Annotated in this window: 57 protein-coding genes and 1 tRNA gene; 34 read left to right on the top strand and 24 right to left on the bottom strand. The window is 69.0% G+C overall.

What is annotated here, in order from left to right; genetic code table 11:
* Nucleotides 1–125: 125 nt before the first annotated feature.
* Nucleotides 126–524, bottom strand: a complete 399-nt coding sequence (locus tag ASC98_RS19510; RefSeq protein ID WP_157598151.1) for a hypothetical protein — start codon at nucleotides 522–524, stop codon at nucleotides 126–128.
* Between the two features lie 110 nt (nucleotides 525–634).
* Between ASC98_RS19510 and ASC98_RS19505 the strand changes: the two genes are divergently transcribed.
* Nucleotides 635–1108 carry a hypothetical protein gene (locus ASC98_RS19505; protein ID WP_157598150.1) on the top strand — a complete coding sequence of 158 codons (474 nt, stop codon included), beginning with the start codon at nucleotides 635–637 and terminating at the stop codon, nucleotides 1106–1108.
* 113 nt (nucleotides 1109–1221) lie between these two features.
* On the opposite strand, the gene ASC98_RS30620 is transcribed toward ASC98_RS19505, so the two are convergent.
* Complete coding sequence (locus tag ASC98_RS30620; protein WP_157598149.1) at nucleotides 1222–1866, bottom strand: hypothetical protein; 645 nt, start codon at nucleotides 1864–1866, stop codon at nucleotides 1222–1224.
* 355 nt (nucleotides 1867–2221) lie between these two features.
* A complete protein-coding gene (locus tag ASC98_RS19500; protein WP_056807168.1) occupies nucleotides 2222–3268 on the bottom strand; it encodes a site-specific integrase in 1047 nt (348 codons plus the stop codon).
* Between the two features lie 120 nt (nucleotides 3269–3388).
* Here ASC98_RS19500 and ASC98_RS19495 point away from each other — a divergent pair.
* The 5 genes from ASC98_RS19495 (at nucleotide 3389) to ASC98_RS19475 (ending at nucleotide 6218) form a co-directional block, all read left to right on the top strand.
* Nucleotides 3389–3463: transfer RNA gene (locus tag ASC98_RS19495), tRNA-Arg, on the top strand.
* 163 nt (nucleotides 3464–3626) lie between these two features.
* Nucleotides 3627–4850: a tyrosine-type recombinase/integrase gene (locus tag ASC98_RS19490; protein ID WP_056807164.1), complete on the top strand. Its 1224-nt coding sequence runs from the start codon at nucleotides 3627–3629 to the stop codon at nucleotides 4848–4850.
* A gap of 104 nt (nucleotides 4851–4954) precedes the next feature.
* On the top strand, nucleotides 4955–5155 hold the full coding sequence (locus tag ASC98_RS19485) for a hypothetical protein (RefSeq protein ID WP_056807161.1): 201 nt from the start codon (nucleotides 4955–4957) through the stop codon (nucleotides 5153–5155).
* A 206-nt stretch (nucleotides 5156–5361) separates the two neighbouring features.
* Nucleotides 5362–5577 carry a hypothetical protein gene (locus tag ASC98_RS19480; protein ID WP_056807158.1) on the top strand — a complete coding sequence of 72 codons (216 nt, stop codon included), beginning with the start codon at nucleotides 5362–5364 and terminating at the stop codon, nucleotides 5575–5577.
* Nucleotides 5578–5984: 407 nt separating this feature from the next.
* Entirely contained in the window at nucleotides 5985–6218 is a 234-nt protein-coding gene (locus tag ASC98_RS19475) for a hypothetical protein (RefSeq protein WP_056807155.1), read from the top strand.
* A 61-nt stretch (nucleotides 6219–6279) separates the two neighbouring features.
* Here the strand turns inward: ASC98_RS19475 and ASC98_RS19470 are convergent, their stop codons facing one another.
* Together ASC98_RS19470 and ASC98_RS19465 are read right to left on the bottom strand one after the other, a co-directional pair.
* A complete protein-coding gene (locus ASC98_RS19470) occupies nucleotides 6280–6606 on the bottom strand; it encodes a hypothetical protein (protein ID WP_056807153.1) in 327 nt (108 codons plus the stop codon).
* A gap of 483 nt (nucleotides 6607–7089) precedes the next feature.
* Nucleotides 7090–7530 carry a hypothetical protein gene (locus ASC98_RS19465; RefSeq protein ID WP_157598148.1) on the bottom strand — a complete coding sequence of 147 codons (441 nt, stop codon included), beginning with the start codon at nucleotides 7528–7530 and terminating at the stop codon, nucleotides 7090–7092.
* Between the two features lie 350 nt (nucleotides 7531–7880).
* On the opposite strand from ASC98_RS19465, the gene ASC98_RS19460 reads away from it, so the two are divergent.
* Nucleotides 7881–8846: a DUF535 family protein gene (locus ASC98_RS19460; protein WP_056807140.1), complete on the top strand. Its 966-nt coding sequence runs from the start codon at nucleotides 7881–7883 to the stop codon at nucleotides 8844–8846.
* A 63-nt stretch (nucleotides 8847–8909) separates the two neighbouring features.
* Here ASC98_RS19460 and ASC98_RS19455 read toward each other — a convergent pair whose 3' ends face one another.
* Entirely contained in the window at nucleotides 8910–9524 is a 615-nt protein-coding gene (locus tag ASC98_RS19455) for a dihydrofolate reductase family protein (RefSeq protein WP_056807136.1), read from the bottom strand.
* A 73-nt stretch (nucleotides 9525–9597) separates the two neighbouring features.
* Nucleotides 9598–10398 carry a sigma-70 family RNA polymerase sigma factor gene (locus ASC98_RS19450; protein WP_056807133.1) on the bottom strand — a complete coding sequence of 267 codons (801 nt, stop codon included), beginning with the start codon at nucleotides 10396–10398 and terminating at the stop codon, nucleotides 9598–9600.
* Nucleotides 10399–10487: 89 nt separating this feature from the next.
* Between ASC98_RS19450 and ASC98_RS19445 the strand changes: the two genes are divergently transcribed.
* Both ASC98_RS19445 and ASC98_RS19440 read left to right on the top strand, forming a co-directional pair.
* Nucleotides 10488–11084, top strand: coding sequence for an ATP-dependent Clp protease proteolytic subunit (locus ASC98_RS19445; protein ID WP_056807131.1), 597 nt, complete (start codon nucleotides 10488–10490; stop codon nucleotides 11082–11084).
* 175 nt (nucleotides 11085–11259) lie between these two features.
* Entirely contained in the window at nucleotides 11260–14277 is a 3018-nt protein-coding gene (locus ASC98_RS19440) for a response regulator (protein WP_162249332.1), read from the top strand.
* Between the two features lie 7 nt (nucleotides 14278–14284).
* Here ASC98_RS19440 and ASC98_RS31135 read toward each other — a convergent pair whose 3' ends face one another.
* On the bottom strand, nucleotides 14285–15142 hold the full coding sequence (locus ASC98_RS31135) for an ABC transporter substrate-binding protein (protein ID WP_162249331.1): 858 nt from the start codon (nucleotides 15140–15142) through the stop codon (nucleotides 14285–14287).
* 240 nt (nucleotides 15143–15382) lie between these two features.
* Between ASC98_RS31135 and ASC98_RS31130 the strand changes: the two genes are divergently transcribed.
* Both ASC98_RS31130 and ASC98_RS19425 read left to right on the top strand, forming a co-directional pair.
* The gene (locus ASC98_RS31130; RefSeq protein WP_235581322.1) at nucleotides 15383–15904 is read left to right on the top strand and encodes a hypothetical protein; all 522 of its coding nucleotides are present in this window, start codon (nucleotides 15383–15385) and stop codon (nucleotides 15902–15904) included.
* Nucleotides 15901–16107 carry a hypothetical protein gene (locus tag ASC98_RS19425; RefSeq protein WP_056807116.1) on the top strand — a complete coding sequence of 69 codons (207 nt, stop codon included), beginning with the start codon at nucleotides 15901–15903 and terminating at the stop codon, nucleotides 16105–16107. The genes ASC98_RS31130 and ASC98_RS19425 overlap by 4 nt, the downstream gene beginning before the upstream one ends.
* Before the next feature lie 139 nt (nucleotides 16108–16246).
* Here ASC98_RS19425 and ASC98_RS19420 read toward each other — a convergent pair whose 3' ends face one another.
* Both ASC98_RS19420 and ASC98_RS19415 read right to left on the bottom strand, forming a co-directional pair.
* A complete protein-coding gene (locus ASC98_RS19420; RefSeq protein ID WP_056807113.1) occupies nucleotides 16247–16879 on the bottom strand; it encodes a LysE family translocator in 633 nt (210 codons plus the stop codon).
* Between the two features lie 85 nt (nucleotides 16880–16964).
* Entirely contained in the window at nucleotides 16965–17909 is a 945-nt protein-coding gene (locus tag ASC98_RS19415; RefSeq protein WP_056807110.1) for a DMT family transporter, read from the bottom strand.
* Nucleotides 17910–18004: 95 nt separating this feature from the next.
* Between ASC98_RS19415 and ASC98_RS19410 the strand changes: the two genes are divergently transcribed.
* A complete protein-coding gene (locus ASC98_RS19410) occupies nucleotides 18005–18913 on the top strand; it encodes a LysR family transcriptional regulator (protein WP_056807106.1) in 909 nt (302 codons plus the stop codon).
* Between the two features lie 5 nt (nucleotides 18914–18918).
* On the opposite strand, the gene ASC98_RS19405 is transcribed toward ASC98_RS19410, so the two are convergent.
* The gene (locus tag ASC98_RS19405; protein ID WP_056807103.1) at nucleotides 18919–20031 is read right to left on the bottom strand and encodes an ABC transporter substrate-binding protein; all 1113 of its coding nucleotides are present in this window, start codon (nucleotides 20029–20031) and stop codon (nucleotides 18919–18921) included.
* A gap of 285 nt (nucleotides 20032–20316) precedes the next feature.
* Between ASC98_RS19405 and ASC98_RS19400 the strand changes: the two genes are divergently transcribed.
* The 4 genes from ASC98_RS19400 to ASC98_RS32385 all read left to right on the top strand — a co-directional run bounded on the left by ASC98_RS19400 (nucleotide 20317) and on the right by ASC98_RS32385 (nucleotide 24228).
* Nucleotides 20317–20607 (top strand): hypothetical protein, encoded by a 291-nt coding sequence (locus ASC98_RS19400; RefSeq protein ID WP_157598146.1) that lies wholly within the window; start codon nucleotides 20317–20319, stop codon nucleotides 20605–20607.
* A 105-nt stretch (nucleotides 20608–20712) separates the two neighbouring features.
* Complete coding sequence (locus tag ASC98_RS19395; RefSeq protein ID WP_056807096.1) at nucleotides 20713–22077, top strand: TolC family protein; 1365 nt, start codon at nucleotides 20713–20715, stop codon at nucleotides 22075–22077.
* Complete coding sequence (locus ASC98_RS19390; RefSeq protein ID WP_056807093.1) at nucleotides 22074–23441, top strand: multicopper oxidase family protein; 1368 nt, start codon at nucleotides 22074–22076, stop codon at nucleotides 23439–23441. The genes ASC98_RS19395 and ASC98_RS19390 overlap by 4 nt, the downstream gene beginning before the upstream one ends.
* A gap of 37 nt (nucleotides 23442–23478) precedes the next feature.
* Nucleotides 23479–24228: a copper-binding protein gene (locus ASC98_RS32385; RefSeq protein WP_082542171.1), complete on the top strand. Its 750-nt coding sequence runs from the start codon at nucleotides 23479–23481 to the stop codon at nucleotides 24226–24228.
* A 28-nt stretch (nucleotides 24229–24256) separates the two neighbouring features.
* Here ASC98_RS32385 and ASC98_RS19380 read toward each other — a convergent pair whose 3' ends face one another.
* The 5 genes from ASC98_RS19380 to ASC98_RS19360 form a co-directional block, all read right to left on the bottom strand.
* Entirely contained in the window at nucleotides 24257–25009 is a 753-nt protein-coding gene (locus ASC98_RS19380) for a Crp/Fnr family transcriptional regulator (protein ID WP_056807089.1), read from the bottom strand.
* Complete coding sequence (locus ASC98_RS19375; protein ID WP_235581321.1) at nucleotides 25009–25722, bottom strand: flagellar basal body L-ring protein FlgH; 714 nt, start codon at nucleotides 25720–25722, stop codon at nucleotides 25009–25011. The genes ASC98_RS19380 and ASC98_RS19375 overlap by 1 nt, the downstream gene beginning before the upstream one ends.
* Nucleotides 25719–26282 carry a cell division protein FtsI gene (locus ASC98_RS19370; RefSeq protein WP_157598145.1) on the bottom strand — a complete coding sequence of 188 codons (564 nt, stop codon included), beginning with the start codon at nucleotides 26280–26282 and terminating at the stop codon, nucleotides 25719–25721. The genes ASC98_RS19375 and ASC98_RS19370 overlap by 4 nt, the downstream gene beginning before the upstream one ends.
* 7 nt (nucleotides 26283–26289) lie before the next feature.
* Nucleotides 26290–26628, bottom strand: a complete 339-nt coding sequence (locus tag ASC98_RS19365; RefSeq protein WP_056807083.1) for a hypothetical protein — start codon at nucleotides 26626–26628, stop codon at nucleotides 26290–26292.
* Nucleotides 26629–26690: 62 nt separating this feature from the next.
* The gene (locus tag ASC98_RS19360; protein ID WP_056807080.1) at nucleotides 26691–26939 is read right to left on the bottom strand and encodes a hypothetical protein; all 249 of its coding nucleotides are present in this window, start codon (nucleotides 26937–26939) and stop codon (nucleotides 26691–26693) included.
* Nucleotides 26940–27115: 176 nt separating this feature from the next.
* Between ASC98_RS19360 and ASC98_RS19355 the strand changes: the two genes are divergently transcribed.
* Nucleotides 27116–28642, top strand: coding sequence for an FAD-dependent oxidoreductase (locus ASC98_RS19355; RefSeq protein WP_056807076.1), 1527 nt, complete (start codon nucleotides 27116–27118; stop codon nucleotides 28640–28642).
* 9 nt (nucleotides 28643–28651) lie between these two features.
* Here ASC98_RS19355 and ASC98_RS19350 read toward each other — a convergent pair whose 3' ends face one another.
* Complete coding sequence (locus tag ASC98_RS19350) at nucleotides 28652–29524, bottom strand: LysR family transcriptional regulator (protein ID WP_056807074.1); 873 nt, start codon at nucleotides 29522–29524, stop codon at nucleotides 28652–28654.
* A 119-nt stretch (nucleotides 29525–29643) separates the two neighbouring features.
* Between ASC98_RS19350 and ASC98_RS19345 the strand changes: the two genes are divergently transcribed.
* Nucleotides 29644–29841, top strand: coding sequence for a hypothetical protein (locus tag ASC98_RS19345; protein WP_056807070.1), 198 nt, complete (start codon nucleotides 29644–29646; stop codon nucleotides 29839–29841).
* Between the two features lie 18 nt (nucleotides 29842–29859).
* Here ASC98_RS19345 and ASC98_RS19340 read toward each other — a convergent pair whose 3' ends face one another.
* On the bottom strand, nucleotides 29860–30264 hold the full coding sequence (locus tag ASC98_RS19340; RefSeq protein ID WP_056807067.1) for a RidA family protein: 405 nt from the start codon (nucleotides 30262–30264) through the stop codon (nucleotides 29860–29862).
* Nucleotides 30265–30406: 142 nt separating this feature from the next.
* Here ASC98_RS19340 and ASC98_RS19335 point away from each other — a divergent pair, with 142 nt between their 5' ends.
* From ASC98_RS19335 to ASC98_RS19300, 8 genes are all read left to right on the top strand, one after another.
* Nucleotides 30407–31330: a LysR family transcriptional regulator gene (locus tag ASC98_RS19335; protein WP_056820359.1), complete on the top strand. Its 924-nt coding sequence runs from the start codon at nucleotides 30407–30409 to the stop codon at nucleotides 31328–31330.
* Between the two features lie 101 nt (nucleotides 31331–31431).
* Complete coding sequence (locus ASC98_RS19330) at nucleotides 31432–32718, top strand: class I SAM-dependent methyltransferase (RefSeq protein ID WP_056807060.1); 1287 nt, start codon at nucleotides 31432–31434, stop codon at nucleotides 32716–32718.
* Nucleotides 32719–32759: 41 nt separating this feature from the next.
* Complete coding sequence (locus ASC98_RS19325) at nucleotides 32760–33737, top strand: DUF2169 domain-containing protein (RefSeq protein ID WP_162249329.1); 978 nt, start codon at nucleotides 32760–32762, stop codon at nucleotides 33735–33737.
* The gene (locus ASC98_RS19320) at nucleotides 33734–34792 is read left to right on the top strand and encodes a beta-ketoacyl synthase N-terminal-like domain-containing protein (RefSeq protein ID WP_056807055.1); all 1059 of its coding nucleotides are present in this window, start codon (nucleotides 33734–33736) and stop codon (nucleotides 34790–34792) included. Before ASC98_RS19325 ends, ASC98_RS19320 begins: the two co-directional genes overlap by 4 nt.
* 1 nt (nucleotide 34793) lies before the next feature.
* A complete protein-coding gene (locus ASC98_RS19315; protein ID WP_056807053.1) occupies nucleotides 34794–35795 on the top strand; it encodes a PAAR-like domain-containing protein in 1002 nt (333 codons plus the stop codon).
* A gap of 5 nt (nucleotides 35796–35800) precedes the next feature.
* Complete coding sequence (locus tag ASC98_RS19310; RefSeq protein WP_056807050.1) at nucleotides 35801–36499, top strand: hypothetical protein; 699 nt, start codon at nucleotides 35801–35803, stop codon at nucleotides 36497–36499.
* A 16-nt stretch (nucleotides 36500–36515) separates the two neighbouring features.
* On the top strand, nucleotides 36516–37772 hold the full coding sequence (locus tag ASC98_RS19305; protein ID WP_082542170.1) for a TIGR02270 family protein: 1257 nt from the start codon (nucleotides 36516–36518) through the stop codon (nucleotides 37770–37772).
* Between the two features lie 230 nt (nucleotides 37773–38002).
* Nucleotides 38003–38623 carry an OmpW family protein gene (locus tag ASC98_RS19300; RefSeq protein WP_235581319.1) on the top strand — a complete coding sequence of 207 codons (621 nt, stop codon included), beginning with the start codon at nucleotides 38003–38005 and terminating at the stop codon, nucleotides 38621–38623.
* Between the two features lie 94 nt (nucleotides 38624–38717).
* Here the strand turns inward: ASC98_RS19300 and ASC98_RS19295 are convergent, their stop codons facing one another.
* Nucleotides 38718–39488: an MBL fold metallo-hydrolase gene (locus ASC98_RS19295; RefSeq protein ID WP_056807045.1), complete on the bottom strand. Its 771-nt coding sequence runs from the start codon at nucleotides 39486–39488 to the stop codon at nucleotides 38718–38720.
* A 168-nt stretch (nucleotides 39489–39656) separates the two neighbouring features.
* Between ASC98_RS19295 and ASC98_RS19290 the strand changes: the two genes are divergently transcribed.
* The 4 genes from ASC98_RS19290 to ASC98_RS19275 all read left to right on the top strand — a co-directional run bounded on the left by ASC98_RS19290 (nucleotide 39657) and on the right by ASC98_RS19275 (nucleotide 46737).
* Entirely contained in the window at nucleotides 39657–42563 is a 2907-nt protein-coding gene (locus ASC98_RS19290) for an adenosylcobalamin-dependent ribonucleoside-diphosphate reductase (RefSeq protein WP_056807041.1), read from the top strand.
* Nucleotides 42564–42733: 170 nt separating this feature from the next.
* Nucleotides 42734–44185, top strand: a complete 1452-nt coding sequence (locus ASC98_RS31340; protein ID WP_082542168.1) for a hypothetical protein — start codon at nucleotides 42734–42736, stop codon at nucleotides 44183–44185.
* Between the two features lie 190 nt (nucleotides 44186–44375).
* Entirely contained in the window at nucleotides 44376–45815 is a 1440-nt protein-coding gene (locus ASC98_RS19280) for a S41 family peptidase (RefSeq protein ID WP_056807326.1), read from the top strand.
* A gap of 124 nt (nucleotides 45816–45939) precedes the next feature.
* On the top strand, nucleotides 45940–46737 hold the full coding sequence (locus ASC98_RS19275; RefSeq protein ID WP_056807036.1) for a molybdopterin-synthase adenylyltransferase MoeB: 798 nt from the start codon (nucleotides 45940–45942) through the stop codon (nucleotides 46735–46737).
* A gap of 35 nt (nucleotides 46738–46772) precedes the next feature.
* Here ASC98_RS19275 and ASC98_RS19270 read toward each other — a convergent pair whose 3' ends face one another.
* The 5 genes from ASC98_RS19270 to ASC98_RS19250 all read right to left on the bottom strand — a co-directional run bounded on the left by ASC98_RS19270 (nucleotide 46773) and on the right by ASC98_RS19250 (nucleotide 51198).
* Entirely contained in the window at nucleotides 46773–47738 is a 966-nt protein-coding gene (locus ASC98_RS19270) for a tripartite tricarboxylate transporter substrate binding protein (protein ID WP_082542174.1), read from the bottom strand.
* A gap of 83 nt (nucleotides 47739–47821) precedes the next feature.
* Nucleotides 47822–48820 carry an Ldh family oxidoreductase gene (locus ASC98_RS19265; RefSeq protein ID WP_056807030.1) on the bottom strand — a complete coding sequence of 333 codons (999 nt, stop codon included), beginning with the start codon at nucleotides 48818–48820 and terminating at the stop codon, nucleotides 47822–47824.
* On the bottom strand, nucleotides 48817–49722 hold the full coding sequence (locus tag ASC98_RS19260) for a hydroxyacid dehydrogenase (RefSeq protein ID WP_056807027.1): 906 nt from the start codon (nucleotides 49720–49722) through the stop codon (nucleotides 48817–48819). The genes ASC98_RS19265 and ASC98_RS19260 overlap by 4 nt, the downstream gene beginning before the upstream one ends.
* Before the next feature lie 7 nt (nucleotides 49723–49729).
* A complete protein-coding gene (locus ASC98_RS19255) occupies nucleotides 49730–50905 on the bottom strand; it encodes a UxaA family hydrolase (RefSeq protein ID WP_056807025.1) in 1176 nt (391 codons plus the stop codon).
* An 11-nt stretch (nucleotides 50906–50916) separates the two neighbouring features.
* Nucleotides 50917–51198 carry a UxaA family hydrolase gene (locus tag ASC98_RS19250; RefSeq protein WP_047503134.1) on the bottom strand — a complete coding sequence of 94 codons (282 nt, stop codon included), beginning with the start codon at nucleotides 51196–51198 and terminating at the stop codon, nucleotides 50917–50919.
* A gap of 132 nt (nucleotides 51199–51330) precedes the next feature.
* On the opposite strand from ASC98_RS19250, the gene ASC98_RS19245 reads away from it, so the two are divergent.
* The 4 genes from ASC98_RS19245 to rocF all read left to right on the top strand — a co-directional run bounded on the left by ASC98_RS19245 (nucleotide 51331) and on the right by rocF (nucleotide 54854).
* The gene (locus tag ASC98_RS19245; RefSeq protein ID WP_056807022.1) at nucleotides 51331–52101 is read left to right on the top strand and encodes a GntR family transcriptional regulator; all 771 of its coding nucleotides are present in this window, start codon (nucleotides 51331–51333) and stop codon (nucleotides 52099–52101) included.
* Nucleotides 52098–52919 carry an inositol monophosphatase family protein gene (locus tag ASC98_RS19240; protein WP_082542167.1) on the top strand — a complete coding sequence of 274 codons (822 nt, stop codon included), beginning with the start codon at nucleotides 52098–52100 and terminating at the stop codon, nucleotides 52917–52919. The genes ASC98_RS19245 and ASC98_RS19240 overlap by 4 nt, the downstream gene beginning before the upstream one ends.
* A gap of 44 nt (nucleotides 52920–52963) precedes the next feature.
* Complete coding sequence (locus tag ASC98_RS19235; RefSeq protein WP_056807016.1) at nucleotides 52964–53875, top strand: LOG family protein; 912 nt, start codon at nucleotides 52964–52966, stop codon at nucleotides 53873–53875.
* Between the two features lie 64 nt (nucleotides 53876–53939).
* Nucleotides 53940–54854 (top strand): arginase, encoded by a 915-nt coding sequence (gene rocF / locus ASC98_RS19230; RefSeq protein ID WP_056807013.1) that lies wholly within the window; start codon nucleotides 53940–53942, stop codon nucleotides 54852–54854.
* Nucleotides 54855–55174 lie beyond the last annotated feature (320 nt).

Raw genomic sequence — 55174 nt, 5'->3', positions numbered from 1 at the left:
GTTGAACGCCGTCCAACGCTCTTCGGAGTTCCGAATTCAGCGAGTAGACCAGCCGAAAGCTGCCGTTCTCTGCCGGCAGCAAGTGGCCGACAAGTGCCGTAGAAACGTGCGCGCCGTCCGCTAGGCTACGCACCTGGAAACGCTTCGACGAAGGCAGCTTCACCCGTCATCGTCAGCCGCGCACCTTCGGCCAGCACCCGGACGATGCAGCCGTTGTTGAACTTGAAGCGGGCTTCAACGGTGCTGGAAGCATTGAAAGGAACGGGTATCAGACGAAGTTCGCATGCGCCGTCGACCCTCAACGAGCCGTCAACAATCCAGCCCTCTCCAATATCCGGCGCGCCGGTCAGGCGCGCAGATGCGAACTCGAGGTAGCCCGGTTGGACCCACCCCGTCCCCTCGTCGCTGCCAGGCACTCCATCAGAACGATGGAGATATGCAGCCTCGAAGTTGATGGTCACAACGCCGCCCGTCGACAGGACGGAAGACACCCTGGAATCGTGAAGTTCGAGGCTGCAGTTCATGCTGACATTCTGTCGTGCTTGAGCTGCCCGAAACCCGACACTGACGAATGACTGGACCTGGCCGACAGTGTATGTTCGGCGCATCTCCAGCGAGCCGCCGGTCGCTGGCCATGCCGGCTCCGCTGTGCGACCGCTTGCAGGGCGACCGTCGAAAGGGCACAGTCGGCCAGAACCGGTCGGCCGTGAGCGGCAGCTTTCGGATAGGCTACCGCATGTTCTCCGCAGCACGAGCTCTTCGCTCCCTAGCGAATTTGCGATTTCGCATTCTGAACTTAGCGACGATTCAGGAGGTATCCGCCGAGACGTTTGAGCCTGTGTTCAAGCAGTTGGTCTCTAGCGGATGGAAAGTTCGCTCGAGGTACGCGGGATTCGACGCCGGCGTCGACTACGACTGCTTGTGCTTGCGCAAGGGCTTCGCCACTCTGAAGTGCGAATGGGACAACTGGTCCGAATGGAGCATCGAGGGGAAGCGGCATCTGATCGAGGAGATTGCTGACCGCAGCAAGCTTCCGATCACATACGCATGGCGCTGGGCCGATGCGCTCCACCGGAAGACATCTCCGCCCGCCGAGCTCAAACATTGAGAGACTGCAGCCGTCCACAACCGGTCGCTCGCGACTGCCGGCTCTTGGCCATCTCTTTTGGACAATGTGAGAACACCATGGTTTGCAAGACCACGATCGCGTCGTCCGGCAATCTAGCTGGCGTTCAGCCAGCCGCTCTTCAGTTTGACCATCCTTTCGCCAGGTCCAGTCTTCTTTGCTTCTACTCGGTAGTAGTGAGTGGGCTTCGGAACGAACGGCATCTTGGCCTCCAAGATTCGAAGTCGCGAGACAAAAGCCGGATCGGTATCTGATGCGCCGAACAAGAAGGTCGGTTGAAGAAACACCTTGCGACCGCCAATCGACACCCCAAGACTGCTTCCGCGTCCGAAGTGGGTTCTGGACCCACAGTGCGTGGGATTTGGCATCGATTTCCACTCAAACGAATACGACACGTATAGGCTGACCGGTCCAAGCGATTGCTTGGGCCGCTGCTCATCCGCAAGGGCGAACTCAACCGCATCCGCCAATCGATCTGTCTGCAGTTCCCAGTTATGAAACCCACCAGAGATGCTTGTCACTGGCCCAAAGGCCTCGACAGCTTGGGTTCGGGTCGCCTCTACTACCGCCGCATCGGTCCACTGGCTCGGTCCCCAGAGCGTCAGTCTGAGCGGCGACCCAAGCTCCGAAATCGTCTGCTCATCAAGGAAGGACTGAACTGATTCCCAAGCCCTTCGAGGAATTCTTGCCCTTGGCCCATGACCATGAGAAACAGATTTGGGAGGGTGATACGCGATCATGCTCGTTCAGAAGGCAAGGAGTAGCAGCTCTGGTGCGTCGAAGGATACCTCCACGCTGGGGAAGCGAATGTCTGCTTGCGGGCGCCAAGTTTGACGACGCGAATGTCCGTTGAGGGTCGATAGCTCCGCTTGGCTGCTCGCGACAGCAGCCATTCGACCAGGTCAGCACTGGTGTAGCGGCGCTGTCCGCTCGGCCGTGACTGAGCAGATCCAGCGCGGTTCGCGACGAAGGTCTCCTTTCAGTCCGGGCTGTCGTTCGGCCGCCGTCCCTGACCGACCGCAACCAGCCCGAAGCGGTCGGCGCCGTCGAAGGTCCCGCAGACTGGATCTACGCTACACCTGACCCGGTCGATTGCTACCGCGACCGCGTGGAGTCGATGACCGCGGCGTGCAAGTCCTCAGGGCGCAGATTGGTGTAGCGCCGAAGGTGCCGCCAATCCTTGTGGCCGGTCACGAGCGCAACCTGCTGGATCTCGAAGCCTTCCTCGAACAGTCGGCTCGTTCCCTCATGCCTCAGGTCGTGGAAGTGCAGGTCCGGAATGCACAACGTCCGGCATGCCTCGGTGAAGTACTTGCTGACGGTTGACTCGCCGATCGGGAAGATCCGCGACTCGCCCGCAACCTGCGGCTGTCCATTCAGGATTGTCCAGGCATCTCCCAGCAGAGGAACCCACTGGTCATTGCCTTCCTTCTTCCGAGGATCCTTGCGATCCCGCACCAGCACAAGCCGTCGCTTCCGATCCACGTCGTCCCACTGCAGGCGCGCGATCTCACCGCGTCGCATGGCCGTCGCCACCGCGAATCGAACCACATCGGCGAACAGCTGGCCACGCACCTCGGTCAGGTGCGCGATGATCTGCACCAGCTCGTCTTCGGTCGGCCGCCGCTCGCGCTTGCCACCGCCACCGATCAGCGCGAGGTGCTTCAGCAGCGGACGCGCGGCAGCAGCCACATCGGGCAACACAACCTTGAGCCCCACGCCGGCGTACCTCATCGCGGTGCCGAGCTTGCTGATCTCCATGTTGCACGTGTACGGTCCCGCACCTTCGTCCCGGCGCATCTGGCAGTACCCCACCAGATCCTTCGGCGTCATCACCATGGCGTCGAGCTCGCCCAGCCCTTCGACCAGGTACTTCAGCATGTAGTGCTCGTTGCTCGTGTCTGGAATGGGTCTCGACCGATCACGCAGATCTCGATAAGCAGAGATCACGTCACGCAGCAGCAAGGTGCGGCCCATGACAGACGTGGCAGAGGGAGCCTTGCCACGATCAATGTCGCCCTCGACCTGGCGTGCCCAGACATCTGCCTGGGCCTTCGTTTTGAAGGTCTTGCAGTACGATGGATGACCTTTGCGGCGAATCAACGCGCGCCATCCCTCACCCACTTTGATGATGCTTGCCATCGAGACTTGAGCGAGTGATACGGCGTATCACCGCGTATCACTGAGGTTGTTGAAGCCGATGATATGCGATGACTCTCTCATAGGAGAGAGGCGAAAAATCAACGCTAGAATCCACCCCCACTCGCCGTAGTTCAATGGATAGAACGGCCGCCTCCTAAGCGGCAAATACAGGTTCGATTCCTGTCGGCGGGACCAGTGCACGGTCCAATAAAATCCAGTGTAGTCCCGTTTCCCCAGGGAAATCAACACTTCCGAGGGATCGGAAGTCTCAGGAAGTCCAAGCGACTCCAGTTGAATCTGAGCACAAACGGGGGTAACTTCAGGGGTAGCAGTTCGCTACCCCCGGAAAGTTACCCCGATGCCCCTCAACGACACCCAGATCAAGAAGGTCAAGGCCGGCGAGAAGCCGCTGAAGCTCTATGACGAGCGCGGCCTCTACCTCGAGGTGCGCGCGACGTCGACGGGCACCTCGTCGAAGTGGTGGCGGCTGAAGTACCGCTTCGACGGGAAGGAGAAGCTGCTCTCACTGGGCACCTACCCCGAGCGCAGCCTCGCGAAGGCGCGCGACGCCCGCGACGAGGCGCGCGCGCTACTCGCGGCCGGCACCGATCCCAGCCAGGCGCGCAAGGACGAAAAGGTCGCGCGCGCGGTCGCCGCCTTGAACCACATGGAGGCGGTGTCGCGTGCCTGGCTGAAGGAGCGCGCCGGCGCGTGGACCGAAGGCACGCTCGACGCCATCACGGCATCGCTCGAGAACCACGTCTTCCCCGAACTGGGCAAGCTGCCGATCACGGAGATAAAGCCGGGCGACATCCGCCGCATCGTGAAGGCCGTCGAGGCTTCCGGCGCGTCGGAAACCGCGGGCCGCGTCTTCCAGCGACTGCGCGCCATTTTCCGGCACGCGATCGCGCACGAACTGCTGGAGGTCGACCCCACCTACTCGCTGAAGCCATCCGAGGTGCTGAAGCCGCGGAAGACCCGCCACCGCGCGGCGCTCTCAGAGCAAGACGCGCCGGCGTTCCTTCGCAAGCTCGACGCATACGAAGGCGACCAGAACACGAAGGCCGCGCTCGCGCTGCTGATGCTGACCGCTGTGCGGCCGGGCGAGCTGCGCGGCGCGCGATGGGCCGAGTTCGACCTGAAGCGCGCGCTGTGGCGCATTCCGGCCGAGCGCATGAAGATGCAGACAGCGCACGTGGTGCCGCTGTCGACGCAGGCCGTCGCGTTGGTCGAGTCGATGCGGGAGCTGACCGGCCACCGCGACCTCGTCTTCCCGTCGCCCTTCTACCCCGAGAAGCCGCTCAGCGAGAACACCTTCAACAGCGCGCTCGCCCGCATGGGCTACAAGGGGCTCGCCACCGCGCACGGCATGCGCACGCTGTTCTCCACCTGCGCGAACGAGGCCGGCTGGAGCGGCGACATCATCGAGAAGCAGCTGGCCCACGAGGAGCGCGACGAGGTGCGCGCCGCGTACAACCGCGCGCAGCACTTGGCCGAGCGCGCGAAGTTGATGCAGTGGTATGCCGACCACCTCGACAAGCTGCGCGAGGGCGCGGACGTGATCGCATTCAAGGCCGCCTGACCCTTCAGGCGCCGGCGCCTCGGCGGTCCCGAGGCAAAGCGGGCCCGCCCGGTGGTGGAATACCTGGCGAGCCCTACCGCAACCCACCTCACAACAGGTGAATCATGGCAACCATCAAGTCTACAGAACGTGACGATTCGTCGTTCCCGCACCTCTACCAGTTGAACGGGCGATACCGGATCGATCCAGCGAATTCGAACGACGACCTCCTCAACGATGTCGGCTGTTTGCTGGAGGCAGTTGAGGGCGTGCTTCAGGGCATTGTCGACAACAACGACGACACGAGCACCGCTGTGCTTGCCTGAGCAGTTAGGCGACGACTGATGAGCTTCGGCATCCATGCCTGAGTGATTTTGCAGCTTCGACTACGCGCAGGCGCCTCCGCGGACCATGTGGCTGCGCAAGCCGGCAGATCTAACTGAATGGGCGGCGCGCGGTGTTGCAGCACGGCGGCGTCGCGCGCACCATAGTGCCCTGGAACAGGATCGTTCCTTCAAGCAGAGGGGCTCGCATGCGAAACTTGAAGTGCTTCGACGTCCACGGAGTATCCGTCGACGAACTGCTGGTCGGGTTCAACGATCAGGCAGACGAGTTCGGCATTGCCGAGGAAGATGTCATCTCGATCAAGGTTCTTCCTGCGGAAGCCGGGCACATGGTCGTGAGGGATGGGACCAAGCCCATCACCAACCTAACGCGACTGGTGATCTTCTACTGGTCCAGCCGCTGAGCGACGCATGTCGGCGGCCTGGGGTTGCCGAGCAGCCCTTGCGGCCCTCGTTGATCTCGCGCACGATGTAGCCGTGTAGAGAATCGGAGGTTCAGTCACCGGGAGGCTCGATGCCCTGGCAGAAGTTTCAGTCCGGCCAACCGGCGAAGCCAACGCCGCCTATCGAGGAGTCGGCATCGACCTCGTTGCAGGCTGGGACGTCGCGAGCGATGGCTACCGTGTGCATGCCTATGTTCATCTCGGGAATGTCCTAACGAAAGTCGATACGAGCAACGTCGACGCCGCGATGAACGGCAGGCGTTCGATGAGGGGTACGGTATTGCCGTGCAATTCGTCGAAGCGGCTTCGAAGACGCAGCCGTGAGCGGGTCGCGCCGGCAAGTGGGCTCATGCAGGGGGAGCAGCAACATGCCCGAATCCTTCGTGAAGGTGTCCGGTATCGATCCGCGATACACGCATCACTGTGAGCCGGACAGGACACCTGACGGCCGCTTCGCCGTGAAGGTGGTGATCGAGCGGGCCGACGGTGCGGCGCCGATGAACATTCGCGTGACGCCAAACGCGCCGACGTTCGAGACGGCTCGTGAAGCAGCGGATGCTGCATACGCGGAGGGCGAGCGCTGGGTCGAGCGTCACGGTTGAGACCCGGCAAGCCTGCTTGAACTGCCAATGCAGTACCGGGCGCCCCTCGGCGAGCAGCGCGTCAGCGCGTGCGCAGTGCCTCCAGGATCTCGTGCACGTCGTTGATGGCCGCCATGTACCTGGCGACGGCCTCCCTCTCTTCCCACAGCGTCAGCATCTCGGCCTCCGAACGCAGCGCCTCAGAGATCACGGGTGGCAAAGCCTGGATCTCGGCGGGGCGGCGCGACCACGCCAGCACCGCGACCAAGTGTTCGCGCGCCACGGGGCGCAGCTGTCGCACGACGATCGCCTTCGGCGAGTGATCGGTGCCTTCCACCTGCAGATGCTCGCCAAGCTCGTGGAGCCTCTTGAGCCAAGCGGCGGCACGTTCGAGGTCTTGAAGGGTCATGGTGAGTTCCTGAGCAGAGGAGCGGCGAGCATGGCCGGATCGGACAGGTGTTTTCCCTCGATTGACGCGCAGCCCTGCGCGGCTAGGCGTCCACGCAACAGCGCGGCACTGGACTGTTGCACTGCCGGGTCAAGGTGTGCCCGATTGGTCAGATGGCTCAACGGGTGGATGAGCGGTTGGAAAGCCCTGACAAACGTCTGCTGCACTGAGCAGATAGACCAACGGCGACCGCCAGAAGAGAAATCCGAATCGAACGCATGGCACGAGCCCTTCATCGAGGGCGCTCGGCCGGCGGCCGATCTCACGCCCATCAGGTGATGGACTTGCACTGGGGTAGCTTTGGGGGTAACCGAAACACCCGAAAGCAGAAACCACGAATATCCACGCGGCTCAGCGCTCAACCTGCGATTCCTGTCGGCGGACCAGTGCGCAGTCCAATGCCAAGGCCATTGGCGTCCCCCACGGACTGGGTGCCCAGTCCGGTCAGTCGGACTCCGAGCTCGGCTCGGCATCCGATGAATCTGGCTCTGCTCGTGCCAATGCAGCGGCAACCCAGCCCCGTGCCGTCACGATGGAAATTGCAGTATCGGGATGGGTGAACTTGACGTCGTAGTTCCCGCCGACGAAATCCGTCGGGCTCACCGTGACGGTATAGGCCGCCGGACACCCCCATCGCAGAATGAGCGCCCGAAGCGCGTCGGCACTGCCGTCGAAGCGAACATTCCGAACGTTGCGCTCCCGGACCATCTGCACGACCTCCGCGCGTTGCGCCGTTGCGCCGAATGCGGATTCGATCTGTTCGCGCTGGGCAACCATCCGCGGGCTGTGATTCAGCGTCGACTGCGGCGCCTCGGCGCCTGTTCGTCGCTGAACGTCGAGCCGCCGGTGGACGCGGTCAGGGGCGGGATCCACAGGGTGTTTCATGGGCTTGTCGCGGGCTGACGGTGCAGGCGAATCTAGAAGCCCCCGCACCGCGGCGCCATCAGCGCCAGGCTGAAACCGGTTGGCATGAAGTCTGAGCCTGGCCCGCAAGCCACCCGGCGACCACTCGTCCCGGTTGGCCAGGCTTCGAACCAGCCATTGAAGTTGAGAAGCGCACGGGCGTCGCGTCGAACTGAAGGCACTGGCAAGGCGCTCCCGTCCTGCGTGACTTGAACCACGCGCCACCGCTGATTCGTTCGTAGGATAGATTGCGAACGAAGTTTGCCGCATGGTAAAGTTTTGTGAACAAAATCCGATCGCGATGCGACGGCAAGGCCTGAGGAGACCTGAAGATGTTCGCGAACGCCGCGCCTGCGACGTGGAGAGGGGGTTCGCTGTTCTCGCGAATCGACGATGGTGCCGGCGGGCGCTGGGCCACCGTCCGGAGGGCACTGAAGTTCTATGCCAGGCTCGCCCTGCGCCGGTCCAGTGTCGACAGCTGCATCCGCTACTTCCATGCGCTGTCGGCCGAGACCGCCCAGCAGTACCCCATCGAGCTCCACCTGAGGCCCCTGCGGCCCTACCTCTGCGCCAACCTGCCCGTGCGCAGGCGAGTCGATTGCGTGGTGTGGCACTTCAACTGGCTGCACAACCATCTGCCGCCGGAGTTTTTACGCGGCGCCCCGATCCTGCTGCCGCTCCCCGAGCCCGAGTTTCCCGGCGTCAGCCTGGTGCTGCGTCACTCCGCTTCGCAGAGCCGGGAAGGCGAACTCAGCCTCGACCTGATGTTCACCGGACGTCGCGTCATGTCCGCGAATTTCAGCATCGTCAGCGGGTTCGTCGAAGAGGGCCTGCGACCCGGGCAGAGCGCCGTGCTCGTCGGCGGCTTCCAGGGGGTTCGAGGAACCGAGCACGAGGTGCGCGAGATCGGTGCGGCGATGCAGAAGCTCAGGCCCGGCGCGCTGCTGATCTGCGCTCTGCAAGGCCTGTGCGCCGGATGGGGGCTGCCGGCCCCGATGACGGTATCGAGCAAGGGGCACGTGACGGCCCGCTACGGTCGGGCATGCAAGATCCAGCTCGACTACGACGAGGTCTGGCGCGATGCCGGCGCGAGCCGCCTCAGCGAGCGATGCTGGCGACTGCCGGCCGTCCCGCAGATCAGGCCCGAACACGAGGTCGCGTCAAAGCACAGGGCGCAGCACCGCCGTCGAAGCGCGTTGAAGCAGCGCCTGTTCGAGCAGGTGCACGCTGCCGGACAAGAGGCGCTCGTTCGCCCTTGCGCGCCGGCGACCGATGTCGACAGCGCCTGGCGGCCTTGAGCGGCCTTCACGTCGTAGTGGCCCTCGCCGTCATCGGTCGGGGGCGCGATCACGTCGCCGACCTCAGGCTCCGATCTGCCCGTAGGTCGGCTTCCCGCTGCGCTCGAGCCGGTGGTAGGTCGCTCCCTTGCTGCTGGTCGCCGACTCGACCTGCCTGAACGCCGCCGGCACCGTGCCGCTGCCGAAGAGCCGTTTGCCCGAGCCCAGCACCAACGGGAAGATGAACAGCCGGTACTCGTCGATCAGGTCGTTCTTCAGCAGCGTCTGCATCAGGTCGGTGCTGCCCCAGGTCTGCAAGGTCTGCCCGGGCTGCTCGCGAAGCTTGCGCAGCTCGGCGACCACGTCGCCCCGGACCAGGCGGGCGTTGTTCCAGCCGACACGATCGAGGCTGCGCGACACCACGTGCTTCGGCCGCGAATTGAGCGCGGCCGCGATCGGGTTGCCCGGGTCGGTGATCCTGGGCCAGTAGTTGGAGAAGATGTCGTAGGTCTTGCGACCGAGCAGGAAACCGTCGGCGTCCGAGAACCCCTCGGTGATCAGCCGCCCCATGACGTCGTCGGTGTACGGGCCCTGCCAGCCGCCATGCTCGAAGCCCCCCTCGCGGTCCTCGTCGGGGCCGCCGGGAGCCTGCATGACGCCGTCCAGGGTCAGAAATGCATTCACGATGATCTTGGGCATGAGTGTGTCCTTTCGAGTGTGTGCTGCCATCGACACGACGAACCACACCGACCCGGATCGACACGACCTGCCGTCACGGCCCTGCGGTCTGCAGGTCGCGCTCGGGTTGCACGCCCAGCGGCAACACGCACAGCGTGACGCCGTCCAGCGTGAGCAACAGCCCCAGTTGCCCACCCACCTGCACCACGCCGCTGGCGGTGGTCGCAGCCGGTGCCGGTGCGGCATTGGCCGCGACGGCCGACATCCCCGTCGACGCACGGACGGGCGGCTGGCGCAGGATCGCCCACAGCGCCTGCGGATCGCGCAACTGCAGCGACTGCAGGTACAGGCGGAAGACCGCCTCTTCGCTCGAATCGAGCTCCGGCGCGGCGCGGCGCTTCGCTGCAGCAGCCGCCTCCTGCAACCGCAGCAGCGCCCGCCGCAACTGCTGCCGGCTGCCCACCTCGGACCTGCCGCCGGCCCGCGCGATCTCGGCATGACCGACCTCGAACACCTCGTGCAGCAGCACGGCGGCACCGTCCGCAGGCGTCAGCTCGGCGGCCAGCAGTCGCAACGCGTGCGCGGCCTCTTGCGAGAGCGCCGCCTCCGTCTCGGCCGACGGCGATGCGCCTGCGGTCTCGTCGTCGGCAGCCCTCTCCGCCAGCCAGTGCTGCATCCAGTCTCGTCGCCTCAGGCGGTCGATGGCCAGGTGGCGCACCACGGTGTGCAGCCAGGCCTGGGCAGCGTTCAGTGCGAGCGCATCGGCCTCGAGCGCGCGGACGCAGGCGTCCTGCACGGCGTCCTCGGCCTCCGCCGGTCCCAGCAGGCGGGTGGCCGCACGCACCAGCCGGCGGCGGTCGGCGTCGATCAGGGCCAGCTGGCGTTCATCATGCATCTGCGCAGCTTGCCACAGCCCGGCCGCCGGCCGGTGTCACGACAGCCGCGCCTCGTTCGTCAAGACAGTTCAACCACCAGGACCCCTCGATGGAAACCCCCGACCCCGCCACGCCCTCCAGCGCCACCGAGCCGCGCACCTCCTACCTGGAGGAAAAGGCCTTCAAGGCACGCACCCTGCTGATCTTCGGCACCGTCACCGACGTGACCGCCGCCGACGTGACGCGCCGGCTCATCGCTCTCGACGCCGACAGCGCCGACCCGATCGACGTGCTGGTGAGCTCGCCCGGCGGCCACCTGGAATCGGGCGATGCCATCCACGACATCCTGCGCTTCATCGCCGCGCCGGTGAACATGATCGGCACCGGCTGGGTCGGCAGTGCCGCCACCCACCTCTACCTGGCCGTGCCGCGCGAGCGGCGCTACTGCCTGCCCAACACGCGCTTCCTGATCCACCAGCCCAGCGGCGGCGCCGGCGGGCCGGCCACCGACATCGCGATCCAGGCCGTCGAGATCATCAAGGCCCGCGAGCGCATCGCCCGCACGATCGCGCGCGAGACCGGCAAGTCGCTCGAAGCGGTGCTGGCCGACATCGAGCGCGACCGCTGGATGTCGGCCGAGGAAGCGGTCGAGTATGGGCTGGTGTCGCGGATCATCGAGCGCAAGACCGAGCTCAGGTCCGCCTGACGCAGCCGGCGACGCGATGGCCCTGGGGAGAACCCCGGGGTCGTCGATCCCGTGCGCGGCTATGCTGGCCGCAAGCCGGGACCCGCCGGAACCGGCGGTCCGAGCGAGTTCACCGATGATCCTCCAAGAACCTGCATCGGATTCCGCGCCCCCGCGGCGCGGCTGGCTGGCTTCGGTGTCCCGGATCCCGGGTGGCGGCATCGCGATCGCGCTGCTGATCCGCGTGCTGCTGTTCAGCACCGTCGTCACGCTGGTGCTGACCATCCTGCAGCTGACGCTGAGCTACCGCAGCGAGCGCGCCCGCCTCGAAAGCCGCTTCGGCGAGATCGACCAGGCCAGCTCGCGCAGCCTCAGCGAAAGCCTGTGGGCGCTCGACTCCAAGCAGCTCGAGGAGCAGCTCGAAGGCATCGTGCGCCTGCCGTCGATCCGCGCCGCCGAGGTGCGCGAAACGGCATCGTCCTCGCATGCGCTGACGGTGCTGCGCGGCGAGCGGCAAACCAGCCGGTCGGTGGTGAAGGAGTTCCCGCTCGCCTGCTGCGGCGCGCATCCGCAGGTCATCGGCGTGCTGCACATCGAGGCCACGCTGACCGACATCTACCGCGACTTGGCGGCGCAGGCCGTCGTGATCCTGCTCAGCAACGCCGCCAAGACCTTCCTGGTCGCGCTGTTCATCCTGTTCGTCGTGCACCGGCTCGCGACCCGCCACCTGCTGGACGTCGTCGCGTCGATCGGCCGCGTCACGCCGCAGGCGCCGGCGCCACCGCTGCAGCTGCGCCGGAAGCAGGTCCGCGGCGATGAACTCGACCAGCTGGTCGACGCGCTGAACGCGATGCGCGAGCGGCTGGCCCAGCATGCCGCGGAACTCGGCAACGCGAACGCCCGCATGGCGATCCTGCTCGACAACATTCCGGACCTCGCGTGGGTGAAGGATGCCGACGGGCGCTACATGGCCGTGAACCGCGCGCTCGCCACCACGCTCGGTTTCGAGCACCCGTCCCAGTTGATCGGCAAGACCGATCTGGACCTCCATCCGCCCGAGCTCAGCCGCGCGTACCGGCTCGACGATGCCGAGGTGATGGCGTCGACCACCAGCAAGCGCATCGAGGAGCAGCACGTCGGCGCCGACGGCAGCAGCGCGCGGGTCGAGACCCTCAAGACGGCCTTGCGCGACCGCGACGGCCGCGTGATCGGCACGGTCGGCATCGCGCGCGACATCACCGCGCGGCAGCAGGCCGAGGCCGACCGCGTGGCGCGCCGCGCCGCCGAAGCGGCCAACCAGGCCAAGAGCGATTTCCTGGCCAACATGAGCCACGAGATCCGCACGCCGATGAACGCGATCCTCGGCATGTCGTACCTGGCCCTGCAGAGCGGGCTCGACCCGCAACAGCTCAACCAGGTGCAGAAGATCCACGGGGCCGCGGAATCGCTGCTCGGGATCATCAACGACATCCTCGATTTCTCGAAGATCGAGGCCGGCAAGCTCGACATCGAGTCGATTCCCTTCGACCTCGGCGACGTGCTCGAGGGCCTGGGCCACCTGGTCGGCATGAACGCCGAAGAGAAAGGGCTGGAGCTGCTGATCGCGCTGCCGCCGAAGCTGCCGCGTGCGCTGGTGGGCGACCCCTCGCGGCTGCGCCAGGTGCTGCTGAACCTGGGCTACAACGCCGTCAAGTTCACCGAACGCGGCGAGGTGGTCATCGCCATCGTCGTGGCCGAACGCGATGCCGGGACCATCGACCTGCGCTTCGAGGTGCGTGACACCGGCATCGGCATGACGCCCGACCAGCAGCAGCGCCTGTTCCAGCCGTTCACGCAAGGCGACGCATCGACCAGCCGGCGCTACGGCGGCACCGGCCTGGGCCTGTCGATCAGCCGGCGCCTGGTGGAGCTGATGGGTGGCGAGATCGACGTCAGGAGCACGCCGCAGCAGGGCAGCAGTTTTCGCTTCACGCTGCGCTTCGCGCTGCAGCCGGAGCCGGACGAGCCGCCGGCGTCGCACGAAGCGGCGCTGCGCGGCCGGCGTGCGCTGGTGGTCGACGACAACGCCTGCGCGCGCGAGCTGCTGGCCGGCATGTGCAGCGCGCTCGGCCTCGACATCGACAGTGCTGCCGAGGGCCACGCCGCGTTGCGCATGGCGCGGCAGGCGGACGCCGACGGCAAGCCGTACGACCTGGTGCTGCTCGACTGGAAGATGCCCGGGCTCGACGGCGTCGAATGCGCACGCCTGCTGAGCCAGCAGGAAGACCGTCGCCACGCGGCGCCGACCGTGCTGATGGTGACGGCCTTCAGCCGCGACGAAGCGCAACGGCAACTCGCGCAGAAGCAGGTCAGCGTCGGCGCGCTGCTGACCAAGCCGGTCTCGCCGTCGACGCTGTTCGACGCCTGCGGCGAGGCGCTGGGGCTGGCGCTGCCCCGCGCACCGCGCGTGGCACTGCGCCAGGAGGCCCTGCATGCGCACCAGGCGCAGCTGCGCGGCGCGCGCATCCTGCTGGTGGAAGACAACCCGATCAACCGCGAGATCGCGCTGAGCATCCTGGGCCGCGCCGACATCGCCGTCAGCGTGGCCTGCGACGGCCGGGAGGCGCTGCAGGTGCTGGCGGACCGGCAGGTCGACGGTGTGCTGATGGACTGCCAGATGCCGGTGATGGACGGCTACGAGGCCACGCGCGCGCTGCGCCAGCAGCCGCAATGGCGCGAGCTGCCGGTGATCGCGATGACGGCCAATGCGCTGGTCGGCGACCGCGACAAGGTGCTGGCCGCCGGCATGAACGACCATGTCGCGAAGCCGATCAACGTCGACCAGTTGTTTGCCACCCTCGCCCGCTGGATCCATCCCGCCGCGGCGGTGCGGGACGACGCGCCGGCGATCGATCGCGCGGCCGGCATCGCCGCGACCATGGGCGACGAAGACCTGTACCGGCGCCTGATGCGCATGTTCCGCGACCGCGAGACCGACTTCGTGCCACGCTTCCGGGCCGCCCGCGCGGCTGGCGAGATGGCCACCGCGATGCGCATGGCGCACGACCTGAAGAACGTCGCCGGCACGCTGGCCGTGCGCGGCGTGCACCACGCGGCGGCGGAACTCGAGCGTGCCTGCATCGACGAGATCGACGACGCCGGTGTCGAGCCGCTGCTGCGCCAGGTCGAGCGGCTGCTCGGCCCGGTCATGGCCGAGTTGCGCGCGCTGGGCTGAGCGCCGCTCAGCGCCCGCGCTTCGCGTCGTACCAGAGTTCGGGCCGGTCGGACGGCGTCCCCGGCGTCAACAGCGGGTTGCGCAGCTCGATCACGGTGCGCGTCTCGAGCTGCGCCTTGCGCAGCCACTCGCCGAAGTACTGCTGGAACAGCTTGTCGAACGAGCCGTCGGCGATCGCCTTCTCCAGGCCCGCGCGGATGTCTTGCGCGAGCCGGGTGTTCTTGCGGTTCACCATGAAGTAGGCGTCGTAGAAGTAGTGCAGCGCGAGGTGCGGTTCCACTTCCAGCGTGTCGGCATTGAGTGCCTGCTCCTCCCAGATCTCCATCATGCTGCGCGGGAAGTAGTCGAAGCGCTTGCCGGTCAGCATCTTGAACAGGCCTTCGTACTTCGGGGCGGTGATCACGTCGATGCCGTTGGCCCGCAGGATCTGCGTGTCGGGCCACTCCTGCCCCTGCGCGATCCGCAGCCGCTTCAGGTCGGCCAGCGTGTCGACGCCGGCGACGCGGCCCTGGTCGCCCTTGCGGATCAGGCCCAGGCGCCAGCCGAGCAGGCCCTTGTTGATCGGGATGTAGACCGGCAGCAGGCGCGCCTCGCGCTCGGCGGAACTGGGGATCGGCCCGACGTCGATGCTGCGCCCGGCCTCGATCTCGAGCACCTGCCGCTCCTGGTTCATCGGCGTCTCGGCCGGTTGCGTGCGGTAGTCGGTGCCGCTCTTCGACAACGCGAGCTCCAGCAGCTGCAGCGCATAGTCGTAGCGGTGGTCGCCTTCGAACTCGGGTTTCGGAACGCGGACCACTTCCACCGCGGAAGCGGCCAGGTGGGCGGCGAATAGCAGGCAGGCCAACAGGCGAGTCGCCATGTGCATGATCGTCTCCTCGACTTTCCGGGACGAAGCGATGATATGCGGGACCTGTGCCACCGCGGTTGAAGGCTTTCCAAGATCGTGTCGTGGGGCGTTGCTTCGATGCAGGAAGGAATCCACAATCCGCCAGCTGCCTCCGAACAAGCGGACGGACAAGTCCTCTGGCCGATGCGGCCCATGTGGCTCGTCTGCGGCAACCAGAACGAGGAGACAAGCGATGTCAGACCTCGGCGAGGTCATCTCTTGAGTGCCGCCGGGCACGCGCGGATGGCGCCCGACATCAGTACGGCGGCACGGGCCAATGCAGTCAGCGTCGAAAACCTGATCCGCAACGACGCCATCGAGACCGGCGCTTTGATCGCGGCGAACGGCACAACTCTTGCGAAGCGCACCGGTCATACCGACCGTGTCCCGTTCACGGTGCAAGAGCTCCTGGGCGGTGCCGGCGCCACCTTCACGCACAACCACCCGCGGAACACCGGTCCCAGCGTCGGCGACGTCATGATCGGATGCGAGTTCAGGTTTCACGAGATCAGGGTCGTGACGCGAAACCATCGATACATGGTCGGGCATCTCGATCGGATTAAAGTCGCGGACCTCCAAGCCGAATACGCCCGGGAGGAAGTTCGGATCGACCGGCTGCTGCGGGATGAAATTCGCTGCAATAAGCTGCATCCGAACGATTTCGCATGCGAACTGGTTCACCGAACCTGGCAGCGCTTGTCCGGCAAGTGGCACTTTCAATACAGGAGAGAAGAATCATGAGCGCCAGCTTTCTTGTAGAAGCCCCAGACGGCACCTTCATCCGGAAGACCCGCGAAGAGTTGTTGCCCGAGGATCGCCTCGTGTTCGACGGACCGGGCGCGTTCAGCGGCGTTGAGGCAGCCCAGAGGCGACTGGATGACGATATCGCGGGCGCTGGTGGCCTGGAAGAGTGGAAGGCCAAGGCGCCAGCCAGCGCGTCTTAGAGCACGAGCCCCTCTCGCCTTTGACGTGCGTTTCACGGCACAGGCTCTCGTCGCGTTGCGCGGCACCAGGGCTGTTTCCTGTCACCGGGCGCGCGGGTGCTGATCGCGGAGATCGGCGAAGCGGCCGCGCACCGCCGACTCACGCGTCCGGCGCGGTCGCGATCAGCCGGACCCCGAGCCCGAACAGCACGACCCCGGCCGTCCGGTCGACCCAGGTCTTGCAGCCGAGGTAGACCTTGCGCGGCCCCTGCGACGACAGCAGCAGCGCGACGAAGGCGTACCAGCTGGCTTCGACCGCGAACACCGCGGCGACCAGCGCGATGCCGAAGCCGACCGAGTAGCTGTGCGGCAGGAAGGCCGCGAACACGCTGCCGTAGACGATCGCGGTCTTCGGGTTGCTGAGCTGCGTGGCGAGGCCTCGCCACAGCGAACGCCCGAACTGCCGCGGCTCGTCGGCACCGCCGGACTGCAGCGCCAGCGGTTCGCGCGCGCCGCGGAAGATCAGGAAGCCGAGGTAGCACAGGTACAGCCCGCCGCCGAGCTTCAGCGCGACATACAGCGTCGGCACCGCCATCAGCACCGCCTGCAGGCCGAGCAGGGCCATCGTCGCGAACGCCATGCCGCCGAGGCCCATGCCGAGCGCGGCCGCGACGCCCTGCGAACGCGAGCCGGCCACCGCCATGCGCGCCACCATCACGAAACTGGGCCCCGGGCTGACGACGCCGACGGACAGCGCGGCGACGATGCCCGCGAGGGCGATGAGTTCTTGCACGATTCGGATCTCCTGTTGAAAAGAAAAGGCGGCGAGGAACCCCCTCGACGCCGGATTGTCGCGACCCGCGATGGGTGCGGGTGGGTCAGGTCCTGCGATTGGTCAGCATCACGCCGAGCACGCTCAGCGCGCCGCCGAGGCCCATCGACACGGTGATGCTCTCGCCGAGCAGCAGCGCCGCCAGCGTGACGCCGAACACCGGCACCAGGTTGTTGAACACCACCGTGCGCGACGGGCCGATGGCCTTGACGCCCTCGCCGTACCAGACGAAGCCGAGCACGGTGCCGAACGCGCCGAGGTAGACCACCGCGGCCCAGACCGGCCAGGGCACCTGCCGCCACGCGAGCTCGGCCAGATCGCCGGCCGACCCGAGCAGCAGGAACGACAGGCCCCACAGCGCGGCCCAGGTCGTCGCCACCAGCGGGCTCAGCCCGGCGAACGCGATGCGGCCGATCACCGTGTAGGCGGCCCAGCTGAACACCGCGCCGAACATCAGCAGCTCGCCGGCACCGATCGATTGGCTGATGTCGTGCCAGGCGGCCAACGGGCTGCCGCGCGTGATCACGACCACGGCGCCGGTCAGCGCCAGCGCGATGCCCCCCCATTGCAGCGGCCGCAGCCGCTCGCGAAACACGAGGCTCGCGGCGATGGCCGTGACGACCGGGTTCAGCGCGACGAACAGCGCGGTGCGGCCGGCCGGCATGCGCGAGAGCGCCGAGAAGAAGCACAGGTTGTACAGGAAGATGCCGGTGAGCCCGAGCCCCGCGGTGGCCAGCGCCTGCCGCCAGCTCAGCCGGGTCAGCCCGCCGGCCGAGCGCCAGGCCAGCGGCAGCAACAGCGACACCGCAACGCCGAAGCGCAGCACCGCCGCGACCGTCGGCGGCATCGCCTGCGCAAGCGCCTTGCCGGCGATGAAGGTGCCGCCCCAGAACAGCGCGACCATCACCAGCCTGGCGTAGACGAGGGAAAGGTTCGGCTGCTCGCGCGGCGGCAGAGCGGGGACGGCAACGGGAACGGGAACGGCGGTCATGGCGGGGCGAGGGATCGTGGTTCGGCGCGAATGCTAGTTTTCATGAGGGGTCATGGTCAAATGAGCAAACGCTCATACCCTCCCCGGAGCCGCCGATGACCTTCACCCAGCTCGAGATCTTCGCGCTCGTCGCCGAGCTCGGCGGCTTCACCGCCGCGGCGTCGCGCCTGGGCATCGGCCAGTCGGCCGCCTCGCATGCGCTGAAGGCGCTCGAGAAGGAACTGCGCGTCTCGCTGATCTCGCGCCACCCGACGGCGCTGAAGCCGACCGAGGTCGGCCGGCAGGTGCTGCTGCGCGCGCGCGAGATCCTGAACCTGGCCGAGGCGCTGAAGCAGGAGGCCGCGGCGGCCGGCGGGCTCAGCCGGGGCGTGTTGCGCATCGGCTCGTTCGGGCCCACCTCGTCGGTGCGGCTGCTGCCCGGCATCCTGGCCGAGTTTCGCCACGGCTTTCCGGGCATCGAGGTGCGTGTCGACGAAGGCGAGGACAGCGTCGTCGCGCGCTGGATCCTCGAAGGCCGCGTCGACGTCGGCTTCGTGGTGCTGCCCGACGAGCGCTTCGACACCACGCCGCTGCTGGTCGACGAACTGATGGCGCTGGTCCCCGCGGCCCACCCGCTGTCGAAGGCGCGCAGCATCGCGCCGGCCGACCTGGTCGGCGTGCCGTTCATCCTGACGCAGGCGGGCAGCTCGTCGCTGGTCGAGAGCCGCTTCAGCGCGCTGGGGCTGCGCCCCGACATCCGCCACCGCGTCTCGCAGATGGTCACGATCCTGTCGATGGTCGACCGCGGCGAAGGCGTCTCGATCGTCGCCGAGCATGCGCTGCCCGACCGGCTCGACAGCCACTACCCGGGCGTGGTGGCGCGGCCGCTGCGGCCGGTCGCCCGCCGCCAGATCGGCCTCGCGGTGCGCAGCTTGCGGCAGGCTTCGCCGGCCGCGAAGGAGTTCCTGAAGATCGCGGCACGCGTGTGCCGACCGAAGCCCGCCGCGAAGAAAGCGGCGGGCTGAGCGGCTCAGCGGCGCAGCCGCCCGGTCGAATCGACGATCGACAGGTCGACGAAATCGAGCCCGGTGTGGTCGCCCGGGCTGTAGTTGATGCGCAGGCCGCCGAGGTCGTAGGCGGACATGCCGTTCAGCGCGGCCAGCACCGACGCGCGGTTCGGCGCGCGGCCGGCGCGGCGGATCGCCTCGACCAGCACCTTCGCGTCGGCGAACCCTTCGACCAGCGCCGGCGTGACGTTCTCGACTTTCGCGGCCTTCGCGAACTCGAGCACCTCCTTGATCAGCGGCGACGAGATCGCCCGCTCGTTCGGGAACACCTGCGCGATGATCGTGCCGTGCGCGTTGGACGCCATCAGGTCGATGAAGCCCTTCGACGCGTTGTTCGACAGCGTGACGATCTGCGACTGCAGCCCCGCCGCGCGGATCAGCGCGGTGCCGCCGGCCACCGCCTGCGCCGAGCCGACGAACAGGATCGCCTGCGGCTCGACCTTCTTCAAGGCCTCGACCGTCGCCCCGAACTCCGGCTTCTGCTGGTTGAACTGCCCGGCGAACACCGGCTTGATGTGGCCGGCCTCGAAGCCGGCGTTGGCACCGGCCAGCGCATCGAGCCCCGACGAATCCTCCGGCGTCACGACGGCGATGCGGCTGACGCCGACGCCCATCAGGTGCTCGATCGCCCGCTGCGCCTCGCGCGACGACGACGCGCGCACGTTGAACACATACGGCTGCACCGGCTTGCGCAGCACCGCGGCGCCGGTCAGCGGCGCCACCAGCGCGATCTTCGATTGCTCGAGCACCGGCAGCATCGCCTGCGTCTGCGGCGTGCCGCGGCTCAGGAACAGCGCGACCACCTTCGGGTCGGCGGCCAGCGTCTTCGCGTTCTTCGCGGCCAGCGGCGGCTGGAACTGGTCGTCGAGCGACACCAGCTCGAGGCGCTGCCCGTCGATGCCGCCGCGGTTGTTGATGGTGTCGAAGTAGAGGGTCGCGCCCGCGGTCATGTCGCGCACGCCGGCCGCGACCGGGCCGGTGAAGCCGGCCGTCTGGCCGATCCGGATCTGGGCGTGGACCGGTGCCAACGCCATCAGGCTGGCGGTCAACGCCAGCACACTCTTCCACATCTGCATTCAAGCTCCCTTGGAGTGGAAAGGTTCCACTTGTCGTACAAGTCTAGAGATCCAAATCGCGAATCCAGGGCGCCCCCGTCGGCATTCAGTGGGAAAAATCACGGTTTGAGGAGGCGGGTCATCGCTTGACATTGCCACCGTGGAAGCCCATAGACTCGCGGCCAGCCTGAATACCCCACTGCCTTGAGAACCGCCCGCGCCCTCCTCCTGATCGTCCTTGCGCTGTTGATGCCCCTGCGGGCCGCAGTCGCGGGGGCGATGCTGTGCCCGACGGGGGGCGACGCGGTGTCCCACCAACAGCACGAGCCGCACCCCCACAGGTACGACGACTCGGCCACCGCGCAGGCACATCACGAGGGCATGCACCACGACGCCGCGCCGCCGTCCCCCGCGTCCCACGCGCACGACGGCGGCTGCAACCTCTGCGCGAGCTTCTGCTCGATGACCCCGCTGCCGAGCAGCGCACCGACGGTCGAGCCGTCGATGCTCGCGGCCACGCTGAGCTTCCCGGCGCTGCGCGCGCCGGCCCCGAGTTTCCAGTCCGACGGCCCCGACCGTCCTCCCCGAAGCCGCTGACCCCGCGGGGCCCGTCGACCGGGCCCGAGGGTGCCTGCGCGTCCGCCGCGCAGGCTGTTGCCGACCCCGTTCCGCGGGCGCCGGCGATTCAATCGACTTCGAACCATGAACCTGAACCTGTCGAAGGTGGCCGGCGCCTTGTCGCTGCTGGCGCTGACCGGCTGCGCGTCCTTCTCGCCCGACGGCGGCTTCGACCGCGTCGCGTCGCTGACGCGCGAGCGCACCGGCATCGCGCCGCTCTCGCCGCGCGATGCCAAGGCGTCCGACGCGGCCCGCATCCGCACCACCGAACTGCTGCAACACCCGCTGACGCCCGATGCCGCCGTCGAGATCGCACTGCTGAACCACCGCGGGCTGCGCGCGAGCTTCGCCGAGCTCGGCATCGCCGAGGCCGACCTGGTGCGTGCCGGCCGCCTGCACAACCCCTCGCTGCGCTTCGGCCGGCTGGCCGGCGGCGGCAGCGTCGAGATCGACCGCGCGGTGATCTTCGACGTGCTGGGGCTGCTGTCGATGCCGACCGCGTCGCGCATCGAACGCGACCGCTTCGAGATCGCCCAGCTGCAGGCCGCCGCCGACGCGGTGGGCCTGGCCGCCGAGGCGCGGCGCGCGTTCTTCGACGCGGTCGCCGCGCAGCAGTTGCTGGGCTATGCCGGGCAGGTGAAGGAGGCCGCCGACGCGTCGGGCGAGCTCGCCCGACGCATGCGGGCCGTCGGCAACTTCAGCGGTCTGGAGCAGATGCGCGAGCAGGCGTTCGAGGCCGACGCGCTGGCGCAATGGCTGCGCGCGCGCCACCAGGCGGTGACCGGGCGCGAACGCCTGGCGCGCGCGCTCGGCCTGGCCGACGACCTGCCGCCGTTCACGCTGCCCGAGCGCCTGCCCGAGCTGCCGGCCGCGCCGGTCGACGCCCGCAACGCCGAGCAGACGGCGATGGACAAGCGCCTCGACCTGCTGATGGCCCGGCGCAGCGCCGAATCGACCGCCGCCTCGCTCGGCCTGACGAAGACGACGCGCTTCATCAACGTGCTCGACGTCGGCTACCAGAACCAGAGCAGCCGCAGCGACGCCGGCGGCGAACCGCGCCGCAACGGCTACGAGATCGAGTTCGAGCTGCCGCTGTTCGATGCCGGCAGCACCCGCGTCGCGCGCGCCGAGGCCACCTACCGGCAGTCGGTCGACCGCGTCGCGCAGCTCGCGCTGCAGGCACGCTCCGAGGTGCGCGAGTCGCACTCGGCCTACCTCAGCGCGTACGAGCTGGCGAAGCACTACCGCGACGAAGTGGTGCCGCTGCGCAAGCGCATCTCCGACGAACAGATGCTTCGCTACAACGGCATGCTCGGCAGCGTGTTCGAGCTGCTGGCCGATGCGCGCGAGCAGATCGCCGGCGTGACCGGCGCGGTCGAGTCGCTGCGCGACCACTGGATCGCCGAGACCTCGTTGCAGACGGCGATCGCCGGACGGAGCCAGCCATGACCCAACGCAGAAATTTCTTCAAGGCCGCCGGCGCGACGCTGCTCGGCGCTGCCACCGTCAGCCGCGTCGGCGCGGCCTCGCTGCCCGAGGCGGTCACGCAGTCGAGCGCGACGCTGCAAGCGCCGCCGCCACCGCCCACCGGCCGGCCGTTCAACCCGATCGTCACGCTCAACGGCTGGTCGCTGCCGTGGCGCATGAAGGACGGCGTCAAGGAGTTCCACCTGCTGGCCGAGCCGGTGGTGCGCGAGATCGCCCCCGGCATGAAGGCCAACCTGTGGGGCTACAACGGCCAGAGCCCGGGGCCGACGATCGAGGCGGTCGAAGGCGACCGGGTGCGCATCTTCGTGACCAACCGGCTGCCCGAGGTCACCAGCGTGCACTGGCACGGCATCCTGCTGCCGTCGGGCATGGACGGCGTGACGGGGCTGACCCAGCCGCCGATCGCGGTCGGCAAGACCTTCGTCTACGAGTTCGTGCTGCAGCGCTCGGGCACCTTCATGTACCACCCGCATGCCGACGAGATGACGCAGATGGCGATGGGGATGATGGGCCTGTTCATCGTCCACCCGAAGGACCCGCGGCAACTGCGCGCCGACCGCGACTACGGCTTCATCCTGAACGCCTACGACGTGGAGCCGGGGGCCGCGACGCCGCGCGTCAACACGATGCTCGACTTCAACCTGTGGACCTGGAACAGCCGCGCGTTCCCCGGCATCGATCCGATCGTCGCGCGCACCGGCGAGCGGGTGCGCATCCGCGTCGGCAACCTGACGATGACCAATCACCCGATCCACATGCACGGCCCGCACTTCGAGGTGACCGGCACCGACGGCGGCTGGGTGCCGAAGTCGGCGCGCTGGCCGGAGGTGACGACCGACATCGGCGTCGGCCAGATGCGTGCCTTCGAGTTCGATGCGCTGGCCGGCGACTGGGCGATCCATTGCCACAAGTCGCACCACACGATGAACGCGATGGGGCATGCGGTGCCGACGATGATCGGCGTCGACCACCGCGAGGTGGCGCAGAAGATCGCGAACCTGGTGCCCGACTACATGGTGATGGGCGACAAGGGCATGCACGACATGGCGGCGATGGAGATGCCGCTGCCCGACAACACGCTGCCGATGATGACCGGCACCGGCCCGTTCGGCCCGATCGGCATGGGCGGCATGTTCAGCGTGGTGAAGGTGCGCGACGACCTGGCCCGCGGCGACCACCGCGACCCCGGACCGTACCGGCACCCGCCGGGGACGCTGGCCCATGAATTCACCGGCGAGGTCGATGCCGCACTGCGCGCCCCGGCGGCGCAGCCCGATGCCGGCACGCTGCAGGTCCGCAAGCCGCACGGCCATTCCGGCCACTGACTCCCATCCACACGACACGACACGAAGGATTTCAACGATGAACACCCGATTCCTGACGACCCCGATGACCCTGGTGGCCGCCGCGCTGGCCCTGCATGCGGCTCCCGCGTCGGCCCACGGCGACGAAGACCATGCCGCGCCGCGCCGCTATGACGCCGCCAAGGTCGAGGAGACCTCGTTCGGCCACGAGGGCGATCCGGCGAAAGTGCGCCGCGTGATCCCGCTCGGCATGAGCGATGCGATGCGCTTCACGCCGGCCGACATCACCGTGCAGCGTGGCGAGACGGTGAAGTTCGTCGTGCGCAACGACGGCCGGCTGCTGCACGAGATGGTGCTGGGCACACCGGCCGACCTGAAGGCCCACGCGGCGCTGATGCAGAAGTTTCCGGAGATGGAGCATGCGAGTCCGAACATGGCGCATGTGAAGCCCGGCGCCAGCGGCGAGATCGTCTGGCAGTTCACGAAGGCCGGCGACTTCCAGTTCGCCTGCCTGCAGCCCGGCCACTTCGAGGCCGGCATGCTCGGCCGGGTGCTGGTGGCCGGCGACGCGCCCGCGATGACGCAGGGCGAGGTGCGCCGAATCGACAAGGCCCAGGGCAAGCTCACGCTGCGCCACGGGCCGATCGCCAACCTCGAGATGCCGGGCATGACGATGGTGTTCAAGGTGTCGGACCCGCGGCTGCTCGAGAACCTTCGCGAAGGCGACACCGTGCGCTTCAGCGCGGAGCGGGTGAACGGGGCGTTCGCCGTGACGGCGATCGAGCCCGCCGCGAGCGCCGCCCGGTGAAGGCCGGCGCGCGGGCGGACGCCATCGGTCAGCGCGTCGAGGCGACGCCGCCGTCCGACCGGCCCGACGCTGCGGCCAGGCACAGCAGCCCGAGCGTCGCGCTGCAGTCCTCGGCCGTCGCGATGCACTCCAGCCCTTCGCGCTCGACATGCGCCGGCAGTTGCAGCCACGCGGCCGGCGCCTCCAGCATCACCTGCGCGCGCTCGGTGCGCACCCAGCCCGCATCGGCCAGCTGGCCGAGGTAGATCCAGGTCTGGCGCCTCGACAGCCCGGCCAGCTGCCCCATGAAGGCCTGCGACACCGGCAACCCGATGTGCAGCCCGCGGGCGCGCGCCTGCGTCGGCGCGAAGGCCGCCGCAAAGGTCGCCAGCACGTTCACCAGCCGCTGGAAGCCGCTGCCGGCGAGCCGCAGCGCGAGCTGCTCCTGCATGCGCAGCGCGGTCGCGGAATGCAGGCGGCCGATGTCGTCGCCCGGCCCGCGGTCGCCGGCATCGCGCGCGGCCCGCACGGTGGCCGCCGGCACCTTGACGGCCACGACATCGATCAGCGCCGTCACGTCATACAGCGCGCGGTCCTGCCCGAGCGGCGAGCCCCAGCCGATCACGTCGCCGCCCCACAACACCGCGACGCCGACCTCGGTGCCCGCGGCCACGCGGATGTGCAGGCTGACCGCGCCCTGGCGGATCGCCATCCAGTCGGCCAGCTCGCCGCCGGCCCGCACGATGGCCTGCCCGCGGCGGAAGACCTGCTCCACCGCATCGTCGATCCAGTGCGCCGGCATCACCACACCGCGAGCGTCTTGGCCATCACGCGCTGCAGCCAGCTGCGCGACGCCGCCTCGGACACATCGCCGCTGCCGGCGCTCTCCAGAGCGGCATTGGCCACGTCGCGCGAGTTGACGATGTTGCCCAGCCGGATGTCCTGCGGGTTCACGACGCCGGAGAAGCGCAGCGCGCTCGCACCGCCGTTGACGCCGATGCGGCGCTCGCCGGCCACCACCAGGTGGCCGTTCGGCAGCACGTTGATCACCGAGACGGTGAGCTGCGCGCTGAACTCGGTCGCGACTTCGGTGCTGCCGCTGCCCTTGAACGAATCGCTGCTGCCGGCGTTCGCGTCGACGTTCAGGATCTTGTCGAACAGGCCGCCGTTCTTGTCTCCGTTGCCCGGACCTCTGACCGCCTGCTTGTTGTCGCGGCTGGTGTCGGTCGCGCGCTTCTGCGAGGCCTTCAGGCTTTCGGCGATGTCGACCTTCATCGTGTCGCCCACCGCCTGCGGCCGGCGCTCGCCGGAGAACAGCGAGGCCGCTTCGAGCTGCGGCTGCCAGATCGCACCGTTGCTGCGGCGTTCGATGAACATCGGCGCCAGCGGCGGCGCGGCGCTGACCGGGCCGGGCACCAGGCTGGGCGGCGGGCTCGCGCAGGCCGCCAGTGCCAGCGTCAGCATCAGCACACTGGCCGCTGCCGCACCACGTACCGCGTACTTCGGGGGTTTCATTCGAATCCTTGGATGAGCGCCCGCACCACCGGTGCGAGCTTGGTTCTTGTCGTGGCCCACTTGCTGGTGCCGAAGCCGGCGTCGTCGACGCGGTAGCCGCTGCTCGCGAGCAGCGCGCCGCCCGATCGCTGCAGGCTCATCGACGCCGCGCTGAGGTACGGCCGGGTCGTGTCGCCGAACGGCGGCATGTCCCAGTCGACCGAGGCGGCGTAGCGCAGCCAGACCTCGCAGTCGTCGGCACCGGTGCCCGCACCGGCGCCGGCCTCGTAGACGCGGCTCGCGACGCCGATGCTGCGCAGCTCCGCCTGCAGCGCCGGCACCAGGTCGGGCAGCGGCGCGTTGCGGTTGAACTCGATGCACAGCCGCTTCACCGGCGCATCGCCGTAGTGCACGGTGTCGCTCGCATGCGATGGCGAGCGGCCGATCGCCTGCGCGGTCACGCTGCCGGTCGCCTTCACCAGCTCCCAGGTCGGCGCCGGGCTCAGCAGCGAGCAGCCGGCGAGGCCGCTGCAGGCCGCCGTCGCCACGACGGCGAATCGGTTCGGCAATCGTGTCGACACCACGGCCTCAGGCGATCTCGTCGATGCGGCCGGCCAGGTCGAGCCCGGCCTGTGCCGCATAGCCCGCGGCGGCCTGGGCCACATCGGCGACCAGCCCGTCGGGCTCGCCGAGCACGGCCAGTGCGACATGGGCGGCCACCCGCGCCGCATCGGCCATGTCGGGCGTGTCGTCGTCGGCACGCGCCCGGCCGGCGTCGCTGAGCGACACCAGCGTGCTGCTGGCGTCGCCGGGCGATGCCGCCGATGGCGGGTGGGCCGCGGCGCCGTGCGTGCCGTGCGGTGCCGAGGCCGGGGCCGGCGCATGCGCGGCAGGCGCACCGGCGCCGATCGAAGCGGTGTGTTCCATGGGTTCTCCCTCGCGAAATCGCCCGGCGCGGTCTGGGCCGCCGCCGGGCCGGATGCCGGGTATCAGGCCGCCGGGCGCGGCGTGGTCGTCGCGGCCAGCGACAGCGTCGACAGCTGGCTCGCGAGGTCCGGCTTCGGCGGCGCATGCGATGCGGCCGCCGGTGCGGGCTCGGACGCATCGGGCGCCGCAGCCGAAGTGGCTGCCGGCTTCAGGCTGGAACCGAATCCACCCGGCGCCGCGGCGGGCGGGTTGGCGGCGGCCTTCGGGAGCGCAGGGGTCGGCAGGTTGCCGGCGGGGCGGGCGATGTGCATGGTGCGTGGTGTGCGGGTTGCGATGAGTGAATTGTTCTCATCGCCCGCCGGGCCGATCGCCGGAAAAGCATGTCGCGCGGTGACCGAAGGCGGCCCTGGGTGATGGATGTCACCGAGGGACCGGCGGCGGGGCGGATTCGTGCCACGATGTCCGGCCGCAACCACCGGAGCGACCCATGAGCGACACCACCCCGCCCGACCTGAAGGCCGGCATCCCGCTCGAACGGATCGCCGACGGTGCGATGCTCGCCGGCCGGATCGACGGCGAAGACGCGCTGCTGGTGCGCCAGGGCGATGCGGTCTACGCGGTCGGCGCGCAGTGCACCCACTACCACGCGGCGCTGGCCGACGGCCTGCTCGACGGGCACGTGCTGCACTGCCCGATGCACCATGCGCAGTTCGACATCCGCAGCGGCACGGCGCTCTGTGCGCCGGCGCTCGACGACCTGCCGTGCTGGCGCGTCGAGCAGCGCGGCGGCCAGGTGTTCGCGCGCGAACGCATCGTCGCCGCGCCGCGGTCCCGCCGGCAGGCACCGGCCGACGCGCTCGACGACGTCGTCATCGTCGGCGGCGGCGCGGCCGGCCTGGCCGCCGCCGACACGCTGCGCCGCGAGGGCTACGACGGCCGGCTCGCGATCCTCAGCGCCGACACCGACCCGCCGGTCGACCGGCCGAACCTGTCGAAGGACTTCCTCGCCGGCACGGCCGAGGCCGACTGGATGCCGCTGCGGCCGGACAGCTGGTACACCGAGCGCCGCATCGAGCTGCTGCTGGACACGCGGGTCGACGCGATCGACGTGGCCGCACGCCGGCTGCGACTGGCCGGCGGCGCGACGCGGCCGTTCGGCGCGCTGCTGCTCGCCACCGGCGCCGACCCGGTGCGGCTCGACGTGCCCGGTGCCGCGCCCGGCCAGGTGCTGCACCTGCGCAGCTTCGCCGACAGCCGCGCGATCGTCGCGCGGGCGGCGTCGGCTCGCACGGCGCTGGTGATCGGCGCGAGCTTCATCGGCCTCGAGGTCGCGGCGTCGCTGCGCACGCGCGGGCTCGAGGTGCACGTCGTCGCGCCCGATGCGGTGCCGATGCAGCGCGTGCTCGGCCCGGACCTCGGCGCCTTCGTGCGCGACCTGCATGCCTCGCACGGCGTGGTGTTCCACCTCGGCACGACACTCGAACGGCTCGACGGCACGCAGGCCCGGCTGGCCGACGGCACGGTGCTCGCGGCCGACCTGGTCGTCGCCGGCGTCGGCGTGAGGCCGGCGCTCGCGCTGGCCGAGCAGGCCGGGCTCGCCACCGACCGCGGCGTCAGCGTCGACGCCTGGCTGCAGACCAGCGCGCCGGGCATCTTCGCGGCCGGCGACATCGCGCGCTGGCCCGACCCGCATTCGGGCCAGCGCATCCGCGTCGAGCACTGGGCGCTGGCCGAGCGCCAGGGCCAGGTCGCCGCGCTGAACATGCTCGGCCAGCGCCGCGCCTTCGACATCAGCCCGTTCTTCTGGAGCCAGCACTACGACGTGACGCTGCAGTACGTCGGCCATGCCGAACGCTGGGATGCGATCGAGATCGACGGCTCGCTCGCGGAACACGACTGCCGCGTGCGCTACCGGCTGGGCGGCCGGGTGCTCGCGGTCGTGACGATCGGGCGGGACCTGGCGAGCCTGCGCGCCGAGCGCGAGCTCGAAGCCGACCGGGTGCCGGTGGGCTAAGGCCTGGCGCTATTCGTGGTCGGCCGTCGTGCCGCCGGCCGCGTGGCGCAGCCCGTCGAGCGCCGGCTGCACGACCGACGCATCGGACTCTTCGGCGAACACCGCATAGGCCGGGTACAGGAACTCCGGCGCGCCCTTCACGCGGTGCAGCCGGCCGCTGTCGAGGTGCTTGCGGACGACCGCCTGCCGGAAGTAGCCGGACCCTCCGTTGGCCAGCACGAACTCGCGGCCCAGCGGCCCGAGCCCGGCCGACACCGCCGCATGGCCGAGCTGCGGGAAGGCCAGGCTGTGCTGCTGCGCGAACTCCGGGCCCCAGTCGACGTAGACGTAGTCGGCCGGGTCGAGCTTGCGCGCCCGCTTGTTCGTGGGTTTGTGCGTGGTGACCAGCACCAGCTTCTCCTCGATCAGCAACTCGATGCGCAGGCCGGGGCGGCGCTGCGGCGCATAGACGACGGCGATGTCGAGCATGCCGGACGCCACGCGGTCCATCAGCTCGCCGGCGACGCCGACCTCGGTGCGCAGCGCGAGGTGCGGTGCCGCGTTGCGCATCCACAGCAGCCAGTCGAGCAGCAGCGGATCCCACAGGCTCATCTCGCAGCCGATCGTCAGCACCGATTCGTGGCCGGCCGGCACCGCCACCTGGTGGCGCGCCCGCTCCCACACCTGCACCATCATCGACGCATGGCGCACGAAGCGCTCGCCGGCCGGCGTCAGCGACGCGCCGGCCTTGCTGCGCACGAACAAGGTGGCGCCGACCGCTTCCTCGAGCGCCTTCACGCGTGCGCTGACCGCGGTCTGCGTGACATGCAGCCTCTCGGCGGCCCGCACGAAGCTGCCGGTGTCGACGATGTCGAGAAACGTGCGTGCCAACGTGACGTCCACGGAGCCCCCGATGCCTGCCTTGAATGCAAGATTATTGCTGTCATCGGCCAATAAAGATCGCTTTACCAGCGATCAATCAACGACCACCATCGGAATTGCTTGAATCACAGGAGTCCACGATGAACGAACGCTCTTCCACCGCGACGCCGCGGCCCACCACGCAACGCCCGCAAGCCGAATCCGCCTCGCGCAGCGATGCACCGCAACGCGCTCCCGGCCTGCAACGCACCCCGCCGGCAACCGCGAAGAGCCGCAGCGAGGCGCGCCACGCGACCCGCGTGGCGGCCGAGAACGAGGTGCTGATCGTCGGCGTCTGAGCGCCGTCGCCCAGCCCTTCAGCCCGCCACGGCCTCCGGCAGCTTCGCGATCACCTTGATCTCGAACTGGAAGCCGTAGAGCCAGGTGACCCCGACGCCGGTGAGCGTCGGATGGGGCGCGTCGCCCCAGTACTCCGGCACGATCTTCCAGACCGTCTCGAAGGTCGACTCCGGGTCGACGAGGAAGACCGTCACGTCGACCACGTCGTCGAACGTGCAGCCGGCCGCCGCCAGCACCGCATTCAGGTTCTCGAAGGCGAGCCGCGCCTGGGCCTGCAGGTCCGGTTCGGGCGAGCCGTCGGGCCGGCTGCCGACCTGCCCCGACACGAACAGGAAGCCGCCGGAGCGGATCGCCGGCGAATAGCGATTCCTGTCGTAGAGCGCCTGCCGCCCGGCGGGGAAAACCACATCACGTTGGCCCATGTTTGCGTCCTTGGAGGGTCGAAGCCGACCCGTTTGATTGCGATGCAGGGACTCTAGGCAGCCGTGCCGCGCGGATCAACGAGGCCGGTCGACAATCACTGTTTGCGCAAAGCAAACAATCGACTTCCCGGGAGGCGCCGCGATGGACCGTTTCGATGCAATGCAGGCGTTCGCCCGCGTGGTGGAAGCCGGCAGCTTCACGAAGGCTGCCGACACCCTTCACCTGAGCAAGACCAGCGTGACGCAGCTGGTGCAGCAGCTGGAGGCGCGATTGCGCGTGAAGCTGCTGAACCGCACGACGCGCAAGGTCAACGTGACGGCCGACGGCGCGGTCTACTACGAGCACGTGCTGCGGCTGCTGGCCGACATGGACGATGCCGAGAGCAGCCTGTCGAGCGCCGCGTCCGCGCCGCGGGGCCGGTTGCGCGTCGACGTGCCGACGCCGCTGGCCAGCATCATCCTGGTGCCGGCGCTGCCGGCCTTCCACGCGCGCTACCCCGACATCCAGCTCGACCTGGGCGTCAGCGACCGGATGGTGGACCTGATCGGCGACAAGGTGGATTGCGTCGTGCGCGGCGGCGAACTCACCGACCTGTCGCTGATGGCGCGCCGCGTCGGCGATCTCCAGGCCCGGGTCTGCGCGGCGCCGAGCTACCTGGAGCGCGCGGGCACGCCGGCGCATCCGCGGGATCTCGAAGGCACGCATCACCGCATCGTGGGTTACAAGAGCGCGCGCACCGGCAAGGTCCTGCCCTACGCGATGCAGCGCGACGGCGAGCGCGTCGAGGTGCTGGGGCGCTACGTGGTCGCGATGGACGACGGCAACGCCTACCTCGCGGCCGGTCTGGCGGGCCTGGGCGCGCTCTGGCTTCCGGACTACATGTCGCAGGCCCACCGGGCGAGCGGCGAGCTGGTGCCGCTGTTCCCCGGTTGGCGCTTCGACCCGATGCCGCTTTACGTCGCGTTCCCGTCGAACCGCCATGTGAGCGCCAGGCTGCGGGTGTTCATCGACTGGATCGCCGAGCTGATGACGCAGCACGCGCCGGTGAGGGTGCGGGACGCGTGACGAGACAAGAGCGCCATCGGCAACCTTGAGGATGGTCAAGCGGCCGCCGCGCTTCAGAATGGGCCGATCCTGTGAGTCGTCCGGGCTCGAGACTCAACCGCATGGGCAACCCCTACGACGATGTCGTCTACCGCTGCAGTCCGATCGAGTGGACCGCGCCGGAACGCCTGTCGTTGACGTCGATGCTGCACGGCGGCCCGCGGGCGCCGTCGAACCGGTGCGACGTGCTCGAACTCGGCTGCGGCGATGGCGGCAACCTGCTGCCGATGGCCTTCCACCGTCCGCGTTCGACCTTCGTCGGCGTCGATGGCGCCGCGAGCCAGGTCCGTGTCGCGAGCGACACGGCAGCGCGCCTGGGCCTTCGCAACGTCCGGTTCATCCATGCCGATTTCAAGCAGGCCGGCGAGCGGATCGAAGGCAGGTTCGACTACGTCATCGGCCACGGGGTGTTCTCGTGGATCGACGACGAGGCGCGCGACCGGTTGCTCGACATCGCACAGCGATGCCTGCGCAAGAACGGGCTCCTCTACCTGAACTACAACACGCTGCCCGGGTGGTCGGTGCGCGGGCTGGTGCGCGACTTCCTGCTGGCGCAGACGGCGGGGCACGGCACGTTGCGCGACCGGGCCGAGTTCGCCCGGCGCGCCGCGGCCTGCATCGCCGGCACGTCCGGCGTCGCCGACAGCGCGGCACCGCCGTATGCCCGCCTGCTCGCCGACGAATTCCGCTTCCTGTTGCGCCACGACTCGTCCTACATCGCCCACGAATACCTGAGCGAACACAACCGTGCCTACTGGCGCAGCGAGTTCCTGTCGATGCTGCGTTCGAGGGACTTCCACGCCGTCGGCGATGCCGATTTCAACCATGCGTCGGGCCGCGTTCGCCCGGGCCTGGAGGACGAGCTCCGCCACGCCGGGCTGGTCGGCCGATCCATCGAGGACACGGTCGACCTGCTGCTCCATCGGCAACTGCATTCGCCCATCCTGTCCTTCGGCGCGTTCGAGCCGGTGCCGTTGACGCCCGGGGAATGCGAGGCGCTCGAGATGGCCTCCTGCCTGGCGCCGACCGGGCAGCGAACCGCGGCGGGGTCGGCCCTGTTCGAGCACCCGACGACCCGTGTGCAGGTCGAGACATCGGGGCTGGCGATGGAGCCCGCGTTGCGCCGCCTGCAGGCCGCGTGGCCGGGCGGGGCCCCGGTCGCAGCCCTGTTCGACGACGTCGCCGGCGCGATGGAGGACCTGCTGCTGCTGCACCGCAACGGACTCGTCGACCTGCGTTTGCCCGCCTTCAATGAAGCGGTCGCCGAATCGCAACCGCTGGTCCGCTGGGAAGCCGGGCGAGGCTACGCCACCACGCGCCATCACCAGCGCATGGATCACGCCACCTGAGACGACGCATGTGGACCCTTCGCAACCGGACGCCGTACGCCGTGGGCAAGACCTGGGGCCGGGACAGGAACGGCATCCACCAGTGGATCGTCGCCGTGAAGGCCTCGTTCGATTGGGATGCGGACGGTCGACTGCGACGCTCCGACCGGCAAGTCCCGCCGCTGATCGCGCCCGAATACCACGGCGACCCGGGCGCTTCGAGCCTGCGCTACGCAGCCGACCTGACCGAGCCCAAGCCGCTGACCGACGTCCTGATCCAGGGGATCGCGCATGCGCCGGGCCACCGGCCGAGCACCGAGTTCCACGTCGCGTTCCGGCTTGGCGCCGTGCGAAAGGCGCTGACCGTCCGCGGCGACCGCACCTGGGTGGACGGGCGATGGGGGGCCAGGGCTTCTGCCGCGGTGCCGGTGATGCAGGTGCCGATCGTCTACGAACGCTGCTTCGGCGGGCAGGACCTGACGTCCGACGACCCGTCCCGGCATGTCTACGACCCACGCAACCCGGTCGGCTGCGGACTGGCGGCCCCCGGTGGCGATCGAAGCGGCCATCGCCTGCCCAACTTCGAGTATCCCGACGGCGATGTCGAGAAGACGGGACCGGCCTGCTTCGGACCGATCGACGGACACTGGTCGCCGCGCCGTGAAGCCATGGGCACCTACGACGACGCCTGGCGGGCGCACCGCGCGCCACTGCTCGCCGAGGAGTGGCACCCACGCTCGCTTCAATGCGCACCGCTCGACCAGCAAGCCCGCGAGCCCCTGCGGGGCGGCGAACCGGTCGACCTGCTCAACCTGACGCCGTCGGGCCGGGTGCAGTTCGACCTGCCGCGCGCCGACTTCGTGTTCTCGACCTGCATCGCCGGCCGCGGTGTCGAACAGCATGCGGCGCACCTGTCCACGGTGCTGCTGGAGCCGGAGCAGGCGCGCCTGACCATGCTGTGGACGACGGCGCTGACCTACCACGGCGTGCCCGAGGATCTCGACCGGACCACCGTTCACGAGGCGTTCGCCGCGCCATGAACCGCCCGGTGCACATCGTCGCCTGCGGCGCCCGCACGTCCCTCGGGCTGCGCGCCGCGTCGAGTGCGGCGGCCTATCGGGCCGGCCTCAGCGCGGCACGCGAGCACCCGCATTTCCGCGACGCCAAGGGCAACGGCTTGATCACGGCGTTCGACCAGGTCCTGGACGTCGATGCCGCGGGGACCGCGCGGTGCCTGGCGCTGGCCGACACGGCGCTGCGCGAGGCCCGCGCAGCGGCCTCGCTTCCGCGCGGACAGGAGGTTCCGCTGATGGTGGCGCTTCCCGGGGTCCGACCGGGCTGGGACGAGGCCCGGGCCGACGCCGTCCGATCCGCCATCGGGTCGGGCGAGGACCTGCGCCTGTGCCGGCTCGAATCGACGGTGCCCGACCGGGGGCATGCCGGCGGTCTGGCGCTGATCGGTGCGGCCGCGCGGCGCATCGCGTCCGGCGAGTTCCCGCTGTGCCTGGTGGGCGGCGTCGACAGCTACGCCGACGGCGCCACGATGCAGTGGCTCGCCGACGACCGACGCCTGTCCGATGCGTCGACGCGCCTGGGTTTCGTGCCGGGCGAGGCGGCAGCCTTCGTGCTGCTGATGAGCGAATCGGCCATGGACACCTCGGGCCTGCATTCGCAGGCGTGCCTGGTCGCCAGCGCCGTCGGGCGGGAAACGCACGCGGCGGCGAGCAACGACCCGTGCCTTGGAGAAGGGCTCGGTTCGACCATCGGCGCGATCCTCGAGCGCCTGTCGTCGCGGCCGGGACGCTTCGACGCGGTCATCTGCGACATCAACGGAGAGCGCCATCGCAGCGAGGAATGGGGCTTCGTCTGCTTGCGGCACGGCGCAGCCTTCGACGACCCGACCGACTACTGGTCGCCTGCGGATGGCTGGGGAGACACCGGTGCCGCGTCGGGCCCGCTCTTCGCCGTGCTCGCTTGCCAGGCGATGGCGCGCGGGTACGCCCGTGGACCTCGAACGCTCCTCTGGGCTGCCTCGGACGACGGCGTGAGGGCTGCCGCCGTGCTCGATTCCCCCTCTGCCGCGAGGACTCGTTGAGATGAACAGCGTCGCCATCCATCCGCCCAAGACACCGGTCACCGAAGGCAGCCTCGGCATGGCCAAGGCGACGCTGCCGAACATCTGCAAGATGCCGGCCCCGCCGGCGCCGTTCATTCCCACGCCGCTTCCGAACATCGCCAAGTCCAATCTGTCGCCGCAAGGCTATTCGACGAGCGTCACCATCGAAGGACATGCCGTCGCCATCCGCGGCGCCACGTTCGAAAGCATCGGCGACATGGCCAGCAAGGGCACCGGCGGAGGCCTCGTGTCGGCCAATACCCACGGCCCGGCGAAGTTCATCACGCCGGGCTCGATGACGGTGAAGATCGAAGGCAAGTCGGTGCATCTGCTCGGCGAGCCGATGCTGAACAACTGCGGTCCGGGCGGCAGCCCGCCGAACACCGGCGCGACGATGGCCGGCGTCGACCAGTCCGAGCGGGAGATCGACGACTGCCCCGGCCACGAGATCGAATTCTCGGAACTGACCGACGAGGCCGAGGCGCAGCGCCGACAGGAACTGGAAGCGGCCAGGCAGAAGGACCTCGCCAAACGCGACGAGGCGGCCCGCCTGGCGGCCTACCATGACAGGACGGGGCGACCGAAGGCCGCCTACGGGCGCAAGACCGGCGTCGACGCGGCGGCACTGATGCAGACCGCCCTCGACGCCGAGGGATACGCCGAAGACAAGGCATTCGAGCAAAAGGTGGCCAGCGACGTGAATGCAATGTGGACCAACATCAAGTACAAGTGCAAGCACTGCAAGCTGTCCGGTGAGATCGACATCGTGATGCCCAACGGCGTCATCAAGGAATGCAAGCGACCCGGGACGGTCAAGGCCGAACAGGTCAAGAAGTACGCGATTGCAGGTCCGGCATTGCTGGGCAGTGCGTTCAAGGGCGTCCACCAGGCCATCCCGGGCGACAAGGTCAGGCAATTGCGAGACTCTGCCGCCGGCCAGGGCCTGAAGCCGGGCAAGGACTTCCAGATCCAACCTCATTGACCGCCATGGACACCTGCCTTCTGACCACGGGAATCCCGACGACGAGTTGTGATGCGGCCTTCGCCCGACTGAGGACCTACCTGACGCAATACGGGTTCAAGGAGCGTCGCGAAGCGTCGGACGAAGAGATCGACGCCTACCGCGGCAGCCTGGCCGACGGCGAGGCGCGTTGGCAGGCGTTCGTCGAGTCGGGCCTGACCCATGACGTCGCAGAATCGATGCGACAGCCTTATCGATGGTTCCGCGCCGGGGGCGACATCGACATCGAAGGCCGCTTGCATGTCGTCCACCTGTTCGTCCACCCAACCGGTGCCCGAGAGGCCGCGCTGTCCGTGCTGTTCGATGCATCGATCTGGGATGCGCTGCACAGCGACCGCGACCCTGTCGACAAGATCGTCGACGAGGCCGTCAAGAAGGACTTCGTGTCGTTTCTGCTGCTGGCCGTCGAGAGCTTTGCACCGGCCGCCTTCGGATTGAAGCGCGTCGACGACCTCTCCGACCTGGCCGCTGAGCTGAGTTCCGCGGATGTCGTCGAGTGGCTGGCTGCGCCGACCTTCGACGTCATCCGGCGTTGGCCTTTTCAGCTGGCCGGGGTTCGACGCGAGGCCGTGCAGCGTCGCGAGGTCGAAGCGCAGCGGTCAAGTGGGCGGCTGATCGAGACGACCTCGGGGTATCTCGTGCTCGACCTGATCGGCGGCGCGTGAACAGGCGCTCGCTGTCATGACGGAGACCGAACGACTGGCGAACGACGGCGTGCTGCCGGGGATGGCCGAGCAGCACTGGGACGATGCGGTCTCGTTGCGCGGGCAGCGCAAGCGCATGGTTCGCGCCCCGCACATCCGGTTGAAGGACGTGATCCGGCACGACGACCGCCTGCTGGCGCATCTCGACGGCCTGTACCTCGCGGGAGACCACGCCATCAGGCTGGCCCGGCAGGGCCTGGCCGAACCGGATGCCGGATCCATCTTCGTCGCCACGAGCCTGGCCGTCCAGCATCGCGATGCCGGGACGATCGATCGCCTGCTGTCGCTGGTCGAGGTCGTTCCCGACGCGAGCCCGGCCATGGCGTCCGCCTTCGGATGGAGCTCGGCACCACTGCTGCGCGGCCTGGTGCCTCGGCTGCTGGCCCACGGGGTCGGCATTGTCCGTTCCCTCGGCATCGCGGTCTGCGCGCAGCATCGCGTGGATCCGGGCGACGCGTTGGTGCAGGCGCTGGCGGACCCCGATCCGCGGGTGCGTGCGCAGGGCCTGCGCGCCGTCGGCGATGTCGGTCTCGAAGCACGGGCCGCCCTGTGCATGCACGGCCTGGCCGACGACGATGCACGTTGCCGATTCGAAGCTGCGCGGTCCGCGGTGCTGCTCGGAAAGGGCCCGGCGGTGCATGAACGCTTGCACGCAGTGGCCATGGCAGACGACCCGATGTCGCAGCAGGCGCTTCTGGTATCACTGGTCGCGGCCGCGCCCGACGAGGCACGGCGGCTGGTGCGGCAACTCGCCGATGCGCCTGCGGACATGCGAACGATGATGAAGGCCGCGGCCTGGACGGGCGACACCCAGGTGGTGCCCTGGCTTTTCGAGCGCATGACAGACGATCGACACGCGCGCATCGCAGCCGAGGCCCTGTGCTTCATCACCGGTGCGGACCTCGCCTCGCTCGGCCTGAAACGTCCGCCCGAGCAAGTTCCGGACGACGAGACGGCGAGCGACGAGGACGACGGGCTTCTGTGGCCGGACACGTCTCGCCTGCGATCGTGGTGGAACACCGAGCAGCATCGCTTTCCGCCGGGCCGACGCTTCTTCGTCGGCGGCGTGGCAAACGCCGAAAACTGCCTTCACGTGCTGCGTGACGGCTTCCAGCGGCATCGCTCGGCCGCAGCGCTGCACCGTGCCGTGCTGCGCCCAGGCCAGCCCTTGTTCAACACGTCGGCGCCCGGCTGGCGACAGCGCCGGTCGCTGGCGACGGGCGGGCCGGCCTGACAGCAAGGTAGGCCGACGCGGTCCGGCCGCCGGGCAGCGTCCGGCGCCCGCTCGATGCGGCGATGGTCCGGGCAAACGCCACGATTGAGCCGCGTCAGCCCGCGCCTTCGTCGACCCCGCCCGTCGGCCACGAGCTTGCGCGGCGGCAAGGTCCGCCCGCTCGGGTCGCGCTGCAATGGCGTGCCGGGGATGTTCCCCGCACACGACCCCACAGCCACAGGAAAGAGACCATGACTCCCCGCTCGATGTTCGCCCGCGCCGCGCTGGCGCTGGCCGCGGTTGCCGCCTTCACCGCCGTGCCATTCGCCGCCCAGGCGCAGACCCAGGCTTCCGGCCCATGGCTGGTGCGCCTGCGCGCCGTCTACCTGGACAGCGCCAACAAGGACGACACCGGCCTTGACCTGAGCATCAACAGCAAGGTGATCCCCGAGGTCGACATCTCGTACTTCTTCACCCCCGAGATCGCCACCGAGCTGGTGCTGACCTGGCCGCAGAAGCACGACGTGAAGGCCGGCGGCACGGTCATCGGCTCGCTGAAGCACCTGCCGCCGACGCTGCTGGCCCAATACCACTTCACCGGCCTGAACGGCTTCAAGCCCTACCTCGGTGCCGGCGTCAACTTCACGCAGTTCTCGGCCGTCGAGCTGCCCGCGGGCGTCGACATCGACCGCCACAGCGTCGGCCTCGCGCTGCAGGCGGGCGTGGACATCCCGCTGCAAGGCAAGCTGTCGCTCAACATCGACGTGAAGAAGGTGCAGATCCGCACCGACGTGAGTGCCGCCGGGACGAACCTCGGCACCTTCAAGGTCGACCCGCTGCTGGTCGGCGTCGGCCTCGGCTGGCGCTTCTGACCGGCACGCGCGAGCCGAGCGCCGGGCCGCCCCAAGCCGGCCCGCATCCCCATGGGGGATCGACCGGTGTACTCGCCGGGCGAGGGGCCGTCATTCAGGCCGGGACCTGGTAGTCGCGCTCGGTCATCAGGTCGATGCCGCAGCTCAGGCCCTCGGCCCACGCGATGAACTCCTTCACCGCCGGGCCGGCCAGCGGCGCGCCATGCTGCGGCACCATCATGTCGATGCGCAGCGGGCGCACCATCTGCGCCCACAGCCGCAGCACCTTGTTCGACACCATGTAGCGCCGGTGGAACCCCTCCATCCGCGGCAGCACCGCGGCGAGCGACGTGACCGGCTGCTGCGCCTGGGCGCCCGAACCCATCGACGCGCCGAGGTCGCCCGAGAACAGGATGCGGCTCACCGGGTCGTAGAACTGGAAGTTGCCCTCGGCGTGCAGGAAGTGCGCCGGCAGCGCGATCAGCTCGTGGCGCCCGATCGGGATGCGCTGCCCGGCGTCGGGGATGCCGACGATGCGCCCCTTCACCTTGCCGGCCTTGCAGAAATGCGGCACGAAGCGCTCCCACACGCGCGAGATGTACAGCTTCGCGCTGGGGGTCGCCGTCATCCAGCGGTCGAGCGACGCGATGATGTCCGGATCGGCATGCGAGGCGACGATCGCCGACAGCTCGTGCGGCGCGAAATGGCGCGTCATCGCCATGTACAGCTCGTTGTAGGCGAGCGTGCCGCCCGGGTCGATGATCGCGCCGGTGCCGCGGTCGACGATCAGGAACTGGTTCGACTGCACCGCGTCGCCATCCTCGTCGCAGAGGTCGGTGAACATCAGGCACTGGTGCCCGTCGGCATGGAAGAGTTCTGTCGGCATCGTGTCGTTTCGAGTGGGAGCCGGCGACTCTAGGAGCGCCAGGTTCGCCGTGGCTTGCGCCGCGTCAACATTGCTGCCGTCATGGATCCGCACGCAGCCGCTTTACGCGCGCGGGTGGCTGGGTCACGATGGCGCCGTCCACCGACGGACCTGCCCCGAAGGAGCCCGATGAGCACCGACACCCCGGCCGACACCCGGATCGCCGCCCTCCTCCCCCAGGACATCAGCACCGAGGTGCTGCTCGAGAAATACGCGAAGGGCGACGAGCGCACGCCGGACGACGTGCGCCGGCGCGTCGCGCGCGCGATCGCGCAGGCCGAGCCGGCCGAGGCGCGCGCGTCGTGGGAAGCGCGCTTCCTCGATGCATTGCAGGCCGGCTTCATCCCGGCCGGCCGCATCAACTCGGCGGCCGGAACCGAGCTCACCGCGACGCTGATCAACTGCTTCGTGCAGCCGGTGGGCGATGCGATCGCGCAGGAGGAAGACGGCCACCCCGGCATCTACACCGCGCTGACCGAGGCGGCCGAGACGATGCGCCGCGGCGGCGGCGTCGGCTACGACTTCTCGCGCATCCGCCCGCGCGGCGCGTGGGTCGCCAGCACGCAGGCGAGCGCGTCGGGGCCGGTCTCGTACATGCGGGTGTTCGACCGTTCCTGCGAGACCGTCGAATCGGCCGGCGCGCGGCGCGGTGCGCAGATGGGCGTGCTGCGCTGCGACCACCCCGACATCGAGGAGTTCATCCATGCCAAGGACAAGGGCGACCTCAGCAACTTCAACATCTCGGTCGGCCTGACCGACGACTTCATGGAAGCGGTGCAACGCGACGCCCCGGTCGACCTGGTGCACCGCGCCGCGGCCGGGCCGCAGCAGGTGGCCGCCGGCGCGCACCAGCGCAGCGACGGGTTGTGGGTCTACCGCAGCCTGCCGGCGCGCGCGCTGTGGGAGCAGATCATGCGGTCCACCTACGACCATGCCGAACCGGGCGTGCTGTTCCTCGACCGCATCAACCTCGACAACAACCTGTCGTACTGCGAGACCATCACCGCCACCAACCCGTGCGGCGAGCAACCGCTGCCGGCCTACGGCTGCTGCTGCCTCGGCTCGATCGACCTGACGCGCTTCGTGCGGGCACCGTTCGACGACGCGGCCCGCTTCGACGACGCCGGCTTCGCCCGCCTCGCGACGCTGGCGGTGCGCATGCTCGACAACGTGCTCGACATCAGCTTCTGGCCGCTCGACGCACAGGCCCGCGAGGCCCGCAACAAGCGCCGCATCGGCCTCGGCTTCACCGGCCTGGGCGATGCGCTGGTGATGCTGAACCTGCGCTACGACAGCGCAGCGGCCCGCGACGAAGCGCGCCGCATCGCCACGCTGCTGCGCGACACCGCGTATGCCGCGTCCTGCGATCTCGCGGCCGAGCGCGGCGCGTTCCCGCTCTTCAATGCCGACCTGTACCTGAGCCGCGGCACCTTCGCGTCGCGCCTGCCCGGGTCGCTGAAGGAGCGCATCCGCAAGCAGGGCCTGCGCAATTCGCACCTGCTGTCGATCGCGCCGACCGGCACCATCAGCCTGGCCTTCGCCGACAACGCGAGCAACGGCATCGAGCCGGCGTTCTCGTGGCGCTACCAGCGCAAGAAGCGCATGGCCGACGGCAGCATGAAGCAGTACCCGGTGGAAGACCATGCGTGGCGGCTGTTTCGCCATGCGCGGGGACCGCAGGCGCCGCTGACCAACGCCTTCGTCACCGCGCTCGAGATGAGCGCGCAGGCGCACGAGGAGATGGTGGCCGCGGTCTCGCCCTTCGTCGACACCGCGATCTCGAAGACGGTCAACGTGCCGGCCGACTACCCGTACGAGGACTTCCAGGACCTGTACCTGCGGGCGTGGACCTCGGGGCTGAAGGGCCTCGCGACGTACCGGCCGAACGCGGTGCTCGGCTCGGTGCTGAGCGCGGGAGGCGCGGAGCAGACCGCGTTGCCGCTGCAGCTGGCACCGGCCGTGCACGCCAACCAGCGCCTGGCGATCGAACGGCCGCCGCAGCCGGTGCTGGCCTCGCTGCGCTGGCCGGGCCGGCCCGAGCTGACGGCCGGCAACGCCGCGTGGACCTACATGATCCGGCACCCGCATGGGGAGTTCGCGCTGTTCATCGGCGAGCTGCCGCAGGACGGCCGCAGCGCGCCGTTCGAGGTGTGGGTGAACGGCGCCGAGCAGCCGCGCGGGCTGGGCGCGCTCGCGAAGACGCTGTCGATGGACCTGCGTGCGAAGGACCCGGCCTGGGTGCGGCTGAAGCTCGACGCGCTGGCGACGGTGCAGGAGGAGCGCGCGTTCGACATGCCGTTCCCGCCCGATGGCGCGCCTCGCCGCTTTCCGGGCGTGGTGGCGGCCACCGCCGCGGTGATCCGCTGGCGCTGCGAGCAGCTCGGGCTGTGGTCGGGCGCCGACGGCGCGCCCGCCTCCACCCCGGTGATCGACGCGATGTTCAGCCGCCAGGAGCCGCTGACCGGCCCGAACGGCACGCTCGCCTGGTCGGTCGACATCCACAACCCGGCCAGCGACGAAGCCTTCACGCTGTCGCTGAAGGAGGTGCAGCTGCCGGAGGGGTTGGGCGGCCAGGGCGCGGCTGTCACGCTGCCATGCGCGATGGGCCTGTCGGGCAACTACCCGCGCGCGATGGACGGCCTGGCGCGCATCCTGTCGCTGGACATGCGGGTGCTCGACCCGGCCTGGATCGGCATGAAGCTGCGCAAGCTGCTGAGCTACGCCGAGCCGCTCGGCCACTTCATGGCCTTCGTGCCGGGGCTCGCGCCCGGCCAGCAGCGCCAGCAGACCTGGCCGTCGACGGTGGCCTACCTGGCGCGGCTGGTGATCCACCGCTACACGATGCTGGGCGTGCTGAACGAAGAAGGCTATCCGCTGCGCGACATGGGCATCCTGCAGCCGCCCGGCCCGGACGAAGCCGCCGCGAGCGCGCCGCTGGCCGGCACGGCCTGCCCCGAATGCGGCAACCACGCGGTCATCCACAAGGATGGCTGCGAGTTCTGCACCGCCTGCGGGCACATCGGCAGCTGCGGCTGACCCGCCGGGGCCGGTTCATGTCGCGCATGACACACATGCGAACGCCGGCTCATCAACCTTGGGGCTTGTAGGACAGCTGGGCTCTCCGACAGAATCCGCCGCTGCCGGGCGCGACCGAGATCGCACGCCGGATCACAACGATCAAGAACGTCATGTCACGAGGGAGATCCATGATCACTGCTTCCACGCGCGCCCTGTGGGCGTCTGCCCTGGCCGTTTCGCTGTCCACGCTGGCCGCCTGCGGCGGTGGGGGCGACAGTGGCTCGCCTGCCCCGGCCCCGGTCGCGGGCACCCCGCCGGCACCGGCACCGGCACCCGGACCTGCACCCGCACCGGCTCCCGCTCCTGCGCCTGCACCCGCAACGGCGAGCTACTGGGCCCGCACCTTCACGTACACCTCGGCCGGCAACCATGTGTTGCGCTACTACTACTCCGACAACGTCGTCGACTCGACCGGCCGCGGCACCTACTACGACGTGCGCGAGGCCCAGTCGGGCGGCAAGCCGGCGGTGGTGGTGTACGACACCGTCCAGTTCGTCACCGCCGAGGGCTGGCACACGCCGCTGGACGGCGCCACGCCCAACCACAGCGGCCCGAACGGCGCCTACGACTACAACCACGGCTACATCGGCCAATCGACCTCGGCCGACACCGACGTGGCCGGCCAGACGATCGCGAGCGTGGTGGCCAAGGCGCAGGACCTGGGCACCAACACCTCGTCCACCATCGTCGGCGTCACCGCAGCGAACCTGACCGGCGTGATGCCGGCCGGCGCGAAGATCCGCTCGATCTCGAACACCGAGAGCCTCACCCCGGTCGGCTACCGGCTGACCGACGGCTTCGTCGGCAACAACGTGACGACGCTGGCGGGCCTGGTCACCAGCTACCCGGCGGTGTCGAACGCCGCGGCGGTGTCGACGGCCAACACCGTGTCGATGGGCAACCTGCACGGCAGCAACGGCTGCGGGGCCCAGGTCTGCCTGCAGGAGCGGATGCGCGGCAGCTTCAACGCCGACGGCACCGTGAGCCTGCACCTGTGCGACCTCGACACGGTGTCCGGTGTGTTCTCCAACTGCAGCAGCATCGGCACCGCGAGCTACCAGTCGACCACCGCGCTGGACGGTGCCACGCCGATCATGACCTTCAGCGGCCTGCCGGCCGCCGTGTCCATCCAGACCTTCACCCGCGTCTTCGTGCAGCGCGGCGGCCACGTCTACCTGGGTTTCCAGGACAAGCCGGCCGTGATGACGAAGCAGACCCGCCTCAACAAGGTCGCGTTCGAGGCGCTTGCCGCGAGCCTGGGCGTCACGCCGCCGGTCATTCCCGCCCATCCGGCGACCACGGCCGGCACCTGGAGCGTCACCTACGCCGGCGGCGACACCGGCAGCTGCACCGCGCTGTCGGTCAACGCCGCGGCCCACGTGATCGGCACCTGCACCTCGTCCGGCGTGGGCGGCAGCTTCATCGTCAGCGGCACGGTCGATGCCGTCGGCGGCCTGTCGGTGGGCAGCACCAGCAGCGACGCCAGCTTCACCGGCACGCTCGGCGCCGCCACCGGCTCGGGCACCTGGTCGCGCCCGAGCGCGTCGGCCACCGGCACCTGGGCGGCCACGAAGCAGTGATCGGGCGGCGACGCACGGCATGCGTGTCTGACACCGACGCGGGAAAACCCCGCGTCACGTCCTGACACCATGCCGGTCAAAGCGCCGAAATAGCCTTGAAACTTCCTGCAGCTCTGCAGCTCCAAGCCCGGTCACAGCTCTATACTGGGTTCGCGTGAAGTCTTCATATCAGGCAGGAAGTGGGTCAATGATGGGTGCCAAACTCAAGGTCGCAGGCTGGATCACGCTGGGGGCCGTCGCTGGCGCGCTCACCACCATGCAGTTGCAGGCGACCGCCCGCAACACCGCCGCGCAACTCCCGCTGGAAGAACTCCAGCAGCTCGCCGCCGTCTTCGGGATGGTCAAGAGCGATTACGTCGAACCGGTCGACGAAAAGAAGCTGATCACCGACGCCATCGGCGGCATGGTGGCCGGCCTCGACCCGCACTCCCAGTATTTCGACAAGAAGACCTTCAAGGAATTCCGTGAAGGCACGACCGGCCGCTTCGTCGGCGTCGGCATCGAGATCGGCATGGAAGACGGTCTCGTCAAGATCGTCTCGCCGATCGAGGGCTCCCCGGCCTTCCGCGCCGGCCTGAAGAGCGGCGACCTGATCACCAAGATCGACGACACCGTCGTCAAGGGCCTGACGATGGATCAGGCCGTCAAGCGCATGCGCGGCGAGCCGAGCACCAAGGTGCTGCTGACCATCTTCCGCAAGTCCGAAAGCCGCACCTTCCCGGTCACGATCACCCGCGAAGAAATCCGCGTGCAGAGCGTGCGCTCGAAGATCGTCGAGCCGGGCTACGCCTGGCTGCGCGTCAGCCAGTTCCAGGACCGCACGGTCGACGATTTCGCGCGCAAGCTCGAAGACATCTACAAGCAGGAACCCAACCTGAAGGGCCTGGTGCTCGACCTGCGCAACGACCCGGGCGGCCTGCTCGAAGCGTCGGTCGCGGTGTCGGCCGCCTTCCTGCCGGTCGATGCGGTGGTCGTGACCACCAACGGCCAGATCGCCGAATCGAAGCAATCGTTCAAGGCCTCGCCGAGCGACTACCTGCGCCGTGGCGGCGGCGACCCGCTGCGCAAGCTGCCCGAGGCGCTGAAGAAGGTGCCGCTGGTCGTGCTGGTCAACGAAGGATCGGCGTCGGCCAGCGAGATCGTCGCCGGTGCGCTGCAAGACCACCAGCGCGCCACCATCATGGGCACGCAGACCTTCGGCAAGGGCTCGGTGCAGACCGTGCGCCAGCTGTCGCCCGAGACCGCGCTGAAGATCACGACCGCGCGCTACTACACGCCGAGCGGCCGCTCGATCCAGGCCAAGGGCATCGTGCCCGACGTGATGATCGACGAAACCGCCGACGGCAACCTGTTCTCGGCGCTGCGCGTGCGCGAAGCCGACCTGGAAAAGCACATCGGCAGCGGCCAGGGTGCCGAGCAGAAGGACGAAGCCCGCGAGAAGGCGCGCGAGGAAGCGCGCAAGAAGTTCGAGGAAGAGGCGGCCAAGAAGAACCCGCTGAAGCCGCTGCCGGAGTTCGGCAGCGAAGAAGACTTCCCGCTGGCCCAGGCGATCAACCGCCTGAAGGGCAAGCCGGTCGTCGTCTCGAAGTCGGTCGTCGAACGGCATGCCGAGGCGCCGGCGACGAACTGATCCGCCCTTCGCTTCCTTCCGAACGCCCGCCTTGCGCGGGCGTTTTGCTTGGTGCGAGGGCTTCGGCAGGCTCGGCCCGGCCCTTCGACACGCTCGGGGCGAACGGGGCAACTACCATCCCGTCATGAACGACGACCAGCTGCTGCGCTACTCCCGCCACATCCTGCTCGACGAGCTCGACATCGCCGGCCAGCAGCGGCTGCTCGATTCGCATGCGCTGGTGATCGGCGCCGGCGGGCTGGGCTCGCCGGTGGCGCTGTACCTCGCGACCTCGGGCGTCGGCACGCTGACGATCGTCGACCACGACACCGTCGACCTGACCAACCTGCAGCGCCAGATCGCGCATGACCTGTCGCGCGTCGGCCAGCCGAAGGCGGCTTCGGCCGCGCGCTCCATCGCGGCCATCAACCCCGACGTGCGGGTGCACGCGCTGGCCGAGCGTGCCGACGCGCAGCGCCTGGACACGCTGGTCGCCGACGCCGACGTGGTGATCGACTGCAGCGACAACTTCGCGACCCGCCACGCCGTCAACGCCGCGTGCGTCCGCCACGCCCGGCCGCTGGTGTCGGGCGCCGCGATCGGCTTCGACGGGCAGATCTCGGTCTACGACACCCGCAGCGACACCGCGCCCTGCTATGCCTGCCTGTTCCCGCCCGATGTCGCGTTCGAGGAGGTCGCCTGCTCGACGATGGGCGTGCTCGCGCCGCTGGTCGGCATCATCGGCAGCATGCAGGCCGCCGAGGCGCTGAAGCTGCTGGCCGGCATCGGCAGTTCGCTGGCCGGGCGGCTGCAGATGCTGGACGCCCGCACGATGGAATGGACCGAGATCCGCCTCGCCCGCCAAGCCGGCTGCCCGGTATGCGGAGGATCAAGCGGCCGCCGCGGAACCGGCTTTGCCGGGCCGCTGGCGGCGCCCCCTTGAGGGGGAAGCGCCGAAGGCGCTTCGGGGGTGGGTCATCAATCGGGTTTGATGTTGGCGGACTGAATCACCTTCGCCCAGCGCGCGACCTCGTCGTGAAGGAAGGCCGCGAAGGCCTCCGGTCCGCGCGCATCGATGCGAAAGCCCTGCGTGCGCGCTCGCTCCTCGAGCTCGGGCGTCTGCATGATGCGCACGACCTCGGCGGCGAGTTTCTTCACCGCGGCATCGGGCATCGAGGCCGGCGCCATCAGCCCGGTCCAGTTCTCGGTCAGCAGCTCCGGCAGGCCGGCCTCGGCGGTGGTCGGCACGTCGGGCACCAGCGGGTGGCGGGCGGCACTGGCGATGGCGATCGCGCGCAGCTTGCCCGACTTCACGTGGCCGATGCTCTCGGGGAAGTTCGAGAACACCACGTCGAGCTGGCCGCCGATCAGGTCGGTCATCGCCGGCGAGCCGCCCTTGTACGGCACGTGCTGGATGCTGGTCTTGCTCAGCTCGTTGAACAGCGCGAGCGTCAGGTGCGGCGGCGTGCCGTTGCCGCTGGAGCCGGCGTTCAGGTTGCGCGCCTTCGCGGCGGCGGTCAGCTCCTTCAGGCTCTGGATCGGGCTCGCGGCCGGCACCACGATCAGGATCGGCGAGCCGGCCAGCAGCGCGACCGGGCGCAGGTCTTTCGTGAAGCTGTAGGCCGCCTTCGGGAACAGCGTGACGTTGGCCGCATGCGTCAGCGTGATCGCGAGCAGCGTGTTGCCGTCGCCGGGCGATTTCGCCGCGATGTCGGCACCGATCTGCCCACCGCTGCCCGGCTTGTTGTCGATCACCACGCTGACCTTCCAGCGCTCGCCGAGCTGCTGGCCGACCAGGCGCGCCATCACGTCGGTCAGGCCGCCGGGCGGAAACGGCACCACGTAGCGGATCGTGGCACCGGGCTTCGGGTAGTCGCCGGCTTGCGAGAACCCCAGCGCAGGCCACAGGCCCGCGGCACCGATCAGTACTGCTCGTCGCTTCACGCTCGTCTCCTTCAAATGGCCGGCATGCTGCCCGCGACGCGGGTTCGCTGCAAACCTATCGATATGCGCGGAAAGTCGTAGCTTCAGGACAGCTGTTGCGCTAGCGCCTCCGACACGTTCAGTCCATCGCGCTCCGCGGCGCGCCGCAGCTGCTCGCGCCGCGCGCCGGGCAGTCGCACGCCGTCGTCGCGCAGCATCTCGTGCACCAGCACCTCCAGCCGGTCCAGGAACATCTCGCGCCCGGCCAGCGCGCCCGGGTCGATCACGATGAAGGTCTGGCCCAGGTGCGGCCGGTTGCCTTCGTCGACGAAGAAGCTCGACGCCTCGAAGCCGAAGTTCGCGCCGATCAGCGCCGTGACCAGCAGCTCGACCACCAGCGCCAGCATCGCGCCCTTCGGGCTGCTGGCCGCGCCGATCGCGAGCATCGAGCCTTCCATGCCGGCCTTCGGGTCGGTGGTGGGCTCGCCGTTCGCGTCGAGCGCCCAGCCGAGCGGGATGCTGCGGCCTTCCTTCGCGGCCACCATCAGCTTGCCGCGCGCGACCTCGCTGAGGCTCAGGTCGATCAGCAGCGGGTCGGCGCCACGCCGGGGGAAGGCGGCGGCCACCGGGTTGGTGCCGAAGATCGGGTGCTTTCCGCCGGCCGCCGGCATCGCCGACGGCGAGTTCGAGAAACCGAGCCCCGCCATGCCGGCCGCGGTGACCGCGCGCAGGTGGTCGACGACGACGCCGCAGTGGTGGCTGTTGACGACGCCGACGATGCAGATGCCGAGCTCGCCGGCCGTGCGGATCGCCTCGGCGATGGCCAGGTCGCAGGCCGGGAACGCGAGCCCCTCCTGCGCATCCACGACCAGCGCGGCACCCTTGCGCTTGACGACCTGCGGCTGCGCCGCGCCGTTGACGCGGTCGCAGCGCAGGTGGCCGCTGTACTGCGCGACGCGGCTCAGCCCGTGCGACGCGAGGCCCTGCGCCTCGGCCAGCACCAGCGCGCGGGCGGTCGATTCGGCCATCGCGGCGTTGGCACCGGCGCGCTGCAGCGCGGCCGCGACGCGCCGGCGCGCGTCGTCCATCGTCATCACCGTCATGCCAGGGCCTCCAGCACCTTGTCGGCGATCAATGACGACACGCGCTCGTTGGCCTCGGCGGTGACGCCGGCGATGTGCGGCGTCAGCAGCAGGTTCGGGCAGCCGGCGAGCGGGCTGCCGGCGGGCAGCGGCTCGGTCTCGAACACATCGAGCGCCGCGCCCGCGAGGTGCCCGTCGCGCAGCGCCTCGGCCAGTGCTGCCTCGTCGACGACGCCGCCGCGCGCGGTGTTGATCAGCACCGCGCCGGGCTTCATCGCGGTCAGGCGCCGTGCGTCGATCAGGTGGCGCGTGCTGTCGAGCAGCGGCACATGCAGGCTGACGACATCGGCCTGCGCCAGCAGTGCGTCGAGCGCGAGCGACGGCACGTCGGCGCCGGCCGGCATCGCCGCATCGTGCGCGACGACCTGCATGCCCAGCAGGCGTGCCAGGCGCCCGGTCAGCTGCCCGATCGAGCCATAGCCGACCAGCCCCAGCGTCTTGCCGCCGATCTCGCGACCGTTGGTCAGCGCGGCGCGCGGCCACTGGCCTGCCGCCACCTCGGCGGTCGCGCCGTAGGCGCCGCGCAGCAGCAGCATCGCGGTCGCGACGACGTACTCGGCCACGCTCTGCGCATTGGCGCCGGTGGCCGGGATCACGCGGATGCCGCGCGCCTCGCAGCCGGCCAGGTCGATGTTGTCGAGCCCGACGCCGAGCCGACCGACCACCTTGCAGCGCGCGAGCGCCGCCAGCAGCTCGCCGCGCACCTGCGTGCGGTTGCGCACGATGATCGCATCGGCGCTCGCGGCGAGCTTCAGCAGGCGCGGCGTGTCGTCGACCAGCGTCGCCTCGTGGATGACCTCGTGACGCGACGACAGCCGCGCCACCGCCGGCGCGTCCATGAATTCGGTGATGAGGATCTTCATCGCCGGATCATGCGCTCTCGAAGAGGCGGGTGAGAACGAACTCGCGGTGGCCGAGCGCTTCGGCCGACGTGAGCCGGCCGTTCGCGGTGCGCAGCATCGATTCGAGCAATTGGTCGCCCGCCTGGTCGAGCGTGATCTCGCGCTGGAGCAGCCCCGAGGTGTCGACGTCGATGTGCTCGCCCATCAGCCGCACGGTGCGCGGGTTCGCGCAGATCTTGATCACCGGCACGATCGGGTTGCCGATCACGTTGCCCTGGCCGGTCGGGAAGAAGTGCACTGCAAAGCCCGACGCGGCGCACAGCGTCACCATCTCGGCCGCGGCCGACGACGAATCCATGAACCACAGGCCGGGGTGCGTCGGGATCTCGGCCTTGTCGATCACGCCGTCGACGGTGCAGACCTTGCCGATCTTCTGGATGTTGCCGAGCGCCTTCTCCTCGATCGTCGTCAGCCCGCCGGCGATGTTGCCCTTGGTCGGCTGGCTGTCGGAGAGGTCGCTGGTCTTGTGGCGGTTGATCATGTCCTGGTAGCGGTTGAACATGAACATGAAGCGCTCGCGCACCGCATCGGTCGCACAGCGCGCCGCGACGATCTGCTCGCCACCGGTGATCTCGGACGTTTCGCCGAAGCACAGCGTGCTGCCCAGCGGGTGCAGCTTGTCGAAGGCGTTGCCCACCGTCGGGTTTGCGCCGCAGCCGGAGGTGGTGTCGGATTCGCCGCACTTGGTCGACACCCACAGCTCGCTGATGGCGCAGGCTTCGCGCTGCTTCTCGCTCGCCCACTGCACGTATTCGCGGGCGATGCGCGAGGCGCGCAGGATGGTGTCGTGGTCGCCGTGGCCTTCGATGCCGAAGCCTGTGACCGGCTTGCCGGTGGCGGCGATGCCGTCGACCACCTTCTTCGTCCAGCCGTCCTCGATGCCGATCACGACGACCGCCGCGACGTTCGGGTTGCAGCCGGCACCGATCAGCGTGCGGAAGTGCAGGTCGAGGTCGGCGCCGAACTGCAACCGGCCGTATGGGTGCGGGATCGCCATCGTGCCCTTGATGTTGTGGGCGACGGCCTCGGCCGCGGCGTTCGACAGGTCGTCGAGCGGCAGGATGATCACGTGGTTGCGGACACCGACACGGCCGTTTTCGCGGCGGTAGCCGAGGAAGGTGGTGTTCTTTGAAATGACTGCCATGGTGGATCCCGTTACCAGCGTTTGGTCTTGATGTTCTGCACATGCGCATGCTCGCCGGCCTTGATCGGCGCGACCACCTTGCCCATGTCGATGCCGTACTTCAGCACCGTGTCGCCGACCGCCATGTCGCGCAGCGCGACCTTGTGGCCGATCGGGATGTCCTGCCGCGCGACCAGCTCGGTCATGCGGTCCTCGTCCATGATCCAGCCGGCCAGCGGCATGCCGGCCTTCACGCCTTCGACCACCACCACCGCGACGCTGTCGTGGGCGTCGTGCAATACGAAATGAATCATCCGGAACCTCCTGCCGCGCAACGGCGGCTGCCTGCATCGATGGCGGCGAATATCGACCGGCGCTTCCTGGCTGTCAAACGAGTCATCCATATGACTTGATTGACCTGGATCACCTGGACGTAGAATCCCCGGATGCCCGCCAGCCAGCACTTCGCCGCCATCGCGCCCGAGGCGGCCGGCATGCCGCTGTACCGCGTCGTCAAGCGCGCACTGCTGCAGGCGATCGAGGGCGGCACCTGGGCCCCCGGCAGCACGCTGCCCAGCGAGACCGAGCTGGCGCAGGCGTTCGGCGTGTCGATCGGCACGCTGCGCAAGGCGGTCGACGAGCTGTCGGCCGAGCACATCCTGGTGCGGCGCCAGGGCCGCGGCACCTTCGTTGCGACGCACTCGCCCGACCGCTTCCTGTTCCAGTTCTTCTACGTCGAGCGCGCCGACGGGTTGCGCGAGGCGCCGTCGGTCGAGCTGCTGTCGTTCGACCGCGTGAAGCTGGACGACGCGCAGGCCGAGGCGCTGAACCTGCGCGCCGGCGATGCCGCGTTCCAGTTCGAGAACCGGCTCGCACTGCAGGGCCGCGCGGTGATCCTCGACCGGCTGACGCTGCCGGCCGGCCTCTTCAAGGGCCTGACCGAAAAGCGCCTGCGCGAGCGGCCGAGCACGCTGTACCAGCTGTACCAGAGCGAGTTCGGCATCACCGTCGTGCATGCGCGCGAGCGTGCCCGCGCCGCGGCCGCCGACCGCCATGCGTCGCGGGTGCTCGGCATCGCAGCCGGTCTGCCGGTGATGCAGGTGCACCGCGTCGCGCTGACCTTCGGCGACAAGCCGGTGGAGCACCGCGAATCGATCATCAACACCGCGCAGCACGACTACGTCAGCCTGTTGTCCCGAAAGGATGCCGCCCGATGACTGCTCTGACCGGCTCCCTCGACCTGCTCGCCGCTTACCAAGTGGCCGAACGCGCGGCCCGCGCGGCCGGTGCCCATCTGCAGGCTTCGCGCTCGCGGCTGAACGCGGTGGCGCTGCTGCGCAAGCAGCCAGGCGACCTGGCCAGCGAGATCGACCACGAGGCCGAGCAGCAGATCCTCGACGTGGTGCGCCGCGCCTACCCGGGCCATGCCTTCCTCGGCGAAGAGACCGGCCGGCGCGAGGCGGCCGTGGCCGGCGATGGCGAACCGCCGCTGTGGGTCGTCGACCCGCTGGACGGCACGGCCAACTACCTGCGCGGCTACCCGCAGTACGCGGTGTCGATCGCGCTGGTGGTCGACGGCGCGCCGGTGCTGGGCACCATCTTCGACCCCTGTCGCAACGAGTTCTTCGCGGCCATCCGCGGACGCGGCGCGCGGCTGAACGGCGCAGCGCTGCAATGCGCCGACCGGGCCCGGCCGATCGACGCGCTGGCCGCGACGGTGTTTCCGAAGCCCACCTCGCCGCGCATGGCGAGCTACCTGGGCGAGTTCGGCCGGGTGCTGCGCAGCTTCGGCGGCGTGCGGCGCTCGGGCTCGATGGCATTGGAGCTGGCCTACCTGGCTGCCGGCCGGATCGACGCGTTCTGGGAGCACGACATGGGTGCCTGGGATGCCGCCGCCGGCATCGTGCTGCTGCAGGAAGCGGGGGCCGGCATCGTCGCGCGCGACGGGCTGCCGCTGCTCGAGAGCCGCTCGCTCGCCGCCAGCACGCCGGCGATGCGCGATGCCTTCGATGCGCTGCTGTCGCCGACGGGGTGATTCCCGGCCGATTTCAGCCCCGGGACGGCGTTAAGCTGCGCGCCATGGACAAGCGAACCGACCTCACCGCCCGCAACTTCCCTTCGGCCCGCCAGGAGGCCGCCAAACCGAACGCCCCGAACCTGTACGACGGCCCCGAAAGCGCCTACCGGCTGGCGTTCACCGACACCACCTTCCTGCTGCGCGAAGAGTTGCGCCCGGTGCGCATGCAGCTGGAGCTGCTGAAGCCCGAGCTGGTGCAGACCGAGCAGGGCATCGAGTCGACGATCGTGATCTTCGGCAGCGCGCGCATCGTGTCGCCCGATGTCGCGCAGCGCCTGCTGAGCGATGCCCGGGCGGCCGGCGACGCCACCGCGCTGCGCATCGCCGAGCGGCACATGGCAATGTCGCGCTTCTACGAAGAAGCGCGCCGCTTCGCCGAGATCGTCACGCTGAAATCGAAGGCGCTGAGCACGCCGATCTACGTCGTGACCGGCGGCGGCCCCGGCATCATGGAAGCCGGCAACCGCGGCGCGCACGAGATCGGCGGCAAGAGCATCGGGCTGAACATCGTGCTGCCGCACGAGCAGGCGCCGAACCCCTACATCACGCCGGAGCTGTGCTTCCAGTTCCACTACTTCGGCATGCGCAAGATGCACTTCCTGATGCGCAGCATCGGGCTGGTGTGCTTCCCCGGCGGCTTCGGCACGCTCGACGAGATGTTCGAGGCGCTGACGCTGATCCAGACCGGCAAGTGCCGGCGCCGGCCGATCCTGCTGTTCGGGCGCGAGTTCTGGACGCAGCTGATCAACTTCGACCTGCTGGTGCAGACCGGCATGATCAGCGAGGTCGACCTGCAGCTGTTCCGTTTCGTCGAGACGGCCGAAGAGGCGTGGAGCCTGCTGGAGGCGGAGTACGGCTTCGAGCTGCGCGACATCGACCCCGACGACAAGAACCACTTCGAGATCGACACCTGAGCTCGCCGACGAACCCGTTGCACCGGTCACGAGCTGCCTGCAACCACACCTTCTTGCACACACCATGAGCAAACAGATCAGCATCATCGGCGCCCCGACCGACATCGGCGCCGGCACCCGCGGCTCCAGCATGGGGCCGGAGGCCTTGCGCGTGGCCAACATCGTGCCGGTGCTCGAAGGGCACGGGCTGGAGGTGGCCGACCGCGGCAACCTGACCGGCCCGTCGAACCCGTGGCTACCGCCGACCGACGGCTACCGCCACCTGCACGAGGTGGTGGCCTGGAACCAGTCGGTGCACAACGCGGTGCATGCCGAGCTGGTACTGGGGCGGCTGCCGATCCTGCTGGGCGGCGACCACTGCTTGGGGCTGGGGTCGATCAGCGCGGTGTCGCGGCACTGCCGCGAGACGGGCAGGAAGCTGCGCATCCTGTGGCTCGATGCGCATGCCGACTTCAACACCAACATCCTGACGCCGAGCGGCAACCTGCACGGCATGCCGGTGGCCTGCCTGTGCGGCCACGGCCCGAAGGAGCTGATCGAGATCGGCGGGCACGTGCCGGCGATCAACCCGAAGTGGATCCGGCAGATCGGCATCCGCAGCGTCGACGAGGGCGAGAAGCGCTTCGTGCACGAGATGGACCTGGAGGTCTTCGACATGCGCTACATCGACGAGATGGGGATGCGGCATGCGATGGAGCTGGCGCTGGCGACGCTGGATGCGAACACGCATTTGCACGTGAGCTTCGACGTCGACTTTCTTGATCCGGACGTGGCGCCGGGTGTCGGCACCACGGTGCGCGGCGGGCCGACGTATCGCGAGGCGCAGCTGTGCATGGAGATGATCGCCGACACCGGGCGGCTCGGGTCGCTCGACGTGATGGAGCTGAACCCGGCGCTGGATGTACGCAACCGGACGGCAGAGGTGGCGGTGGACCTGATCGAGTCGTTGTTCGGGAAGAGTACGTTGATGAGGAAGTAGGGACGAACGGTCCACAAAGCAAAAACAGCCCTCAACGCGAGGGCTGTTTTGCTTTGTGACTTGCCGATTTCATGCCCGCCTATACCGAGATACCTGCGGATGCATGGAGTGTTCTCCCTGAGGAACCCTGGCGCCGCCAATGCCACAAACAGAAATCCATTCTGCGTCGTTGGTGCTTGAAGAGCCTCCTCGTTGAGAGGGGCTGTCAGGATTTCTGTGTGCGAGGCGGTTGAGCTGAATTGGCTATTGGCCGACTCGCTTATCGACTGCCGTGCGCCGGCAGTGTGAATCGCTCCTCGTAGACCACAGCGAATTGGTTC

This window comes from Rhizobacter sp. Root1238 (assembly GCF_001425825.1).
In the GTDB taxonomy this organism is placed as follows: Bacteria; Pseudomonadota; Gammaproteobacteria; order Burkholderiales; family Burkholderiaceae_C; genus Rhizobacter.
Note: the sequence above shows the minus strand (reverse complement) of the source record. Positions and strands in the feature narration are given on the sequence as shown.

Coding starts and splice junctions, on each gene's coding strand:
- ASC98_RS19310 (WP_056807050.1), top strand. CDS start 35,801: ATGGACACCTGCCTTCTGACCACGGGAATCCCGACGACGAGTTGTGAT.
- ASC98_RS19470 (WP_056807153.1), bottom strand. CDS start 6,606: ATGACCCTTCAAGACCTCGAACGTGCCGCCGCTTGGCTCAAGAGGCTC.
- ASC98_RS19340 (WP_056807067.1), bottom strand. CDS start 30,264: ATGGGCCAACGTGATGTGGTTTTCCCCGCCGGGCGGCAGGCGCTCTAC.
- ASC98_RS19355 (WP_056807076.1), top strand. CDS start 27,116: ATGAGCGACACCACCCCGCCCGACCTGAAGGCCGGCATCCCGCTCGAA.
- ASC98_RS19345 (WP_056807070.1), top strand. CDS start 29,644: ATGAACGAACGCTCTTCCACCGCGACGCCGCGGCCCACCACGCAACGC.
- ASC98_RS19460 (WP_056807140.1), top strand. CDS start 7,881: ATGTTCGCGAACGCCGCGCCTGCGACGTGGAGAGGGGGTTCGCTGTTC.
- ASC98_RS19245 (WP_056807022.1), top strand. CDS start 51,331: ATGCCCGCCAGCCAGCACTTCGCCGCCATCGCGCCCGAGGCGGCCGGC.
- ASC98_RS19450 (WP_056807133.1), bottom strand. CDS start 10,398: ATGCATGATGAACGCCAGCTGGCCCTGATCGACGCCGACCGCCGCCGG.
- ASC98_RS19275 (WP_056807036.1), top strand. CDS start 45,940: ATGAACGACGACCAGCTGCTGCGCTACTCCCGCCACATCCTGCTCGAC.
- ASC98_RS19485 (WP_056807161.1), top strand. CDS start 4,955: ATGGCAACCATCAAGTCTACAGAACGTGACGATTCGTCGTTCCCGCAC.
- ASC98_RS19295 (WP_056807045.1), bottom strand. CDS start 39,488: ATGCCGACAGAACTCTTCCATGCCGACGGGCACCAGTGCCTGATGTTC.
- ASC98_RS30620 (WP_157598149.1), bottom strand. CDS start 1,866: ATGATCGCGTATCACCCTCCCAAATCTGTTTCTCATGGTCATGGGCCA.
- ASC98_RS19465 (WP_157598148.1), bottom strand. CDS start 7,530: ATGAAACACCCTGTGGATCCCGCCCCTGACCGCGTCCACCGGCGGCTC.
- ASC98_RS19480 (WP_056807158.1), top strand. CDS start 5,362: ATGCGAAACTTGAAGTGCTTCGACGTCCACGGAGTATCCGTCGACGAA.
- ASC98_RS19505 (WP_157598150.1), top strand. CDS start 635: ATGCCGGCTCCGCTGTGCGACCGCTTGCAGGGCGACCGTCGAAAGGGC.
- ASC98_RS19240 (WP_082542167.1), top strand. CDS start 52,098: ATGACTGCTCTGACCGGCTCCCTCGACCTGCTCGCCGCTTACCAAGTG.
- ASC98_RS19395 (WP_056807096.1), top strand. CDS start 20,713: ATGAACCTGAACCTGTCGAAGGTGGCCGGCGCCTTGTCGCTGCTGGCG.
- ASC98_RS19235 (WP_056807016.1), top strand. CDS start 52,964: ATGGACAAGCGAACCGACCTCACCGCCCGCAACTTCCCTTCGGCCCGC.
- ASC98_RS19425 (WP_056807116.1), top strand. CDS start 15,901: ATGAGCGCCAGCTTTCTTGTAGAAGCCCCAGACGGCACCTTCATCCGG.
- ASC98_RS19500 (WP_056807168.1), bottom strand. CDS start 3,268: ATGGCAAGCATCATCAAAGTGGGTGAGGGATGGCGCGCGTTGATTCGC.
- ASC98_RS19305 (WP_082542170.1), top strand. CDS start 36,516: ATGACGGAGACCGAACGACTGGCGAACGACGGCGTGCTGCCGGGGATG.
- ASC98_RS19415 (WP_056807110.1), bottom strand. CDS start 17,909: ATGACCGCCGTTCCCGTTCCCGTTGCCGTCCCCGCTCTGCCGCCGCGC.
- ASC98_RS19260 (WP_056807027.1), bottom strand. CDS start 49,722: ATGAAGATCCTCATCACCGAATTCATGGACGCGCCGGCGGTGGCGCGG.
- ASC98_RS32385 (WP_082542171.1), top strand. CDS start 23,479: ATGAACACCCGATTCCTGACGACCCCGATGACCCTGGTGGCCGCCGCG.
- ASC98_RS19390 (WP_056807093.1), top strand. CDS start 22,074: ATGACCCAACGCAGAAATTTCTTCAAGGCCGCCGGCGCGACGCTGCTC.
- ASC98_RS19405 (WP_056807103.1), bottom strand. CDS start 20,031: ATGCAGATGTGGAAGAGTGTGCTGGCGTTGACCGCCAGCCTGATGGCG.
- ASC98_RS19335 (WP_056820359.1), top strand. CDS start 30,407: ATGGACCGTTTCGATGCAATGCAGGCGTTCGCCCGCGTGGTGGAAGCC.
- ASC98_RS19365 (WP_056807083.1), bottom strand. CDS start 26,628: ATGGAACACACCGCTTCGATCGGCGCCGGTGCGCCTGCCGCGCATGCG.
- ASC98_RS19290 (WP_056807041.1), top strand. CDS start 39,657: ATGAGCACCGACACCCCGGCCGACACCCGGATCGCCGCCCTCCTCCCC.
- ASC98_RS31340 (WP_082542168.1), top strand. CDS start 42,734: ATGATCACTGCTTCCACGCGCGCCCTGTGGGCGTCTGCCCTGGCCGTT.
- ASC98_RS19360 (WP_056807080.1), bottom strand. CDS start 26,939: ATGCACATCGCCCGCCCCGCCGGCAACCTGCCGACCCCTGCGCTCCCG.
- rocF (WP_056807013.1), top strand. CDS start 53,940: ATGAGCAAACAGATCAGCATCATCGGCGCCCCGACCGACATCGGCGCC.
- ASC98_RS19375 (WP_235581321.1), bottom strand. CDS start 25,722: ATGAAACCCCCGAAGTACGCGGTACGTGGTGCGGCAGCGGCCAGTGTG.
- ASC98_RS19250 (WP_047503134.1), bottom strand. CDS start 51,198: ATGATTCATTTCGTATTGCACGACGCCCACGACAGCGTCGCGGTGGTG.
- ASC98_RS19300 (WP_235581319.1), top strand. CDS start 38,003: ATGACTCCCCGCTCGATGTTCGCCCGCGCCGCGCTGGCGCTGGCCGCG.
- ASC98_RS19410 (WP_056807106.1), top strand. CDS start 18,005: ATGACCTTCACCCAGCTCGAGATCTTCGCGCTCGTCGCCGAGCTCGGC.
- ASC98_RS19255 (WP_056807025.1), bottom strand. CDS start 50,905: ATGGCAGTCATTTCAAAGAACACCACCTTCCTCGGCTACCGCCGCGAA.
- ASC98_RS19265 (WP_056807030.1), bottom strand. CDS start 48,820: ATGACGGTGATGACGATGGACGACGCGCGCCGGCGCGTCGCGGCCGCG.
- ASC98_RS19455 (WP_056807136.1), bottom strand. CDS start 9,524: ATGCCCAAGATCATCGTGAATGCATTTCTGACCCTGGACGGCGTCATG.
- ASC98_RS19320 (WP_056807055.1), top strand. CDS start 33,734: ATGAACCGCCCGGTGCACATCGTCGCCTGCGGCGCCCGCACGTCCCTC.
- ASC98_RS19380 (WP_056807089.1), bottom strand. CDS start 25,009: ATGCCGGCGCACTGGATCGACGATGCGGTGGAGCAGGTCTTCCGCCGC.
- ASC98_RS19445 (WP_056807131.1), top strand. CDS start 10,488: ATGGAAACCCCCGACCCCGCCACGCCCTCCAGCGCCACCGAGCCGCGC.
- ASC98_RS19315 (WP_056807053.1), top strand. CDS start 34,794: ATGAACAGCGTCGCCATCCATCCGCCCAAGACACCGGTCACCGAAGGC.
- ASC98_RS19330 (WP_056807060.1), top strand. CDS start 31,432: ATGGGCAACCCCTACGACGATGTCGTCTACCGCTGCAGTCCGATCGAG.
- ASC98_RS19475 (WP_056807155.1), top strand. CDS start 5,985: ATGCCCGAATCCTTCGTGAAGGTGTCCGGTATCGATCCGCGATACACG.
- ASC98_RS31135 (WP_162249331.1), bottom strand. CDS start 15,142: ATGCACATGGCGACTCGCCTGTTGGCCTGCCTGCTATTCGCCGCCCAC.
- ASC98_RS19510 (WP_157598151.1), bottom strand. CDS start 524: ATGAACTGCAGCCTCGAACTTCACGATTCCAGGGTGTCTTCCGTCCTG.
- ASC98_RS19490 (WP_056807164.1), top strand. CDS start 3,627: ATGCCCCTCAACGACACCCAGATCAAGAAGGTCAAGGCCGGCGAGAAG.
- ASC98_RS19280 (WP_056807326.1), top strand. CDS start 44,376: ATGGGTGCCAAACTCAAGGTCGCAGGCTGGATCACGCTGGGGGCCGTC.